At 52.2% G+C, this 55,541-nt stretch carries 58 protein-coding genes and 3 pseudogenes (2 of these 61 running past the window's edge); 24 read left to right on the top strand and 37 right to left on the bottom strand.

Annotation, left to right across the window (positions count from 1 at the left end; all coding sequences use genetic code 11):
• The 22 genes in view from ACEVJK_RS11105 to ACEVJK_RS11210 are tightly spaced (at most 55 nt apart) and all read right to left on the bottom strand, a layout consistent with a single transcriptional unit that may run on beyond the window.
• Positions 1-397: the 5' portion of an SUKH-3 domain-containing protein gene (locus ACEVJK_RS11105; protein ID WP_374740574.1), read on the bottom strand. It extends 158 nt beyond the left edge of the window; 397 of the gene's 555 nt are visible here — the first part of the coding sequence; it begins with the start codon at positions 395-397; the stop codon falls past the left edge of the window.
• A gap of 26 nt (positions 398-423) precedes the next feature.
• On the bottom strand, positions 424-1,059 hold the full coding sequence (locus ACEVJK_RS11110) for a hypothetical protein (RefSeq protein WP_147571304.1): 636 nt from the start codon (positions 1,057-1,059) through the stop codon (positions 424-426).
• 22 nt (positions 1,060-1,081) lie between these two features.
• Positions 1,082-1,678, bottom strand: a complete 597-nt coding sequence (locus ACEVJK_RS11115) for a hypothetical protein (protein WP_240287949.1) — start codon at positions 1,676-1,678, stop codon at positions 1,082-1,084.
• A 55-nt stretch (positions 1,679-1,733) separates the two neighbouring features.
• On the bottom strand, positions 1,734-2,144 hold the full coding sequence (locus ACEVJK_RS11120; RefSeq protein WP_240287948.1) for a hypothetical protein: 411 nt from the start codon (positions 2,142-2,144) through the stop codon (positions 1,734-1,736).
• Positions 2,145-2,160: 16 nt separating this feature from the next.
• Complete coding sequence (locus ACEVJK_RS11125) at positions 2,161-2,664, bottom strand: DUF2004 domain-containing protein (protein ID WP_147571301.1); 504 nt, start codon at positions 2,662-2,664, stop codon at positions 2,161-2,163.
• A gap of 12 nt (positions 2,665-2,676) precedes the next feature.
• Positions 2,677-3,516: a DUF2262 domain-containing protein gene (locus ACEVJK_RS11130; protein WP_186853043.1), complete on the bottom strand. Its 840-nt coding sequence runs from the start codon at positions 3,514-3,516 to the stop codon at positions 2,677-2,679.
• A 14-nt stretch (positions 3,517-3,530) separates the two neighbouring features.
• Entirely contained in the window at positions 3,531-4,124 is a 594-nt protein-coding gene (locus ACEVJK_RS11135) for a hypothetical protein (protein WP_147571691.1), read from the bottom strand.
• A gap of 16 nt (positions 4,125-4,140) precedes the next feature.
• On the bottom strand, positions 4,141-4,761 hold the full coding sequence (locus ACEVJK_RS11140; RefSeq protein ID WP_262670054.1) for a hypothetical protein: 621 nt from the start codon (positions 4,759-4,761) through the stop codon (positions 4,141-4,143).
• 11 nt (positions 4,762-4,772) lie between these two features.
• Positions 4,773-5,852 (bottom strand): ankyrin repeat domain-containing protein, encoded by a 1,080-nt coding sequence (locus ACEVJK_RS11145; RefSeq protein WP_374740575.1) that lies wholly within the window; start codon positions 5,850-5,852, stop codon positions 4,773-4,775.
• Positions 5,853-5,859: 7 nt separating this feature from the next.
• Complete coding sequence (locus tag ACEVJK_RS11150; protein ID WP_033120482.1) at positions 5,860-6,201, bottom strand: hypothetical protein; 342 nt, start codon at positions 6,199-6,201, stop codon at positions 5,860-5,862.
• A 19-nt stretch (positions 6,202-6,220) separates the two neighbouring features.
• Positions 6,221-7,360 carry a hypothetical protein gene (locus tag ACEVJK_RS11155; RefSeq protein ID WP_374740576.1) on the bottom strand — a complete coding sequence of 380 codons (1,140 nt, stop codon included), beginning with the start codon at positions 7,358-7,360 and terminating at the stop codon, positions 6,221-6,223.
• Positions 7,361-7,894, bottom strand: a complete 534-nt coding sequence (locus tag ACEVJK_RS11160; RefSeq protein ID WP_374740577.1) for a hypothetical protein — start codon at positions 7,892-7,894, stop codon at positions 7,361-7,363.
• 12 nt (positions 7,895-7,906) lie between these two features.
• Positions 7,907-8,494 carry a hypothetical protein gene (locus tag ACEVJK_RS11165; protein WP_374740578.1) on the bottom strand — a complete coding sequence of 196 codons (588 nt, stop codon included), beginning with the start codon at positions 8,492-8,494 and terminating at the stop codon, positions 7,907-7,909.
• Positions 8,495-8,533: 39 nt separating this feature from the next.
• Positions 8,534-8,734, bottom strand: coding sequence for a hypothetical protein (locus ACEVJK_RS11170; protein ID WP_147571296.1), 201 nt, complete (start codon positions 8,732-8,734; stop codon positions 8,534-8,536).
• Positions 8,735-8,775: 41 nt separating this feature from the next.
• Positions 8,776-9,318 carry a hypothetical protein gene (locus ACEVJK_RS11175; RefSeq protein ID WP_374740579.1) on the bottom strand — a complete coding sequence of 181 codons (543 nt, stop codon included), beginning with the start codon at positions 9,316-9,318 and terminating at the stop codon, positions 8,776-8,778.
• Positions 9,319-9,331: 13 nt separating this feature from the next.
• Positions 9,332-9,565 (bottom strand): immunity 17 family protein, encoded by a 234-nt coding sequence (locus tag ACEVJK_RS11180; RefSeq protein WP_002576934.1) that lies wholly within the window; start codon positions 9,563-9,565, stop codon positions 9,332-9,334.
• Complete coding sequence (locus tag ACEVJK_RS11185; RefSeq protein ID WP_147571294.1) at positions 9,562-10,071, bottom strand: hypothetical protein; 510 nt, start codon at positions 10,069-10,071, stop codon at positions 9,562-9,564. Before ACEVJK_RS11185 ends, ACEVJK_RS11180 begins: the two co-directional genes overlap by 4 nt.
• Positions 10,072-10,092: 21 nt before the next feature.
• Positions 10,093-10,404 (bottom strand): hypothetical protein, encoded by a 312-nt coding sequence (locus ACEVJK_RS11190; RefSeq protein WP_374740647.1) that lies wholly within the window; start codon positions 10,402-10,404, stop codon positions 10,093-10,095.
• Positions 10,401-11,243, bottom strand: coding sequence for a DUF2262 domain-containing protein (locus tag ACEVJK_RS11195; protein ID WP_374740580.1), 843 nt, complete (start codon positions 11,241-11,243; stop codon positions 10,401-10,403). The genes ACEVJK_RS11190 and ACEVJK_RS11195 overlap by 4 nt, the downstream gene beginning before the upstream one ends.
• 10 nt (positions 11,244-11,253) lie before the next feature.
• Positions 11,254-12,636 (bottom strand): DUF6138 family protein, encoded by a 1,383-nt coding sequence (locus tag ACEVJK_RS11200; RefSeq protein ID WP_374740581.1) that lies wholly within the window; start codon positions 12,634-12,636, stop codon positions 11,254-11,256.
• Positions 12,633-14,105, bottom strand: coding sequence for a DUF6138 family protein (locus ACEVJK_RS11205; protein ID WP_340405602.1), 1,473 nt, complete (start codon positions 14,103-14,105; stop codon positions 12,633-12,635). The genes ACEVJK_RS11200 and ACEVJK_RS11205 overlap by 4 nt, the downstream gene beginning before the upstream one ends.
• 15 nt (positions 14,106-14,120) lie before the next feature.
• Positions 14,121-15,236, bottom strand: coding sequence for a hypothetical protein (locus tag ACEVJK_RS11210; protein WP_374740582.1), 1,116 nt, complete (start codon positions 15,234-15,236; stop codon positions 14,121-14,123).
• Between the two features lie 448 nt (positions 15,237-15,684).
• Here ACEVJK_RS11210 and ACEVJK_RS11215 point away from each other — a divergent pair, with 448 nt between their 5' ends.
• Positions 15,685-16,557 (top strand): tyrosine-type recombinase/integrase, encoded by an 873-nt coding sequence (locus tag ACEVJK_RS11215; protein WP_374740583.1) that lies wholly within the window; start codon positions 15,685-15,687, stop codon positions 16,555-16,557.
• Between the two features lie 456 nt (positions 16,558-17,013).
• Positions 17,014-19,128, top strand: coding sequence for an S-layer homology domain-containing protein (locus tag ACEVJK_RS11220; protein ID WP_374740584.1), 2,115 nt, complete (start codon positions 17,014-17,016; stop codon positions 19,126-19,128).
• 271 nt (positions 19,129-19,399) lie between these two features.
• Here the strand turns inward: ACEVJK_RS11220 and ACEVJK_RS11225 are convergent, their stop codons facing one another.
• The gene (locus ACEVJK_RS11225; protein WP_374740585.1) at positions 19,400-20,062 is read right to left on the bottom strand and encodes a manganese catalase family protein; all 663 of its coding nucleotides are present in this window, start codon (positions 20,060-20,062) and stop codon (positions 19,400-19,402) included.
• Between the two features lie 285 nt (positions 20,063-20,347).
• Between ACEVJK_RS11225 and ACEVJK_RS11230 the strand changes: the two genes are divergently transcribed.
• From ACEVJK_RS11230 to ACEVJK_RS11245, 4 genes are all read left to right on the top strand, one after another.
• Positions 20,348-24,985 carry an S-layer homology domain-containing protein gene (locus tag ACEVJK_RS11230; RefSeq protein ID WP_374740586.1) on the top strand — a complete coding sequence of 1,546 codons (4,638 nt, stop codon included), beginning with the start codon at positions 20,348-20,350 and terminating at the stop codon, positions 24,983-24,985.
• 601 nt (positions 24,986-25,586) lie between these two features.
• The gene (locus tag ACEVJK_RS11235) at positions 25,587-25,778 is read left to right on the top strand and encodes a hypothetical protein (protein WP_374740587.1); all 192 of its coding nucleotides are present in this window, start codon (positions 25,587-25,589) and stop codon (positions 25,776-25,778) included.
• Positions 25,779-25,880: 102 nt separating this feature from the next.
• Positions 25,881-26,117: a hypothetical protein gene (locus tag ACEVJK_RS11240; RefSeq protein WP_374740588.1), complete on the top strand. Its 237-nt coding sequence runs from the start codon at positions 25,881-25,883 to the stop codon at positions 26,115-26,117.
• 20 nt (positions 26,118-26,137) lie between these two features.
• A complete protein-coding gene (locus tag ACEVJK_RS11245) occupies positions 26,138-26,497 on the top strand; it encodes a tyrosine-type recombinase/integrase (protein WP_374740589.1) in 360 nt (119 codons plus the stop codon).
• Here ACEVJK_RS11245 and ACEVJK_RS11250 read toward each other — a convergent pair.
• From ACEVJK_RS11250 to ACEVJK_RS11260, 3 genes and pseudogenes are all read right to left on the bottom strand, one after another.
• Positions 26,489-26,746 (bottom strand): annotated as a pseudogene (locus ACEVJK_RS11250) (relaxase/mobilization nuclease domain-containing protein); the annotation flags it as partial. The gene ACEVJK_RS11245 and the pseudogene ACEVJK_RS11250 sit on opposite strands and share 9 nt — an antisense overlap.
• A 15-nt stretch (positions 26,747-26,761) precedes the next feature.
• Complete coding sequence (locus tag ACEVJK_RS11255; protein WP_374740590.1) at positions 26,762-26,983, bottom strand: hypothetical protein; 222 nt, start codon at positions 26,981-26,983, stop codon at positions 26,762-26,764.
• A gap of 1,133 nt (positions 26,984-28,116) precedes the next feature.
• Complete coding sequence (locus ACEVJK_RS11260) at positions 28,117-28,971, bottom strand: MurR/RpiR family transcriptional regulator (RefSeq protein ID WP_240287919.1); 855 nt, start codon at positions 28,969-28,971, stop codon at positions 28,117-28,119.
• Positions 28,972-29,313: 342 nt separating this feature from the next.
• Between ACEVJK_RS11260 and ACEVJK_RS11265 the strand changes: the two genes are divergently transcribed.
• The 4 genes and pseudogenes from ACEVJK_RS11265 to ACEVJK_RS11280 form a co-directional block, all read left to right on the top strand.
• Complete coding sequence (locus ACEVJK_RS11265) at positions 29,314-30,696, top strand: sodium/glutamate symporter (RefSeq protein ID WP_240287917.1); 1,383 nt, start codon at positions 29,314-29,316, stop codon at positions 30,694-30,696.
• A gap of 84 nt (positions 30,697-30,780) precedes the next feature.
• Positions 30,781-31,878 carry an NAD/NADP-dependent octopine/nopaline dehydrogenase family protein gene (locus tag ACEVJK_RS11270; RefSeq protein ID WP_240287915.1) on the top strand — a complete coding sequence of 366 codons (1,098 nt, stop codon included), beginning with the start codon at positions 30,781-30,783 and terminating at the stop codon, positions 31,876-31,878.
• A gap of 40 nt (positions 31,879-31,918) precedes the next feature.
• Entirely contained in the window at positions 31,919-32,941 is a 1,023-nt protein-coding gene (locus tag ACEVJK_RS11275; RefSeq protein WP_374740591.1) for an ornithine cyclodeaminase family protein, read from the top strand.
• 457 nt (positions 32,942-33,398) lie between these two features.
• A pseudogene (locus ACEVJK_RS11280) lies at positions 33,399-33,731 on the top strand (RNase III inhibitor); the annotation flags it as partial.
• 41 nt (positions 33,732-33,772) lie between these two features.
• On the opposite strand, the gene ACEVJK_RS11285 reads toward ACEVJK_RS11280, so the two are convergent.
• Positions 33,773-34,549 carry a zinc ribbon domain-containing protein gene (locus tag ACEVJK_RS11285; RefSeq protein WP_240287911.1) on the bottom strand — a complete coding sequence of 259 codons (777 nt, stop codon included), beginning with the start codon at positions 34,547-34,549 and terminating at the stop codon, positions 33,773-33,775.
• Positions 34,550-34,724: 175 nt separating this feature from the next.
• Between ACEVJK_RS11285 and ACEVJK_RS11290 the strand changes: the two are divergent.
• Positions 34,725-35,385 (top strand): annotated as a pseudogene (locus ACEVJK_RS11290) (hypothetical protein).
• Positions 35,386-35,448: 63 nt separating this feature from the next.
• Here the strand turns inward: ACEVJK_RS11290 and ACEVJK_RS11295 are convergent.
• Entirely contained in the window at positions 35,449-36,009 is a 561-nt protein-coding gene (locus ACEVJK_RS11295; RefSeq protein ID WP_374740592.1) for a flavin reductase family protein, read from the bottom strand.
• Between the two features lie 214 nt (positions 36,010-36,223).
• Between ACEVJK_RS11295 and ACEVJK_RS11300 the strand changes: the two genes are divergently transcribed.
• Complete coding sequence (locus ACEVJK_RS11300; protein WP_374740593.1) at positions 36,224-37,036, top strand: SWIM zinc finger domain-containing protein; 813 nt, start codon at positions 36,224-36,226, stop codon at positions 37,034-37,036.
• A gap of 38 nt (positions 37,037-37,074) precedes the next feature.
• Entirely contained in the window at positions 37,075-37,203 is a 129-nt protein-coding gene (locus ACEVJK_RS11305; RefSeq protein WP_263858386.1) for a hypothetical protein, read from the top strand.
• 112 nt (positions 37,204-37,315) lie between these two features.
• Here the strand turns inward: ACEVJK_RS11305 and ACEVJK_RS11310 are convergent, their stop codons facing one another.
• The 5 genes from ACEVJK_RS11310 to ACEVJK_RS11330 form a co-directional block, all read right to left on the bottom strand.
• Positions 37,316-38,038 (bottom strand): alpha/beta fold hydrolase, encoded by a 723-nt coding sequence (locus tag ACEVJK_RS11310; RefSeq protein WP_240287905.1) that lies wholly within the window; start codon positions 38,036-38,038, stop codon positions 37,316-37,318.
• A complete protein-coding gene (locus ACEVJK_RS11315) occupies positions 38,035-38,607 on the bottom strand; it encodes an SGNH/GDSL hydrolase family protein (protein ID WP_374740594.1) in 573 nt (190 codons plus the stop codon). Before ACEVJK_RS11315 ends, ACEVJK_RS11310 begins: the two co-directional genes overlap by 4 nt.
• A gap of 632 nt (positions 38,608-39,239) precedes the next feature.
• Positions 39,240-39,488, bottom strand: a complete 249-nt coding sequence (locus ACEVJK_RS11320; protein WP_374740595.1) for a hypothetical protein — start codon at positions 39,486-39,488, stop codon at positions 39,240-39,242.
• 380 nt (positions 39,489-39,868) lie between these two features.
• Complete coding sequence (locus tag ACEVJK_RS11325) at positions 39,869-40,288, bottom strand: very short patch repair endonuclease (RefSeq protein WP_087287388.1); 420 nt, start codon at positions 40,286-40,288, stop codon at positions 39,869-39,871.
• A 5-nt stretch (positions 40,289-40,293) separates the two neighbouring features.
• A complete protein-coding gene (locus tag ACEVJK_RS11330; protein ID WP_262669875.1) occupies positions 40,294-41,451 on the bottom strand; it encodes a DNA cytosine methyltransferase in 1,158 nt (385 codons plus the stop codon).
• Between the two features lie 116 nt (positions 41,452-41,567).
• Between ACEVJK_RS11330 and ACEVJK_RS11335 the strand changes: the two genes are divergently transcribed.
• Together ACEVJK_RS11335 and ACEVJK_RS11340 are read left to right on the top strand one after the other, a co-directional pair.
• Positions 41,568-42,623 carry a HindVP family restriction endonuclease gene (locus ACEVJK_RS11335; protein WP_262669874.1) on the top strand — a complete coding sequence of 352 codons (1,056 nt, stop codon included), beginning with the start codon at positions 41,568-41,570 and terminating at the stop codon, positions 42,621-42,623.
• Positions 42,624-42,669: 46 nt separating this feature from the next.
• Positions 42,670-43,845, top strand: a complete 1,176-nt coding sequence (locus ACEVJK_RS11340) for a HindVP family restriction endonuclease (RefSeq protein ID WP_374740596.1) — start codon at positions 42,670-42,672, stop codon at positions 43,843-43,845.
• A gap of 147 nt (positions 43,846-43,992) precedes the next feature.
• On the opposite strand, the gene ACEVJK_RS11345 is transcribed toward ACEVJK_RS11340, so the two are convergent.
• Positions 43,993-44,970 (bottom strand): DUF6076 domain-containing protein, encoded by a 978-nt coding sequence (locus ACEVJK_RS11345; protein ID WP_374740597.1) that lies wholly within the window; start codon positions 44,968-44,970, stop codon positions 43,993-43,995.
• 506 nt (positions 44,971-45,476) lie between these two features.
• Between ACEVJK_RS11345 and ACEVJK_RS11350 the strand changes: the two genes are divergently transcribed.
• The 7 genes from ACEVJK_RS11350 (at position 45,477) to ACEVJK_RS11380 (ending at position 50,725) form a co-directional block, all read left to right on the top strand.
• Complete coding sequence (locus tag ACEVJK_RS11350; protein ID WP_262669871.1) at positions 45,477-45,686, top strand: helix-turn-helix domain-containing protein; 210 nt, start codon at positions 45,477-45,479, stop codon at positions 45,684-45,686.
• A complete protein-coding gene (locus tag ACEVJK_RS11355) occupies positions 45,683-46,123 on the top strand; it encodes a helix-turn-helix domain-containing protein (protein WP_374740598.1) in 441 nt (146 codons plus the stop codon). Before ACEVJK_RS11350 ends, ACEVJK_RS11355 begins: the two co-directional genes overlap by 4 nt.
• On the top strand, positions 46,117-46,488 hold the full coding sequence (locus ACEVJK_RS11360; RefSeq protein ID WP_374740599.1) for a hypothetical protein: 372 nt from the start codon (positions 46,117-46,119) through the stop codon (positions 46,486-46,488). Before ACEVJK_RS11355 ends, ACEVJK_RS11360 begins: the two co-directional genes overlap by 7 nt.
• Before the next feature lie 397 nt (positions 46,489-46,885).
• Complete coding sequence (locus ACEVJK_RS11365; protein ID WP_374740600.1) at positions 46,886-47,293, top strand: hypothetical protein; 408 nt, start codon at positions 46,886-46,888, stop codon at positions 47,291-47,293.
• Entirely contained in the window at positions 47,293-49,098 is a 1,806-nt protein-coding gene (gene mobP3, locus ACEVJK_RS11370) for a MobP3 family relaxase (RefSeq protein WP_374740601.1), read from the top strand. Before ACEVJK_RS11365 ends, mobP3 begins: the two co-directional genes overlap by 1 nt.
• Positions 49,099-49,376: 278 nt before the next feature.
• Positions 49,377-49,538, top strand: coding sequence for a hypothetical protein (locus tag ACEVJK_RS11375; RefSeq protein ID WP_262669866.1), 162 nt, complete (start codon positions 49,377-49,379; stop codon positions 49,536-49,538).
• Positions 49,539-49,579: 41 nt separating this feature from the next.
• Complete coding sequence (locus ACEVJK_RS11380; protein ID WP_374740602.1) at positions 49,580-50,725, top strand: tyrosine-type recombinase/integrase; 1,146 nt, start codon at positions 49,580-49,582, stop codon at positions 50,723-50,725.
• A gap of 160 nt (positions 50,726-50,885) precedes the next feature.
• Here ACEVJK_RS11380 and ACEVJK_RS11385 read toward each other — a convergent pair whose 3' ends face one another.
• From ACEVJK_RS11385 to ACEVJK_RS11395, 3 genes are read right to left on the bottom strand one after another with little or no spacing between them, the layout of a single operon-like run.
• Positions 50,886-52,814 (bottom strand): DUF3732 domain-containing protein, encoded by a 1,929-nt coding sequence (locus ACEVJK_RS11385; protein WP_374740603.1) that lies wholly within the window; start codon positions 52,812-52,814, stop codon positions 50,886-50,888.
• A gap of 1 nt (position 52,815) precedes the next feature.
• Entirely contained in the window at positions 52,816-53,298 is a 483-nt protein-coding gene (locus tag ACEVJK_RS11390) for a three component ABC system middle component (protein WP_374740604.1), read from the bottom strand.
• The gene (locus ACEVJK_RS11395) at positions 53,279-54,439 is read right to left on the bottom strand and encodes a hypothetical protein (protein ID WP_374740605.1); all 1,161 of its coding nucleotides are present in this window, start codon (positions 54,437-54,439) and stop codon (positions 53,279-53,281) included. The genes ACEVJK_RS11390 and ACEVJK_RS11395 overlap by 20 nt, the downstream gene beginning before the upstream one ends.
• A gap of 357 nt (positions 54,440-54,796) precedes the next feature.
• On the opposite strand from ACEVJK_RS11395, the gene ACEVJK_RS11400 reads away from it, so the two are divergent.
• Both ACEVJK_RS11400 and ACEVJK_RS11405 read left to right on the top strand, forming a co-directional pair.
• A complete protein-coding gene (locus tag ACEVJK_RS11400; protein ID WP_374740606.1) occupies positions 54,797-55,321 on the top strand; it encodes a hypothetical protein in 525 nt (174 codons plus the stop codon).
• Positions 55,305-55,541: the 5' end (the start) of a recombinase family protein gene (locus ACEVJK_RS11405; protein ID WP_374740607.1), read on the top strand. 1,335 nt of this gene lie beyond the right edge of the window; only the first 237 of its 1,572 coding nucleotides appear in the window; the start codon lies at positions 55,305-55,307; its stop codon lies off the right edge, out of view. The genes ACEVJK_RS11400 and ACEVJK_RS11405 overlap by 17 nt, the downstream gene beginning before the upstream one ends.

A 55,541-nucleotide genomic window follows, 5' to 3' on the forward strand; every position in this document is an offset into this window, starting at 1 on the left:
AAACCTCTGCCGGGTAGTAATAGCCGATGTGACCGATGGGCTGGCACTTCTGACCAGCTGCCTGCTCGATCTCCGCCAGCTCACAGCCGGACATATCCCGAAAAAAGGCTTCTTCCAAATGATTTTTGATCCCATTGACCAGGTAAGGGAACAGAGCGAATTGGAAGTCGGCCGCCCAGTTCAGCTTTTTCTGCGCCAGGTACCATTCGCAGCACAGGCCGAAATACTTGCGATAAAACCGCTGGGTGGTCTTCATCATCGGGATGCCATGAGCGGCGTAATACTGCTCCGCAATGGAAATATCCACACTGCGGCCTTCCTGCCATCCGGCGTACTCCATCAGCTGCTTGACCTTGCTTTTGAGATCGCCGGAGATGAGGATGCGTTCTTTGATCATTCAATTCATCTCCTGTCTGCTGTGAATCAAAGTTCATTTGGATACCCAATCTTGCCCAGGCCCGCCTTGATTTCTTCCCATTCATTGCGCTTAGGGTTCAACGCAGTGACCAGTTCTTTTGTCACCGGCACCCCGTCCGCAAGCTGGCGCACAGCTTCCAAAGGCAGATCGGCCGGATAAAACCACTTCCCGTACTCCGCATAGCTCAACGGATTGCCATCAATCGTGGAGAGCAGATCCATGGATGCGTCCTCGCCGTCCATGGGATTGCAGTGCCAGGTGGTGCCATCTTCCGTCCAGACGCAGAAGGTGCTTTTCATCTTTTTGACTTCACGGCTGCCCATAAGTTTTTGCAAAGCAGGGGGCATCCCATCTGTCAGGTCTTCGATACGGGGAAGTTTTTCCTCCCAGTCATAGAGTTCAGAGTCCACACCGTTGATTACACAGCCTTCCGGCGCAAACATGACGATCATGCTCTGGTCACTGCCATCAGTGGCAAAGAATGCCTCTTTGCCTTTGCGCCATGCGGGGTTGTATGTATAGTGGCGGATGAAGCTCCATTCCTCCTCCACCATGATGATGTCCAGAGCTGCCAGCCCTTTGCAGAAGTTTTTCAGGCGCTCCGCATTGGGAAGGCCGGATAAATCTTTTGTGGAAATCATGTGGTTATCCTCCTGTCTTTCGTCACCACAGTCGGTCGATCTGGGTATATATCTTATTAGGCTCTCTGTCCGTAAAACTGGTCAATGAGTCAGTGGGTTCTGTAAGCGGCATCACATTCAAAATATCCAGTACATAATACCAGATTCCTGTATCCCAGTCCCGGAACCGCCCATTGCAGACAGCGCTTCCATACTCACCGGGAGCCAAATCCAGTGCCAGTTCATTGAGGGGCTGTTTTTGCCCGGCCTTATCGTAGGTATATCGCTCTGGTATCGCACCAATATGCCAATCATAGCGGTAACGCACCTGGATTCCGGACTCCTGCTGAATCAGTTCGAAAGGGTGAAGCCGCATTGTGCCATTCGGCTTCCATTCCATCAGCCTGCGACAGTCCCTATCGATCTGAAATCCATCGGGCCTCTGTAAGATCGATACAAAGTGTGTAGGCAGGCCAAAGGAATAGTAAGAGAAGAAGTCTTTCGGCAGCCGCATGGCTTTGGGATACTGGTTCCGCTGTGCGGCCGCGTTTCCGCCCCGGCAGTCTTTATACCATTGCAGGCGGATCTGCTGAACCAGAAGTGTGGGCAGATATTTGCGCCGTTTGCTATTCTGTTTCATTGCCGCGCCCCCTTCCTGGCTTGATTCTTTCAATGATTATCCATATTTCAGACATTTACAACTCTGCCGCAAACTCATAGGAAACCGCAATGATGTTGTAAACATCATCGTATGTAAACAGCCGGTAGTGCCGATAGATGCCTTTGTCAAAGTCCTCCCGCACCGGCAAAGACTTCAGCCAGGTGCTATCCTCAATTAAATCAAAAGAGCTGCCATCCAGACGCCCCGTCCCAGCCAGACTTTCATAGGTGTCCAATTCACAGGCAAAATAGGTCAGCACCCGCCGGAAGGTGAGTGTGTAGGGAAACCAGTCTTTTTCGTCACTGTGCTGGGAGATTAGATGGCCATTGATGTCCCCCATAAAGGTCAGATTGTTCAGATCATCTTGTTTCACCTGATCCAGATAGATGCAGTCCCGTCCCTTCAAAACACCTAAGCAGGTGTTAACAGCAGCCGCTTTTTCCATAGGTAACGCTCTTTCCTCAGCTCTCATGAGTAATACAAAAAATCTCCTTGTTCAAATCAAAGTAGACCACCATCAGCTCGTCGGTAATTTCCGGGTTGAAGGACAGATCCATAATGAAAACTTGTTGATTCATCTCGCTATCCACCAGGCTGCCAAACCGCTTGAGCTTCAAAAAGTCCACCATCTCGGCAAAGGACAGCTTGGATGGGTCGGTTCCCGGAAAAAGTTCCGCCGCAATATCCGGGCCTACCTCGTCCCGGTGGAACTCCATGAAAAATGTCACAATGCTATGGTAGCGGCTGTCCTCGTCCGCCAGCGCCGCTTTGATGGCGGCTTTGGCCTTTTCCGCCAATTTCTCCGCCTCATCCAGCATTTCTCCCACCGCATCCATAGCAGCAGGATCAGCAGTCAGTTCTTCCTCCACATCGAAGAGAAAGGGCAGTCCCGATTCTTCGGGAAAGTTGAAGATTTCCTCGCCGGGGGTATATGGTAAATCAATGCGTTTACAGTTCAGCTTCATCTCTGCGCCTCCTTATCCCTCAATGTTGGCAGCTTTAAGGCCCTTTTTCAAGGAGCCATAGACCGTCACCGCATGGTCGGTGAACATCTCGTCGCAGTCAAACCAGGCGGTGAAGCTGCCGCCGGAGGTGACGGACAGGCTGGTCATGCTGATCCGCCGGGCAAGTTCTTCCTCCGTGATGGGGTCTGTTTCCGAATCGCGGGGGTTATCCTCATCCTGGGAGAGCCAGTCGTTGGCCAGCCCAGTCAGGTTCTTGGCCGCAAGCTCCCGCATGGCCTTGTCCCAGGTTTCACAGTCGGCCAGCAGCTTCTTGGCGGCACTGCGGGCGCGGGTCCAGGAGGGCTTGCTCTCCGCATTGACCTCAAGGGAAAGGTGCACATCCTTTCCGCACCACTGGATCTCGCCCTCAAAGGTATCATGGTCCTTGTCCAGTGTCAGTTCTCCCAGCACCTGGTCCTGGATCACCGCCGGCTTGTGGTACTCGTCCAGAACGGCCTGAAGCTCCGGGCAGTCCTCATGGGCCTTGACTATCTCGGAGATACACCAGGGCCACGCCACCAGATCCTTTGCCCATTCTTCTTTCATCCGGCGAATCTTCAGGCGGCAGATCTGCTCGCGGCCAAAGCGTCCCCAGCCCTTATCACTGTTTCGTTCCTCATCGGTGACTGGCCACTCCAGCCGCTCCTCTTTGGTGGTGACCTTGCCGGTGTCACAGAACACCACGCCCAGTGTCACGACGGTCATTTGCCAAAAGTTGCCCCTATTGTTGTATCCGCCCCCGATGCAGTTGCGGATTAAAGCCACCACTTCCTGCTCCTCGGGCTCGTACATCTCATAAAATTCTTCAAACATGGGTGCAGCCTCCCTTACAGCCCTTCCAGAACTGCCGCGATCTTGGGGGTAAACTCCGGAGGAATCTCCTGCTCCAGTGCGCCCTGGTAGGCCAGCACCGCCTGCCAGGAGTAGTAATAGAAGCTGTAAAACAGGTCATCTGGGAAGACCTCGTCCTCCTCGTAGCGCATCTCATCTTCTTCCTCGTCGTATTCCTCCGACCACAGGTATTCTTCCTTCAGCAGATCGGAGAAGTGGGGCAGGGGAGAGGCGTGCTCCAACTCATCTCCATCGTGGAAGCACTGGAGGATGCAGGCAAAGAAGTCCAGCAGCTCCCCGGCCAGAAAATGGGCCACGGAGTTTTGTCCGCTCTCCGCGAGGGCCTTCCCCAGAATCCGGCTCAGAAACACCATGCCGAAAGGGGTGGCGTGCCAAAGGGTACTCTGGTGCTCCATGTTGGTGGTGAGCTCATAGAGGGACTCTTTGACGGACGCCAAGTCACACATCTGCTCCAGTACCGTCAGGTGTGCGGGAAACTCCGTCCCCCGGCCATAGGCGGTGGTGAGCCGGTGCCACGGAACATCCGTGACCTTGAGTTGAGTAATATAGGTTCTGTTTTCTTCTGTCATCATGTTATTGCCCTCCTTATCCCGCCGCCTGCTTGCGGTATTCCTTCTCCAGCGCGGTGTACCACCGTTTCAGCATGGTTTCCAGGCTGGTTTTCCCGCTGCGGTCTGTAAAAACAAGAAACTTCTGCATCAGTCTGGGGAATAGATATTTGCCCGCTTCTGTCAAATCTTGATTGAGATAGACCATCCGAAGGATACGGCCCTGCCGGTCCAGAGGATTCTTTTTCAGCAGTTCCTTTTCAAAGCAGAAGCGCAGGAACACTACATTCTCGTCGTAGAAGTCCTCCACCACAGCCGCGCCAATGCTGGTGTAGGTGATGTCGTACACCAAACGGCTCCAGTCAAATTTCTCGGCATAGAGCAGTTTCAGCGCCTTCTCCCAGTGCTCCTCCGGAATCACCAGCATCCTGTGCCGGGCGGTGCTGGAGTAGCCGCGGTAGACGGGTTCCGGGTGTCCCAGCAGTTCGCTCACACTGTCGGCATAGACGAAGCACAACTCCTCGTCAAACAGGCCGCCGATAAAGTTACCATTGCAGTACAGCATATAGTTTTTGGACTTGGCCGGAGAGTAAGAGAGGCTGTATTCCTGGGAATCCAGGATGTTATGTACCTTGTTCAGAAAGTCTATCGATGTCATGACCTTACTCCTTATGCTTCAAACTCGCCCTCGATCATCCCGTTCAGATACCGGCCTGGGTCTGCAATGAAGTCATCCCATTTGGCCAGGGGGTGGAACTCCTCATGCTCAATGTCCAGATACCACAGCTTTTTGTCCCTGGGGCTCCAAAGCAGCAGGTAGTCGCTGTAGTTGTCCATCTGCACCATCAGGGAGAGCAGCTTCTTCCGTTTCCAGGTCATCTCCTGCACATCCATGTAGGAGTAGAGTTCTGCCCACTTCACCCATTCCTGCTCCGGAAATTCCAAACGCAGGGGGCCGGTTTTCAAGTATTCCACCAGCTTGACGGGCAGCTTGTAGGGCATGAGCTGCCGGACCTTTTCCTGCTCGTTGTGCCAGTCCTCCGGTTCCAGGGCCTTCAGGTAGTCAGCCAGCTCCTGATTTTTGTTCTGCACCGCCACGGTGTAAGGCCGGTCGCCGTATTTGTCGGCAATGGTGATGTCAGCTCCTTGCTCAATGAGCCAGCGCACCATAGGGAGATTTTTGTGTCGGACAGCTTCAGTGACAGGGGTGGAGGCGTTCGGAAACACCATGTCCGGCTTGTGGTAATTGATATCTGCCCCTTTTTCCAGAAGCAGGCGGGCAAGTTTGGTATTGCCCTCGGACACAGCGGCCCGGAATGCTTCGCCGCCAAACTTGTCCACTGTGATCCCGGCCTGTTCCAGCACCGGGATATTCTCCGGGCGCTTGCCCCAGCGCACTTCCTGGAAGGCCCGCTCTTTCTGCTTGGGACTGAGTTGCGTGGCCTGTCCAGCAAAGAGAGCGACTACCTCCGGTCCACAACAGCGGGCGGCGGTAAGCAGTAGGGGCTGTTCCTCTGCCAGACCGGGATCAGCTCCATGCTCCAGCAGGAAGTGGATCATGGGCACATCATTCCGAAAAACTGCGATCTCCAATGGCATCAGTTTGATATACTCACTAAGCTGGATGGGAACATCTAAATCCAGACCGCCTTGGAGCAACGCCTCCAGCACGGGAATATTATGGTCACAGATGGCGGCAGCCGTTTCCGGAAGAGTTTCCCAACGGCCAATATATGCAATTTGGTACATAAGGCACCTACTTTCGTTGTTGTTTCACTTGATAGGGTATCGTCCGGCCCAGTACCCGGCCCTTGCCAACCGCGTTGGCTCCCTCATAGATCAAAAATTCCGCATTATTTTCCAGCGGAGCGTAGTCAATAGTATCCGGATAGAGGGGCTGGGCATTTCCCAAAGCCGGTTCATCAAATGAACACTCAGTTCCGTCCAGAAAGCATACTCCCAGATATTCCGTGGTCCCTGTGACTGCAAAATGAGGACAATATTTTCCGCTGACCAGGCTGGGGGGTGTTTTCCGCTTGCCTCTCCAGAAGATGACCTCCACATGGAGCACCGCCCGGTTTTCATCTGTCCCAATCATGCCAGTCCCTCCTTCCGGCTTAATCTCCGAATCGCTCCGCAGCATCCTGGTAAACGGTGATGCTCTTAGCCACTTTCTTTTTCTGGCTGCGGATGCGGAAGTAGTCCCACAGAATGCGCTTCAGTTCCGGGTTCTCCACCTTGAGGGGCAGCAGGCTGATGAACATTTCGTCGTAGCTTCCATATAGCACACCGCCCCGATTGTAGGTCTGCCATGTCACCGTAGGTTTGCGGCCCTCCGGGTCCTTGGCCAGATCAAAGAGCCACCGCTCATCCAGATCCACATAGCGTTCAATCATAAACCTTGAGTCATAGGTTCCATAGCTATAATCCCCCCAGAAAATCAGAGCGATCATTCCATCCAGGCCCAGGCGTTCATAGGTCCAGCCTTCCGGATAACAGCGGTAATGGAGCATTCCCAACGCATGGAACAAATAGCCTTTTTGCGGCGTATCCAGAAGGGGCGAATAGGTCTCGTACACCTGCTCCTTGGGCTGGGTGATGATCTCCTTCATAAAGACCGGCATCAGCCAGCTGCCGCCGTAGCGTTCATTCAGCTCATCAGCCAATGCTTGCAGTCGCTCATCCGGGTTGCGGATCAGGGAGGCGGTCAGCACCACAGCGGGAATTTTCTCTTTTTCCTTGGGTGTGGCATCCCAAATGCGAAGCCCGTCCGTGATCCACCAGGAGGTGCAATCATCATCCGAATAAACAGGCGCGCGTTTCAGCTGGGCGATCCGCTGGGTGTTCTCCGCCAGAAAGCGGTACACCTCCAGCATTTTGGGAGAGGCTTTCCCCAACATCAAATGGAAACAGAAGTTCAGTTGTTCGATTTCCAGTGGCTTTGTGTCCCCCTCGTCCAGCAGATGGGAGAGAGTCTTCAGAATAACCGGGGCGATCTGCTCCGATACACAATCCGAGCAGGCATCCGACATGATATGGCTGCCCATCCATTTGCCCTTGACCAGTTTGGCCCACAGTGGGGCAGCGGGGGCATACTCCAGCTGCGCCAAGGCCTTCTGAGCAGCCGTTTTGCACTTGCCCTTTTCTGTATTCACAAGCTGGAACAGCAGTTCGCCGTTTGCTTCATCCTTGCCCAGCTCCAAAATGGCCTGTTCTCTCTTTACGCCCTTGGGAGGCAGTTGTTCTAAAGTCATCATCTATGTCTGCGCTCCTTCCTCAGTAATCCATCCCTGCCGCGCCAGCCAGTCATGCAGAATGGAGAGCAGCAGTTCCAAATCTTTATCCGTCATGGGAATCTTCTTTTTATATTTGGGCAGGGTCTTTTGCAGGAAAGACCAAAATTCTGTGCCCAGCAGTCGCTTTTGGGCATCCTTATCGTTCTTGATAGGAATTACATCTTCTTTATAGATCACAATATCCATCCCCAGAGAGCGTGATGCTTGCTCTACACGGTTAAGGGTGTACCAGCTGTGAGAATCATCGTTTTTATAAAGCCTCGCCTTGGACACCCAGCCGGAATCCCGGTCGAGGCACCGGAAACAAAAGCAGAAATCAAAATCCAAGTGGGAGAACCGCTCCAGCAGGATTGGTTCAAGTGCCGCTTTTGTTTTTTCGGCCGCCAATTCTGGATGACGGATAGCCTCTCTGGTGCTGGCGGGGAGCATTTCATGGAAAATCTCACTGATATAGGTCCAACCTGGCGTATCGCCCACCACGCTCAGTACCTTCATACCACATTCCTCCTATCCCACAATGGTGGTTTCCTTGACGGCCAGATTGTCGTAATTCATGGCGATTAGCTTCCCGGCGGCCTCTGGGGTACACATGAACCAGGTGCTCACGCCCCAGGCGTCCATCCTTGTAACGGTGAAAAAGTTGGTTTGGGCAGAAGTAGGTTCTCTTGCGTCAATATAGTAGTCGGAGTAGAGATACACCAGATCCACCTCCCGCTCCGGCAGCCACTTGGCCCGGTGCGCACGCGGTTTGCCATTTTTCAGAGTCTTTTCCCTGGGGTTCTCAAACCACGCCAGTTCCTTGAGCTTCAGACCGGTGAAGGTATCCATGAGCCGCTGGGCGATCTCCCGGTGGGTAAATACCCCGCAGTCCCAGGAGCCCATCAGCCATGTCTTTATAAAGTCGCCCACCTTGCTGCCAGGAGCAGGCGGCCCGTAGACGCTCTCATCCGCCCACATAACTTCTATCTTTTCACATTGATCTGGCCGAGGACAGGACTGCTTGTTGCCATAGCGGTACATGATATTCACATAGCCATAGTCTTCGCCGGTTCGGTCATGTCCGACGGCTTCAACTTTATAGGCGGTTATGGACATTGCGGTTCCACCTCCTGGGTCAGTGTAAAGTGATTGGAGTTAATCCTCCTCAAGTTGTTCCTGCGCCTCTTTGGGCAGGTCGTTCCATAAAATATCATATGTAAACTCCCGAATCTCCGGGTAACACTCCCGCGCGGTCTGTTCCGCAATATCCCGGTTCAAATAGTGCATCTCCTGATGGAAGAACCAGTTGAGCTTTTCCATCAGCCGGTAGAGGCGGATCTGTTCTTCTTGGTTCATGGGGCGCCTCCTCGGATTATCAAAGGATAGAATAGCTGTACTTACGCCAGCTCTGCGTCCAGAATCTGAACCTGTTTTCCACTCTCGTTCACATAGTAAAGGGCGATATAGTCGATGCCGTCCCGCTTGACCTGCTCCCAGGGCATACGCCCGCCGTTGATCAGTTCCACGGTATCCGCCTCATCCGGTTCGAAGTCCTCTTTTTCATCCTCGTAGTCCACGCTGTACCCCAGCTCCAGCACCAGCTTGGAGGCGGGGATCTCATACCGCTTGAGGGGGCGGTGTTCCAATTCAGATGGATCGTGTTCATCGCAGAACATATTGTCGTAGCCATGCCGCCCGCCGTCGAAGATGACAAACTCCTCACTGCTCTCCGGGTCGCGGGCCGCCACCAGTCCGGGGGCCTCGTCCCCATCTACAATATAGGATTGAGGCTCTCCCTTCACCGTGAGCAGATCTCCGTAATACCAAACCTCCAGCAGTTCACTGCCGGTGGTAGAACAGAGCGTCACGGTGGGCAGACGATTCTCCGCCCATCCTTTCACATGTCCGATGAGCCAGGTAGGATATTTTTCAGTCATCATAGTCTTTCTCCTCCTACTTCAATTTCAGCACAAATCCCCAGATGCTCACTACGATCAGGAGGACGCCCAGCAGGAAGAACACCACCCGCCGGTATCCTCTGCTGTGGCGGTGGGCATCCCGTGTGCCGGTGGGGTCGCAGAGCCAATTCCAGTTGCGGATCGCCCCAATTAAAATCACGGCCCCGATGAGCACCGAGGCAATGTACCAATGCTCCTGCAAAAATGCTGTGATCTGCTCGCTGTTCATTTACATATAACCCTCTTTCCATCATCAGGAGTTTCCTTTCGGATGATCTCCTCCCGCTCTTTCCAATCCATCTCCAAGGCTTTTTCTTCTTCTAAATATTTCTCGCAGTCCCGGACCAGTTTTTGGGCGTCCGGGTCATCCGGGGCCAGGGCAAGCCAGCGTTTTGCGTATGTATAGGCGGTGGCTGCGGAGCGGTATGCCATCAGGCAGGAATAGCCCATCCGGGCGTTCCAGTAGGGATCGTCCTCTCCCTGGGTGCGGACGGATTCCAGCAGATCAATGGCGTGTCGGATGAGATCCCCGTCCACTTCACCGTCGGTCCCATGCACTCCATGATTTCCCAGGACCGCCAGATTGCTGTAAGCCCTGCTCAGTTTAACGGTCAGCAAATAACCTCGCTCCTGCTCCGGGATGGCTTCGATAGCCTCAATACATCGGGAGAACTCGTCCGCATCATTCCACTGCTCAATATACTCCAGCAGTTTTGTTTCTTCTGTCTGATTCATCGTTTCACCGCCTTTTCTGTGTCATCCTTTGCCTTTTTTGAAGTGTCCGCTGCCCCGCCAGGTGTTGACTACACAGGTGAAGATCTGGCCACAGTGCTTGCACCGGATCATGTGAGCCATAATTTCGTCTGCCCATCCATCCTCAGTTTTTACCTTCTCCAGCGGACAGGTGGACTCCTCTGTCATCAGTTCAAATTGGCCTTGTCCCACCAACTGCTGAATATAAGCAATGCAGGCCAGGTAGTCCTTTGGGGCGTCAAATTTTCTCCATGTTTGAATGTTTCGGCAGCTCGCACATAGTGGATGCCTCCTCCTGTAAACGGTTGTTGTCAGCCCTGTATATCAGCGTCAACGGGGCCTTTTTTCAGTGTCCCATCCACAGTGACCACATGGCCCCAGAACATATTGTCGTCCTCATACCAGGCGGTAAACCGGCCGCCGGGAGATACTGTAAACTCAGTGAGCAGGATGCGCCGAGCAAATTCCTCCTCCGTGATGGGGTCTGTTTCTGGGTCCCGGTCGGTCTGGTCATTGTCCGCCAGCCATTCGTTGGCCTGAGCAGTGAGCTTCTGGGCGGCCATCGCCCGCAGGGACTTATCCCAGACTTCCTGATCTGTCAGTAGTTTTTTCATCACATTGGTGACTCGGGTCCAGGACGCTTTCTTTTCAATCTCCACATCCAACGAGAACTGGACTTCTTTTCCCATCCACTTACAGGTCCCGTTGAACATACTCATTTCACGATCCAGCGTGAGGGTCCCCAGCACTTCGTCCTCCAGAAGTATAGGCTTTGTGTACTCCACCCAGATTTCCTCCAAAGCCGGACAGGGTACACCTTCCTCCAGTACCTCTGTGACATACCACTGAGGTTCTCTGAGGGAATCACCTTTCCAGCCGTGGGCCTTGATCCGGTAGACCTGGCCCTTGGCAAACCGCTTGGAATAGTCGCCGGCATCCCGTTCCTTGTCTGTCAACGGCCAGCTCAGGTAGCATTGGCCGGAAACCACCTGTCCAGTCTGGACATCTGCCATTGCGAGGGCATGGGTATGCGCCGCCCAAAAGGTATCCAGAAAGGTTTTGTCTGCGCTGATACCGTCCTGAATCAGTACCAGCTTTTCCTCATCTTCTGGGGCGTACAGGGCAATAAAGTCCTTGACCGTTCTCTTTTTCATAGCGTTCTCCTTACGCAAATACTTGCTGGTATTTCTCTTTCAGTTCCTTCGGCGCCGACTTGATGACCTTGCTGCCGCCGTTTTCGGAGGACGGGCCCCAGATGGCCCAGAGTAGACTCTGCCAAGCGATGGCCCGGAATTTCGGGTCTTTGTTTTCTTCCGGCAGAAGATAAGCGGAAAAACGGTGTTTGACTGTCTGCAGCGCATCCAGGCTTTCCGCATTGGCGATCAGGCTGCGGAATTCCCTGGCAGGCTCCAGCCACTGCATAGACAATGCGCCCCGCACCAATACCCCCAGCGTCCATGGTTGAAAACCAAACTTCCGGATCAAGGCATGAAGGAATTTCTCTTGCAGGGAGGAGTGCTCATCGTCACAGAGATCCAGATACTCCGTCACCAGCGGTGCCCACTGTTCTCCCTCTAGCCCCAGAGCAAACACGGCGAAGGTACCGGGCATGGCGCAGGCTTCATCGGGGAGGTTGTTGTACCACTCAAACTCCCGCATAGCCAGACGAGCGTATCGCTCCATAGCCGGATGAAGATTGGGGTGCTGCACAGCGCAGGCAAAGAGCTGATTGACTCCCTTCTTGGGCAGGCCCGGAATGGGCAGATAGAGTTTTTCCTTCCCGCGGAACTCGATGGAGTAGCTGCGGGGAAACTCCGGCTGCTCCAGCACCGCACACAGGTAGTCCAGGATTTCCGCATAGCACTCCTCGGTGGAGTCCCTGGCGGTGATGCGGATGGTGGCGAAAGCATCGTTGGCCGAAGCGGTGAAATGCTCCGTCTTACGCTGCTGGATGTCCTTTGGCAATTTGCCGCTGCCATTGGTTTTCAGTTCCTTTACCATGTCGGGACGGAGCTGGGAAACCAGACCGAGGATGTGTTCGGTTTTAAGAGATTCAAAGCTCTGTCCATACATCGTGCAGCAGACGGCCACATAGCAGGCAAAGCGCAGCAGCCCTTCGTCCACATCCTCCGGCCGCAACTCCGGCCACACCGTACAGGGGGGAAAGACTGTAAACCCATCGTCCCGCTCTCCCACAAGGAAGAACCGCTCCTGCACCTGCTGTTCTATATACTTCTCCAATGTATAGCGGATCTCTTCCCAGCCAACCAGCCGCCGCAGGGCATCGCAGAAGATAACAGCTTCCTCATAGGGGAATCCCTGCAAAGGCAGTTTGGACAGATACCGCTCCAGCAGATGGCTGGGAAGAAAGGGTGTTCCGCTTTGGGTCCGAACGACCACCGGATAGCCGGAATGGTTTTCTTTTGCAGTTCCATCCAACACATCCTGGATGCACTGATCGGCGTGTTCCAGCACCTCGGGGTCAGTATCCGGTTTATGGATCAGGTAGTAGCGGCCATGCACGCCGTCACGCTTTGGCAAGCTCATAGCAGGCCACCACTTTCTTCCAGGTTCTCCATTATCGGAATAAAAATCTGTCGGTATAGTTCTTTCAGTTCCTCTGAAGCTGATTCCACCACTTTCTGACCACCCTTGGCGCTGGCTTTGCCCCAGATCACATAGCAGACCGTTTCCCATGCGTATTGCAGCACTTCCTCCGGGCTGGCTTCTGTTTCCTCGGTGGGTTCTTCATCCTCGTCATCGTCGTCCTCGTCGGAGGAGAAACCGCTTGGAACGATCTCAGACAGGTGGATTTTTGCCTCCAGCAGAGCGTCCAGGCTCTCTGAGTTTGCCATCCATGCGGCATAGTCCTTGGAATACTTCATGTTCTGCATGGACAGCACCCCACGGACAAATACAGGGACGGTATCGGCGGTAAATCCGAACTGTTTTACATACTCTCTGAGGAATTTTTCCTGTAAGTGGGAGTGCTCATCATCACAAAGGTCGAGATAATCCCAGATAAGCTGCCGCCACTCTTGCCCCAGCATTCCCAGGGCAAACACGGCAAAACTTCCCGGGAGAGCGCACTGCTCATCACTGAGATTGGTGTACTGCTCATACTGCCGCATGGCAAGCCGGGCGTACCGTTCCATCAGGGGATGGAGGCCGGGGTACTGTACGGCACAGGCAAAGAACTGGTTTACTCCCTTTTTGGGCAGTCCTGTGATGGGAAGATAACTCTTTTCCGGTCCTTTGAACTCCACCGCATAGCTGCGGGGAAAATCCTCCTGCTCCAGAAGCTCACACAGGTAGTTCAGCACTTCGGCATAGCATTCCTCTGTACTGTCCCTGGCAGTAATACGGATCACGGCAAAGGCATCGTTGGCCGATGCGGTGAAGTGCTCTGTTTTCCGCTTTTGCAGAGAGCGCGGCAGCCTGCCGGTCCCATGTTCCCGGAGCTTTTTCACCATATCCGGACGGACTTTCTCCACCAATCCAAAGAGGTAATTGGTGTCCAGATACTGAAAGTCCATACCATATACCTTATAGCTCACCGCCACATAGCAGGCAAAACGCAGCAGCGTCTCCGGGACCTCCTCTGCACGAATGCCTGGTTTCAGGGAATACTCCCGATCCCAGAAGTGATCATCTTCATTGCCTGTTGCAACAAAATACTTCTCTTGCAGCTCCCGTTTCAGCATATCAAGTAGATGGTGGTCAATTTCACCCCACCGGCTCTGGCGGCGCAGGTTTTCGCTGAAGGCGATGGCCTTTTCCGCATCCAGGGTCTCGGCCCGCTGTATTTCGGTCCACGCCCTAAGCAGTTGCCACACCTCAAAGGGCGCACCTTGACTGCTAACCACTACCGGCGGCCAGAGGGAATCAAGCCGCGTGATTCTCCCGTCAATGGCATCCTGGATGCACTGGTCAAAGAGCGGCTGCAGTTCCTCCTGTACCTCGGGCTTCATCCAGTAACAGCGCCCGTCCGCACTGTTGAACTTTGGCAAATTCATAGCGATTTCCTCCTATCAGGTCTGCTGGTGCTGCATGGATACGATCTGGCAGTCGGGGCAGAACTCGATGTAGAGTGTGCCCTCTGTGCCGTCCATCAAAGTATCCCACTGGATCTGGGCCAGATATTTCATGGGCTTTCCGCAGTAGGGGCAGGCGGTGTATTCCCAGTCCTGCACCCAGTTGGCAAAGCCGCCGACGGTGTTCACATCGTCACAGGCGGCGCCATAGAACAGGGGCACAGGCGCACCGCCCAGCACGAAGGGATTTTCGGTAAGGGACCTGTAGTCCTCCGGCCGGACATAGCAATCCGTCTTCTCCGCCCCGTCAAAGAGCTCGGAGGGAAAGACCTCTACGCCGCCGTCCAAAGTATAGCGGTTGAAAGCGGGGCCTTTCAGAAAGCCCACGCAGTTGGGACAGCAGGTGGCGGTCAGAATGCCGTCCAGCCCCAGAAACTTCAGCCGCTTGTCCCAGCCGTCCAGCACCAGCATGTCCGCCATCCGCCCGCCGCAGTGGGGACAGGTGTCCTCCCGTGCCCGCCCGATGCGGACGGGGGACACTTCGCCGGGGGCTCCCTTGACGAAGGAAAAGCAGGTATCGAAGTTGAGTTGGGTCCGTTGTCCCTTTTTATTAAAGGTCCAGCCGCCGCACTGGGCGTAAATGGACGGGTCTACATAGAGCTTCTTGCGCCAGGAGCGGGGATGATTCTCCAGTTCCAACAGCGTTTCCAGTGCCCGGCCATCACCCTGGAAAGCAAGGCAGCACATCAGGTTGGACGCTTCACTGGAATCCTCCGTGGACAGCAGCGCGTGGATCAGGCCCTCCCCCACATCAGCGGGAGCGTGATAATAGATCTCACAGGGCCAGAACACCCCTGCGGCCAGCGCCGCCCGCTGGATTTCCGGGGTGATGGCGTCCCGGTAGCCCAGAAGCTGCCAGAAGTCGGTACATTCGGGGTCCTCCATATCAGCAAGCCGATGGATGTTCTGGATCAGGTTTCTCTGCTTCTCGGCAATCTGTTCCGGTGTCCAGGCCAATGCAGTTTTTCGCTCCTGCTCACACTTGCATTTCCAGCACAATCCGTCATAGCCCAAAGGGGTCCCACAGCCGGGGCAGGTATATTTCAGGCTCATATTTTTCGACTCCTTTCCGATGATAGAAAAACGCCCCGCGACGCTCTGTCACTTGGACAGGCTGACGCGGGGCGTGAAAAGGCCGCGAGGGAAACACCACATCCACCGGCGGATGTGGTTTCTTCTTGGGAGAAAATCAGTTTTTTATATAGAAACGAGGCCGTTATTGGATGATTCATACGCATTTTCCAAAGGTTCCAGATGTATTACTCCAGATTCTATACATACAGTGTACACTCTGATTATGTCAATGCTTGTACGGCTGGAGGATTCGTTCAAAGGAAATGATATGCTGGAATCGTTTATTTTCATCATACCGAATTACGAGAAAATAATCAACCAAAATTTACATTAATCTTAACAGGAAAAAGCTTTTACCTTCCGGTTCGTATCATGTCCCCCTGATCCTGTACAATAGCGATATCTGGACACCAAAGGAGATACCGCTATGGAACCAAAATGCCACAAATTCACCCCCGGCCTGCTCCGCCGCTATGCCCTCCATCTGCGGGAGGAGGAGCGGGCGGACAGCACCATTGAAAAGTACGTCCGGGACCTGGAGGCCCTGGGCCGCCATCTGGCGGGGCGGCCCGTCACCAAGGCCGCCCTGATCGGCTGGAAGGAGGAACTGACCGCCGCCCACGCCCCGGCTACAGTCAACAGCATGATCGCCGCCGTCAACGGCTTTCTGCGCTTCATGGGCTGGCGGGAGTGCGCCGTGAAGCTGCTGAACATTCAAAAGTCCCCGTTCTGCGACGAGGGCCGGGAGCTGACCCGGAGCGAGTACGTCCGGCTGGTCCGGGCGGCGGAGCTGGACGGGAACCGGCGCCTCGCTCTGGTCCTGCAAACCATCTGCGCCACCGGCGTCCGGGTGAGCGAGCTGAAATTCATCACTGTGGAGGCCGTGGAGACAGGCCGGGCGGAGATCGCCAACAAGGGCAAGCGGAGGACCGTCTTTCTCCCGGACAAGCTGCGCCGCCTGCTGCGAACATACCTCCAGGCACAAAAAAAGACCGCCCAACCGGCGGACGTCAAAAATCCTGTATTCACCACCCGGACGGGCAGGCCCCTGGATCGCTCTAACATCTGGCGGGACATGAAGCGCCTGTGCGACAGCGCCGGGGTGGAGCCGGGAAAAGTCTTTCCCCACAACCTGCGCCACCTGTTCGCCCGGACCTATTACACGCTGGAAAAGGATCTGTCCCGGCTGGCGGACATTCTGGGCCACTCCAGCGTCAACACCACCCGCGTCTACACCATGGAGAGCGGGGCCGTCCACGCCCGGCAGATGGAGCGCATGGGCCTTGTCTTGACCACATAGTTTCCGTTCTGTTGTAGTCCATTTTTAGATAAAGGCCCAAATACACTTTGGGACAGGCCCATTATACCCCATTTCGACAAAAAGCACCAGCCAAAACTGAATTTTCCCACGCCAAAGCAGACGGCGCAGAACAAACCACCTGCCCCGTCTGATTGGCACGCCGAAAATCGGAAAATCACTTGCTATTTTCCCACTTTAAGGCTATAATCCACTTATGTAATGCTACATATATTGGCAGGACTACAACAGAACGGAAATTCTGTTGTGGTCTTTTTTCCTGCCCAAAACGACAGAACGGAAAGAATGTTGTTGCGGACGTTCTTTCCACAGTAGAGACGGGCGGGAGCCTGTCAAAAGAATTGGGGGGCGTTGCCGGAATAGTCAAGTGTCACGTTTTCCCGGCCTGTGGGGGCAGGCATAAATGATTTTTACATAGACAGAGAGGAGAAAAACGGAATGAAAAAACGATGGTTGGCAAGCTTTCTATCGCTTTGCTTGCTGGTGGCCCTCCTGCCAACGGCGGCGATGGCCGTGGACGAGGTGGAGGATCCAAAAGTCTTTACAATAAGCGACTTCATTGAAGCCCAGGCGGACGGCACCTACGACAATTCCAAGGATGAAAACTACGAAACAAATGCCCAACATGTCACCTACACCTACGATGAAAACAAGACGTGCTCTTATAATAAAAAAGACGATGAGGGTAAATATATCGAAGGAAGTCCTTATTGGGTCAAAACAGTGACATTCAAAGGGATCACTTTTAATAATCTTGTTGTTGGCTCCGATGAGATAAAAACGCTGCAGAGCGTTATCATGAACGGCAGAAGGACCGATACCTCGAATCAGTTCCAAGCATCCATTGAGGTTAAGTTTGAGAACTGCACCTTTAATCAGACATCCGGCACATTGCAGGTCTACCAAATCATGCCCTGCAATGTGACAAAGTATTCCTTCGATGAGTGCTCGTTCAACCAAAATGTAGCTTCGCAGTATGCGATTACCCTGAACGCATCTGAAACTGCTTATAAAACACCCATCTCTTATGAGATTACCAACTCTCATATCAGTTCCAAAGGGAGAGGCATCAACATCACTGCTGGCACCGAACAAGAGACGCTGAATGAAGTTAATGGTACGCCTCACATTATTATCAGCAACAATGCTTTTGAGTTGCCGAAGTTAAGTGACAGCAATATGGCGGTTCAGATCGCTGGCAACTGGAGTGCCGCGAATTTGGACAGTGCCGAGGACGCCTTGATCACCATATCTGACAACACCGTTGACGCTTATACTGCGGTCCGTATCCATGATTCCATGGGCAAGAACACGGGTGACAGTGCAAAATATTTAGTGTCCTTTTCCGATAATACTCTGCTCAACAGCACTCAAGCTATTGTCGCTAAAACCGGCACCAATAGCGATGAGAATGCGATGCTGGAGGCGATCAGGGACGCTTATCAAAGTGCCGAGGACGGTTTTATTACGCCTGCCACCAGCGTCAACCTGAATTCCACCACCTTGTCCCTGTACAGTAACACAGAGCCCAACACTGCTACGCTCACCGCCACGGTGCTCCCGGAGAACACCACAGACGAGGTGGTTTGGACGAGCAGTAACACTGATGTAGCAACTGTTTCCGAGGCCGGCTTAGTAACGGCTGTCGCTGATGGGACCGCCATCATCACGGCTACGGCTGGCACCAGAGAAAGTGCTCCCTCTGCCTCCTGCACCGTAACTGTGACCGCCTATACCTCCGGCGGCGGTTCTTCCGATGATGACGACGACCCCACTTACAGCGTTACCCTGCCCAAGAACGTGAAGGGCGGCGAAATCAAGACCAGCCACCGCTACGCCGAGCAGGGCGACACCGTCACCATCACCGTCGATCCCGACAAGGGCTATGAGCTGGACGAGCTGACCGTGACCGACAGCAAGGGCAGGGAGCTTGACCTGACCGACAAGGGGAACGGCAAGTACACCTTCAAGATGCCCGGTACCCGTGTAGAGGTGGAGGTCAGCTTCAAGCTGGTCGAGACTGAACCGGAAGCCCCCGCCTTTGCGGATGTGCCCGCCAGCGCCTACTACGCCGACGCGGTGAAGTGGGCCGTGGAGCAGGGGATTACCTCCGGCACCTCCGCCACCACGTTCAGCCCGGACATGAGCTGCACCCGTGCTCAGATCGTTACCTTCCTGTGGCGGGCCAACGGCTCCCCCAAGGCTGACGGGGCCAACCCCTTCACCGACGTGAGCGCCGACGCATACTACTACGACGCAGTCCTGTGGGCCGTGAAGGAGGGCATCACCAGCGGCACCAGCGCCACCACCTTTGCCCCCGATATGACCGTGACCCGCGGCCAGACCGTCACCTTCCTGTACCGCGCGGCCGGCGCTCCGGCTGTCACCGGCGGCAGCTTTGCCGACGTGGCCGCTGACGCTTACTACGCCGACGCCGTGGCTTGGGCTGTGAAGGAGGGTATCACCTCCGGTACCGGCGGCAACAGCTTCAGCCCGGACGCCCCCTGCACCCGTGGGCAGATCGTGACCTTCCTATATCGGGACGCCAAGTGAGCTGAAAACTCTTTACAAAAGATATGACCCCTGAATAGACCCCAGTAAAGTGGAGGGCGGGACGGCACAGCCGTCCCGAGCAGCCATGGCTCTGAGTCTGGTCGCCTGTGGCGGCACGGCACAGCCGTCCCGCCCTCCCTGTCTGTGCGGAATTTGTCGGAAAATAAACCGCGCCGTGCGATTTATTTTCATGGCGCGCCAAAGAACAGGGGATGCGAATGAGTAAACGCCCCTTTTGACTTCCCTCCGGGCAGGCCGCCCGACTACGGCCTCAATCAAATTTAGGCGGGGATACTTCGTTGCCCGCAAAGGCATTGGGGCCGGGATTGGACATGGAGAAGTACATCTTTGCCGCCTTGGTCGTACCAAAGTCCCGGTTGGAGCCGCTGTCCTGGACCTCGTTGAAGGCGTCCCGGAACATCTGGTTGTGGGCCTCCTCCCGGTTGAGAAGGAAGTCGATGGTCTCCCGCACCTTCGTGTCGTCGATCTGGCGATACAGATATTCATAGACTACCTTGGCTCGCTGCTCGGAGGCGATATTGCTGAGAAGGTCGGCGCACAGATCGCCGGTCACGGTCACATAGTCGGCGGTCCAAGAGTAGCCGGAGGCGTTGATGAGTCCAGGGTTCAGCCCCAGAAGTACATGGCTCTGAATTTCGCCCGCCTTGACCTGCTCCGCGCCTACATCGTGGCCATTGAGCAGATTGATGGTCTGGGCGACCATTTCCATGTGCCCCAGTTCCTCCGCTGCGATGTCCAGAAACAGATCCTTGATCTTCTGGTCCTTAATGCGGAAGCTCTGGGACATATACTGCATGGCGGACTTCAGCTCGCCGTTGCCGCCGCCCAGCTGCTCCTGCAGCAGCGCGGCGTATTGGGGGTTGGGCCGCTCTACGGCCACTGGATGGAATAACTGTTTTTCATGCTTGAACATGGCTACCGCTCCTTTTTTGTGGTAACCTTATTTTGCGTGTTCCCTATGGAAATATACCGTGCCGAAGGGACTGAACTTAGAAAAGAAGCGGTAAGATATAGTATGTTTTGGGCTTGCTTTCCAAGGAATTCCGGGGTATGATGTAGGCACACAAGATCATCGCCTGAAAAAGGCACGTGCCTTTTTATTTCCGCTTTGCGGAAATAAAAAGGCACGTGCCTTTTTATTTCCGCTTTGCGGAAATAAAAAGGTCTTGATTACGGTGGAATATAAGGAGGGGAAAACATGAAAACAGGCAAAAAGTTGTTGGCTCTGTTTCTGGCGGTCATTATGACAATGAGCGTGATGACCGTTGGAACATTTGCGGAGGAATCGGGACAAGAGTCTGGAAGCGCCGCGGAGCAGATGGAATCTACCGCTGGGAACATCCCTGGCGGACCAGCGAACTCCCCGGCGGATGAGCCAGTAGACGGGCCTGAGAAAGCATCGCAAGTCAGCGTCTCGTTTGGAACAGATCCGGCTCGTCTGTTTAGTACCAGCTTTACACTTTGGGCAAATGATACATACTATCTCGCCAATAATCCGATAGGGGATGTTCCGATTTCTTGGGAGGAAGTAGAGCGGGCGGGCGGCCTCTATGTGCACATTTCCGGCGGCACGAATGTAGAGATCGCGGCAGAAGTGGGTAATAATACCTTCAAAATTGAGTCCGTTTCGCCTAAGGAACCAATTCTCTTTCCCGCCAAGCTGTTAGCCGGCGCCGGAGAGAGCTATCAAATTTATGTAAAAGTTGATGGAGCAAAGTATAACCTGTTCCTTAGTGGTCCTGGAAACAAAACCGCGGAGCTGGTAACGTCCGGCGGAACGCCTTATGCTCAAAATGACGAGGTTCTGGCCCTGGCAAAGAGCTGTGTGGGAGATTATCGGTCCGGGCAATTCGTCCTGCATATCACAGAGAAGGACGGGGCGGTTTATGCCGCGTTTGACGGTGCGGAAAACTGTGAGAACAAGGAACTGACATTCCCTGAAGGGCATGTTACCTATGATCCTGCGACCGGCGAGTTGTCTAAACCGGACTTTTCGTTCAGTACATATACTGGCACCTGTTACCTGAATGTATCTGGAAATACGCTGGTCACTGTCGGAGACACGAAATATTATTCTGACTTGGCCAATCGAGTCAAGCAGACAGTTCCAGGCGGCAGCGTCTTTACAAAACAGGAAAAGGCGGCCGAGATCAATGGAACTCCATACTTCTCCCTTGAGGAAGCCGTTGCCGTAGCCAACCGGATGGAGGGACCTACTGTCATTGAGCTTTGCAGGGACATCAATTTGGGAGCGGACCCGGTCCCGTTGACTATTTCGGCTGGGAAGGAGGTCACCATTGATTTTAAAGGGTTTACCGTCACAGGTATCGCCAACTACTCCAAAGGATTGTTTGTCAATTTGGGGACCCTGACGCTGAAGGACAGCAGCGGGAAAAAAGGCGGGATCGACTGCGCCGGGAAATCCAGCGGCTGTGGCGTAATCAATGGAGATAAGGACCTTAATGGCGCAACTGGAAATTTAGGGAAGCTGACCCTGGAGAATATCAAAATCACCAGCGCTGGAACCGGCGTCTATAATAAGGCCGGAAGCACTGCGACGATCAACGGCTGCGAATTCTCCGGGAGAGCTTGCCTTGTAAACAACGGGATCATCCTTACCCTTGCCGATACCAAAATGACAGCGGATAGGGTGGCGATCAAGTCCCAAGGCGCCGATGAGACGCAGACAAAAATAGGCACGATTACGAACTGTACGATCCATGGAGAGGCCGGGTATGCGCTGCAGGCGATGTCTCTTATTGAGAAGGTGGAGGACTCTGTGCTGACCTCCGGAGATAGCGCGGTAATCCAACTGTCGGCTGCTGGCAGTAACGCAAATCCGGAACTGCGCTGCTTGAAAGAAACCACGGTAACGGCCTCAAAGGGCGACGCCATTCATGTCTATGGCGGGGCAGAGGTGACGATTGAGAGCGGTAATTACCAGGCGGGTCCCGGTAAGCTGGCGATAGCGGATAAAGCGATGGCGGGTTCCACAGTAGCGGTTACCATTACTGGCGGCACGTTCTCCAGCGATGTGAGCGAGTATTTGCCGGAGGGCCTTGGACAGGATGCCAACGGTACTGTGGGCAAAGTGGAGGCCGGTTTCGCCGCTGCCAAAATCGGTGATACCTATTATCAGACGCTGGCCAAGGCGATTGCTGCCGCAAAGGAAAACGACACCCTCACTTTGTTGAGAGATGTGGATCTTGGCAGTGACAGAGTTACAGTCAATAAGGCGGTTACTCTGGATTTGAATGGCTGCACAATTACAAGTTCTCATGCTACCAATACGCTGTGGCTGGAAGCCAGCCGTGTGACAGTTCAGGACAGCAAGGGGAACGGCAAGGTTACAAATACAGGTTCCGGCAACAACAATATCGCAGTTGTTGTGAATGGCAAGGGTACTGAGGCATATTTCAAAAGCGGCACAGTTTCCGGCAACTATGCGGTCTTTATTCAGAACGGCGCAAAGGCTGTCATTGAGGGCGGCAGATATACGGGAACCTATGGTGTGAATACAGTCGGTACAAATGATGAAACCAACAAGACCACTGTGGAGATCAGAGGCGGCGAGGTACAGGCGGTCGCGTTTGCGGTCTCTGGAAATGGTTCTTCCGACTATACGGAAACAGTGATTACTGGCGGCAGACTGGAATCCACAGAGGGGAATGTTATCTATCATCCCCAGGTGGGCGACCTGACGATCAAGGGTGATTCGGTGCTGATCGGGCCAAACGGTGTGCAGTATTGCGGCGCAGGTACGCTGACCATTGCCGAAAATGCTGCGATCACCGCAACGTTGCCCTATACGGAATTCCCCACCAAGCCTGCTTCTCAGGGAGATGGCAGTACCGACGATGGTGCGGCGCTGTCTGTTGTTTCACGCGGCGGTGGTTATCAGAGCGATGGTCAGAACATGACCGTGAATATCACTGGCGGCACGCTGACCAGCCGCAACAACGCGGCGGTTTCCATATACCGTCTGGCGCAAGTAAACGGTCAGTGGACGACAAATAACAATACCCGTGTTGAAAATTATCTTGCTGAGTTGACAGTCAGCGGAGGAAACTTCTCTGCTGGCAGCAAAAAGAGCGTTTTTGAAGTCGATACACTTGCCACTGATAAAGTCAGAGTTACCGGCGGTTATTTTACCTCTGATCCCAGTGATTATGTGCCTAAGGATGTGGAAACCACGCTCTATGTGGTCGCTTCCAACAAGACGGGCTACTCCTATATGGTTACCACCACGGCGCCTGTGGAGGTTGATCCTATTGTTATTGAGAAGACGAAGGCTGAAGTAAGCGGGAGTATTGGTTCAGAAGACAAGGCAAAGATCGAAGCGGTCATCGGCAAGGCGCAGGTCAGCGGTGTTTGTGACGCAGTGACGGAGTCCGCGCGGAATGCTATTATCAATCAGGTAGAGGGAGAACTTAAGCCCAAAGATAAAGTGGTGGTGGAGATCACTGTAAGCCTGACCGCCGCCAAGGCGGATTTGGCCACAGAGGGTAAGGTATTTATCTCCTATGAGGCGGATCCTGTGGCAAAAGTCACTGTTAACGGAGCGGTGGCAAAGGAAAATATCGATGTTCCCAATACCTATCTGGACGGTCATACACTCATTGAGGTCCGTCTGCCGATTCCCGGGGACATGGTTCCCCAGGAGGTTATGCACATTTCAGATAGTGGTACCCGTGAGCGATATCTGAACGATTCCGGCTTCACTGTGGAGGATGGCTGCGCGGTGCTGTATGTGAAGCATTTCAGCACCTTTGTGCTTAACGGCCAGTTGACAGTCGCCGCCAAGATCGGCGATACTGAGTATGGCACACTGCAGGAGGCTGTGAATGCCGCGAAGTCTGGCGATACCATCGTACTGACTCAGAACTGCGACGAGCCAATTTCTGTGTCCGGTAAAAGCGTAACCATTGACTGCGATGGTCATGCCTATGACGAGAACAAGATCACACTGGGCAGCCGCTGCGGCATGAGCGTGAGCGGCGATAAAATTTACATTACTTACTCAGCCCCCTCCGGCGGCGGATCCTCCTCCAGTAGCGGCGACTACACCGTCAGCGTGGGGGAGAGCAAGTATGGCACTGTCACCGTTAGTCCCAAGCGAGCGGACAAGGGCGACACCGTCACCATCACCGTCGATCCCGACAAGGGCTATGAGCTGGACGAGCTGACCGTGACCGACAGCAAGGGCAAGGAGCTTGACCTGACCGACAAGGGGAACGGCAAGTACACCTTCAAGATGCCCGGCACCCGTGTAGAGGTGGAGGTCAGCTTCAAGCTGATCGAGACTGAACCGGAAGCCCCTGCCTTTGCGGACGTACCCGCCAGCGCCTACTACGCCGACGCCGTGGCCTGGGCCGTGGAGCAGGGTATTACCTCCGGCACCTCCGCCACCACGTTCAGCCCGGACATGAGCTGCACCCGTGCCCAGATCGTTACCTTCCTGTGGCGGGCCAACGGCTCCCCCAAGGCTGACGGGGCCAACCCCTTCACCGACGTGAGCGCTGACGCATACTACTACGACGCAGTCCTGTGGGCCGTGAAGGAGGGCATCACCAGCGGTACCAGCGCCGCCACGTTCAGCCCGGACGCGACCGTGACCCGCGCCCAGACCGTCACCTTCCTGTACCGCGCGGCCGGCGCTCCGGCTGTCACCGGCGGCAGCTTTGCCGACGTGGCCGCTGACGTTTACTACGCCGACGCCGTGGCCTGGGCCGTGAAGGAGAGCGTCACCTCCGGCACCGGCGGCAACAATTTCAGCCCGGACGCTCCCTGCACCCGTGGGCAGATCGTGACCTTTATGTATCGGGGCGTACAATGATGTCACCTCCTCGCTCAACGGGACCTGCCAAACAACGTCTGCGCCGAATAAACAATAAAAAGAGGCCCGTTGCAAAACGGAACCTCAAAAAATAGACTAAATAAAGAGTTGCCAAGAACTGCCTGTTATTGCGGTTCTTGGCAACTTTTTTAGCGCATAAATTTCGTGTCCAAGGCTGGAAACCGTATTTTGCGACAGCCCTTTTTACTTGAAAATGAAAGGACAAAATTCGGTACACCATCCTTACCTACAAAAACCTGCCGTTGTTGCCCGATACAAAAATGGGGCCGCCGGCAAAACCCAACGAAGTGGTTTCGCTGGGAAGAGGACGACGAGGTTGTGTCCACGGAGCAGTTCATCCGCTGGGTGGATGGGTATGAGCGGGAACACAGTTTGAGGACCAAAAAGGTGGGTAAACCGGGAGACGAAAAGTGCGCGGGATAAAGTGGTGCTCTCGCTGCTTCAAACACCGTCCTACAATGCGGACTGGAGATATGGATCAGACCTGATACAGACCAGAAGAACAAAAGCGCCATACCGCTGGTCGAGAGTAAGAGCCGAAAGAATTCGTGGAAGAAGTCCCCGGTTCTACTGTGACTACATGACCACAGAGGACTGCTTCTCCGTCCTGCCGCCTGTGCCCGCCGCGGCAATTCGAACGACGGCACAGGGCAACGAGAAACACGTCCGCAGTCTGCTGTTCAAGCTGGCAGTGGAGATGGATATGATGATGAACATTCTGGCAGAGGCCATGGAGATCCCAGAGGAACAACTGAGAAAACTGCGTGTCTAGCGTGTCGGAGCCGCATCGAGGTTCGAGGGGGACGGCGTGGTACGCAAGCGGGAGGAGATGAAGATCCTCTCTAGGGAGGTCATGTAGAGGCTGCCGATCTAGGTGAAAGAAGAAAACTACTACGAGCTGTTTCTTCTGGAACTCGCAACAGGGCTTCGTCTGGGGGAACTGATGGCTCTCCAGTGGGACGATCTGAACATGATAATTGAGGAACTGCGGATCAACAAGCAGGTGAATATCGTGGGCTCAGAGCTAGTAGTCAACGAACTGAAGACCAAAGCGGGCGGTCCGAACCATGATCTAGCCGCAAGCAGTCAGAAAAGCAATAGCGGAGTATAAACAGGGTAAACTCCCGTTGGATGTTCCTTTCTTCAAAGAAAGAGAATCTGCCGTTATGGCTCTCTGTGGGACACCAGAGGCTACACCGGCTCTTGGGCCACACTAGGTGTGAGAGGGTCAGCTTCCACGATTTGCGCCACATTTTCGCAACCAAAGTCCTATCCCACGGAATAAACTTGAAGACACTGTCCACTATTCTAGGCTACTACGCTGAACACATATTCCAACGCCATGGACGAGACGACGCAAAGGGCGGCATTCACCGCCTCCCGCATGAGGTTGTGCCGGGTGGGTTCACCGCTCCTTTCAGCGAAGTAGATGCTCCCGGGCGTTTTCCCCTTTGGATTTTGGATGGTGGAAAGATGGTATTCCCTACATAGATCGTCCGACAACTGGTGAAACTGATAGAAGGCCCGTTTGCCACAGTTGAATTTCCTGCCATCCCACAGACCTATGGAATTGACCACAAAATGGTTGTGGTAGGTGCCGGTATTGAAGTGGGTGGTCTCAAGCACTTGGTATTCCTCATCCCACATCCGTTTTGCCAGTTCCACGCCCAGCCGGTGGCACCGCTCCGGAGTGACTTCTTCGGACTTGAAACTCTGGTATGCGTGGTAGGCCACATTCCCTCCCGCCTTGCCAAATCACTCTTTGACTGCCTGCATCCACTGAAAGGCGGTATCCCGGTTGCAGTTTACGCCGGTGACGAACATAGCCCGTTCCCCGCCTTCAGCGGTCTTGTCCATATTGGCAGCGTAGTGGAGCACGGATCGCAGGTCCGAATAGATGGTTTTGTCCAGGTTCTGGGCATAGTCCACCATACAGGAGAGGCTGTCTTTTGCGGGCCATATCTTAGTCGTCGTCACTGTCCGCACCTCAGCCTGCATAGTCGGACAGAATCTGTCCCGACAGTTCGTCCAGTTGGGCCACTGTTGGTTCCAGAGGCTGGCTGTCCGAGTTGATCGCGTACACGGCTGACCGCTGATAGAGGGCATGGAACCGCTGGTAAAGGAACGCTGCCGTGGATTTGCCAACTCCTACTCGCCGGAGATACCCGGACAGGGACAGGCCGCACTGCTTGGCCCTGACGTTTCCAGCTCCCGTTTTTTCTGTCAGTGATGTTGAGCCGCTCCTTTCCAACCATGGTGATAGGGGAGGAGCCCCTTTCGGCGCAAAGCGCCGCCCGTTTTTGGGGCACCCCCGGCGACATAAAAGCCATGCTCTCTACGATGAAGGGCAGTACGGAACAGGGCCCCACCATAAGGCAACTCTCTGAGAAAACCAGAATCATAGCCCTTACCGATAGAAGCCGCCCTCGGGACTTGGTTATCCTGGAAGGAGACGGCCGTTATGGGCTCGGACGGTAGTCCTACACTAAGGCTCCAGGGCACACAATCACTCCGAGCAGCAAGGTGGAAAAAGGGACTCTGCCGCTTCTTCGAGTGGTCCCCATACCATTGCACCTGTGATTTGCCCGCCTATAGCGGACAGATTCCACACCTGCGAGGAGAAATGTATTCCCTTTGATAGACTTGCCGCCGAAGAAAATAAATTTTTATTCTGTTTCGCCTGTGCTATACCTGCACACGCATTTTGGAGCGCAACCCCCCAAAAGACGGCTCTGAGTGCGGAGATGGCACGAAACCCTGCCAGACCTTTTTGACAAACTAAGAGGGCGCTTTCTGGTGGTGGAGAGTATTCTCTTTTTCCATTTTGCTCTTGGGCCTTTCTGTCCTCCTCCTGTCGCCTGCCCTTAGGGGGGCACATACCGAATGAGTATCATGGCCGTTTTTCACCGGGTAGCCCTGTCCTCGGGGGCTAACAGGCTGTCGGCATGAAAGCGCCCTGACACAATCCCCTCTCACTCCGGAGCCAGAGGCATCCGCTGCCCCACTTTCTGGGACGAGTTTGAGAAAATGCCTCGGAAACTAATTTTAGAGTACAGCGTATGCCCTGTACTGTGCTTGTGGGGCTGGTTTTTGGGGCCAGAAAGGTACGATCAGAGAAATACCCCCCTCTCCAGCAGGTGGGCCTCCAGCTTGCGAAGGTGCTCTGCGGCCTCGGACTTGCGGTTGGCGGCGGCAGCCCTGCAGATGACATTGATCAGAGAGAGACAGCCAGAGTAGCAGGGAAAATAATAACCAGAAGATACGGGACAATGGAAGGCCAAGTCTGCATAAGGCTGTGCGGGGGAAAGGACGGAATCGGTGATCAGAGCGATGGGGATCCCCTTGCTGTGCAGGTCGGCCAGAGCGCTTACCACCTGTGCGGTGTACCTGGGAAAGGCTAGGGCGATAACCAGGTCCTCCGGTTCCACGATAGTAAGGCGGTCCAAATAGTCCCCCACGCCGAAGGGTACGTCATATACCTTTAGACCCAGATAGCGCAGAAGATTGGCAAACAGGCTGGCTACGATGCCGGATGCCCGACCGCCGGTAATGTAGATATGTTTAGCCTGATCCATCTGGGAGAGCAGTTTGGGGAGATTTTCTTGGTTGACAGGGCTTAAGAGAGCCGCTTGGATGGCAGATACGTCGTCTTCCATCTCACAAGCAAAAAAATCTTTGTTGTCAGTATCTGAGGTGTCCTCAGAGATCTTATTGAACATTACCAGTTCGGAATGGGCGTAGTCGGCAAAGACATTCTTGAATTCCTTAAATTTACTAAATCCAACCCGATTGCAGAATTTTACGATGGTATTGTCACTGACCCCGATTTTTTTTGCCAAGGAAGAGATAGATAGGAAGGGAATCTGATTATAATTTTCCAGAATATAGGCCGCAACCAGCCGCTGGGCATCTGAAAGGGATGTCTGCGTATCACGGATTTGATTGAGAAGCTCCTGCAAAGTCATATTATTCGCCTCTTTGAGCCGCTTTCCAGGCCGGAAGCGGTATTTTTCTTTTTTACTATTATAACAGAATCGAAAAAGAAAAAAAGATCATAAAGAAATAAAATTTTTTTTTAAATCTATTGAAATAAAAAAATTTAGTGATATAATTACAATAAAAAAATTTCTTTATTTATTAACGAAGTTTGGTAAAATTAGTCAAATTACACCGAAGCGCAGACAGAATGACTAAGCCCAAGCGCGCCGCCTGATCTGAGCTTGGCCACCTCAACAGGCAAAGGCCGCACAGGTGTAGTCTCCGGTGTATTTGAATAAAAGCATCACACTGAGAAGGGAGATTTTCTGATGATACCAGTGGAAAAAATCGCAAGCGGTACGTTGAACAACTTGGTCCTTTACGTCGGCATCGTGGGGCTGCTTCTGGTGATCGCCGCGCTGATCCGTCTAAAGGTTCCTATTCTGCGGAAAGCTTTTATCCCCGCCTCCCTCCTGGCCGGACTGATCGGCCTGGCCCTTGGACCTTACGCACTGAAGATCATCCCCAGCGATATGATGAACTCAATTGGAGCTCTGCCTACTCCGATGATCACGGTGGTATTTGCCTGTATGCTTTTGGGCGTTCAAAAGCAGGAGTCCGGCAAAACCATGTTCCATGACGCTGCCGCCGGTCTGGGCTGGCTGTGGTCCAACAGCTTTATGCAGGTGGGGATAGTATCCCTGCTGTGTGCGTTTCTGTTCACCCCGGTGTTTGGGGTGAATCCCCTGTTCGGATCTCTGTTTGAGATCGGCTTTGCCGGCGGACACGGCACCGCCAGCGGAATGGCCACCGTGTTCCAGGACCCGGAACTGCTCAACTGGGCGGACGGGGCCGACCTCGGTCTGACCACCGCCACGATTGGTCTGCTGGCAGGTATTTTCGGCGGCATGATCATCATCAACTACGGCGTCCGTAAAAAATATACCAAGGTCCTCACCGAGCCCGCCACCTCCGGCGATGCCAAGGAGATCTTTGCCGAAGGAGAGCGGGAGACTGCAGCCTATATGACGGTGAGCCAGGATGTGGTAGAGCCCTTTGCGTTCCACCTAGGGGTGATCGGAGCGGCGATCTTGATTGGCCGGGCCATTGTGTGGGCTTTCGGTGTGATCTTCGGATATACGGGCCTACCCCTGTTCCCCTTCGCTATGATAGGCGGCTGGATTATCAACAGCATTGTGCAGCGTACCTCTCTGCGTCATTTGCTGGACCGAGGTATTTTTCAACGCATCCAGGGCATGGCACTGGAAATCCTGGTGGTGGGGGCCATGGCTTCCATCAAGGTTCCTGTAGTGTTGGCCTACTGGGCCCCTCTGCTGATTGGAACCATTGTTGTGATGGCGTTTATGTTGCTCTGGTTCTTCTGGCTCAGCCCTCACATTTTCCAGGACTGCTGGTTCGAGCAGGGTATCATTCGGTACGGTGCCTTCACCGGCGTGGCTGCGGTGGGCTACATGCTCCTGCGCACCGCTGACCCGAAAATGGAGACCGAGGCCGGCACGATTTACGCCTTGGGCTGTCCCTTAATGAGCCCTTTCATCGGCGGCGGTCTGGTCACCACAGCCTATCCCTACATCATACAGAGCCTTGGTTCGATGACAGCTGGATTGATTTTCTGCGGTGCTTCCATCGCCATTTTAATCGTTCTGCGTCTCCTGTTCTGGAATAAAAATGCCAAACGAGAGCAACGTTGAACAGTCTGGAGATATTACAAGTCCTGTTCCGCCGGGAAGACGGCGGGGCGGGGAGAACATAAAGCGAATTTTGGAGGGAAAAGCATGGAAATGAGTGTTGCGGTAATTGGAGCCGGCAACGGCGGCACCGCCATTGCTGGTTATTTGGCCAGCGTGGGGGCGAACGTCCGCTTGTGCGACCTGTTTCCAGAGTATCTGGAGGGCATCCGGGCCGCCGGAGGCATTGACCTGACCTTGGAGGGAGTAACCTCTCACCAGTCTCTGGATCTGATCACATCGGACGTGGTCCAGGCCATTCAGGGAGTAAATTTGATCATGGTGGTCACCCCGTCTTTCACCCATAAAATGATTGCCCAGGCCTGCTGTGGTGCACTGGCAGATGGGCAGGTAGTGGTCCTCAACCCCGGACGGACTGGGGGGGCACTGGAGTTCCTCAACACCGTTCGGGCGGGGGGGGGCCATGGGGATATCACCATTGCGGAGGCCCAGACGTTGATATACTCCTGCCGCAAGACAGGGCCCTCATCGGTAGAAATCTACGGGGTAAAGAAAGCGGTGGCCCTGGGGGCCTTACCCGCCGATCGGACGGACCGAGTGATAGAATTGCTTAACCCCTTTTATCCCCAGTTCGTCCCTGCCTCCAATTGTCTGGAGACCAGTCTTTCTAATATCGGCGCCTTGTTTCACCCCACTCCGGTGTTGCTGAACATCGGGCGTATCGAGAACGATCTCCAAGGCTTTCGCTATTATTGGGATGGAATCACCCCTTCGGTGGCCACCTTAGTAGGGGAGATTGATCAGGAGCGGATGGCGGTGGCCCGGGCTTATGGTGTCAGCGTCCCCAGCGCAGAGGAGTGGTTACGCCAGTCCTATGACACTCAGGGGGAGAACTTGTACGAGCTGATCCAGCACAACCGGGCCTACGAGGACATCCAGGCCCCCAAGACCATTCAGGCCCGCTATGTCACAGAGGATGTACCCATGAGCCTGGTGCCCATTTCCACCTTGGGCTGGATGGCCCAGGTGCCCACCCCAAACATTGATGCGGTAATCCAGTTAACTAGTACCATCTACGGTCGGGACTTCCGAACAGAGGGGCGTTGCGCCAAAAATTTGGGTTTGGAAGGAATGACCAAAAAACAGGTGGCCCACTATTTCGAGACCGGCGAGAAACTACACTGAAAAAATTCCCCAGACCGGGGACGAGAAAGGATGAAGGAATATGAGCAAGGCGGATATCCTGTTTTTGAACAACAGGGACATGGAGGAGCTGGGCTGCGGAGACATGGAGGCGGTCATCCACGATGTAGAGAGGGCCTATCTTCTCACAGAGCAGGGAGATGTTCTGGTCCCGGGTAAGTGTGTCATGCGGTGGGGAACCACCCCAGAAGACGAGAATATCTATGGCCGTATTAACGCCATGCCTGGCTATATTGGCGGAGAGTATGCTATGGCGGGGATCAAATGGATCGGTAGTGGGCCCATGAACTATAAGAAAGGTTTGCCCCGGGCCAGCGTTACGGTGATTCTCAACGACCCGGATACCAAGCTGCCAGTCTGTATCGCCGACGGTACTGAGGTCAGTGCCAAACGTACCGGGGCCTCCGGTGGTGTGGCCATGAAGCTGCTCTCCCGGCAGAACGCCGCCGTCCTCACCATCTGCGGTGCAGGTGCCCAGGGCCGCACCCAACTGGAGGCTGCCCTGATTGTCCGGCCGACCATCAAAAAAGTCTATATCTACGATATCCGAATGGAGAGCTCCCAACGTTTCGCTCAGGAGGCTAGGGCCAAGTATCCCCAAGTAGAGTTTCTCCCTGTGGAGGGGCCGGAGCAAGCGGTGCGGGAAAGTGACATCACCGTGTGCGTTACCCTAGCCAACGAGCCCATCGTCCAAGCGGAGTGGCTGAAAAAGGGCTGCCTGCTAATGAACATGGCCGACTATGAGGTCAGCTATGATTGTGTCAAGCGGGCTAGTAAGATCGTGGTGGATAACTGGGATACCATCAAGCACCGTATGGTCAGCACTGTCGCCATGATGTGGAAGGACGGACTGGTGAAGGATGAGGACATCCACGCCCAGCTGGGCCAGATCTTGGACGGGAAAAAGGCCGGTCGTGAGAACGACCAGGAGATCATCTACTTCAACGCTGTGGGTACCGGTATCCTGGATTTGGCGGTGACTACCCGGTGCTATCGTAAGGCGGTGGAAACCAATAAGGGCACTGTGGTTCCCTATTGGGTATAAAGTCAATCAGGATAAAACGTAGAGGGATGGATCTTTTGATCCATCCCTCTGTTTACAGTGCATCTGCCTGATTATCCGCTGGTCCTCCTGAGCTTACGGCTGGACTAGCTTCACCCGGGCAAAGATGCCGTCCGGTAGTTTTGCCACAGAGTATGCGATATGGTAGGCTAGGACCCGGCTGTTCCAGCGTTGACTGCACTGACATTTAGTTCAATCAACTTTTATTTGAAATCAAAACCATTTGATCTCTTTCTGTTACTAATACTTAAGTTGTCTATGGTAAGCGTCCGAATGACGAATGCTGCCCGCTTCTTCAGAGCATCAAAAGTAACCAGGTAGATTTCAAACTCTGGAATTAGGCGAATGATTAAACAGGTCATCTGCCGCCCAGTCCACAGTAATATTGCTGATACAATGATTCGCTGCTGTATCTTAACTTCTTTAATAGCTTTTATATAGCTTTTCCCAGATGCTGCTGCGGAAGATCGACGAAGCCGGAATCACCGACGCCCAGTGCTATAAGAAGGCCAATATCGACCGCAAACTGTTCTCCAAGATCCGCTAGGACGTCCATTACAAGCCCTCCAAGTCCAGTGCCATGGCCTTCGCCGTGGCGCTGGAACTATCCATGGAGGAGGTACGGGAGATGCTGGAGAAGGCTGGCTTTGCCTTTTCCCATGCCAGCAAGTTCGACATCATCGTGGAGTATTTTATTACCTACCGGAACTACAACATTTTCGAGATTAACGAGGCACTGTTCGCCTTTGACCAGAGCCTGCTGGGCGCATAGAGCCCTATCAAACTAAATGAGGAAGTGATTGACTCACTTCCTCATTCTTTGTGCTGTCTTTTCTTGTAAGTTACCAATTCGGGAGCTTCGCCATTTTCTTCATAAGTGCACACCAAAATAAAATCCATATTGGCGGCAATCCCGAAACACCTGTTTCCACCAAATTTACATTCCAGCTGAGTTCCTAAGTAAGTTGCTCCATCATCCAAAAATTTAGCGAGTGTTCCATTGGGGAGCCTGTACTCAAGATTGATGTATCCACCCACAAGCGCATGGAGCGTTTCGACCCTCGGCATGCCTTCTATGTGTAAAGCATTGATCTCGTCGATCAATTGCTTTTTGAAGTGTTCAAATGCTTCCGCCCCAGCCAAATTGGTGTGTTGCTTCCAATACTTCAGCTTCGGGAGCATATCTTTCATATATGCGCGTGCCTGTTCGGGCGTCAACTGGTCGTTTGCCATGTTTTGTACGCAGACATCGATCAGGTCATCCATGTCATGGTATATGTATGTTCCGTCTGCATAACACCATTTGCAGTATTCTTCGTTAAAGGAACCATCGATCTCCTTACTGATGCTGGTGTCCTCCAAAGGCATCCCACAACACTGACAAACAAGCTCTCTCGGAGAACCGAGAAGTGTGTTGATGGAAACATCGAACAGTTTGGAAAGCAGCTTGAGTGTATCGATATTTGGTGTAGTTTCGCCATTCTCCCAACGGGATACTGCTTGGCGAGTGACAAATACCGTTTCAGCAAGCTCATCTTGAGAGAACCCCTTTTTTATCCTAAGTTCCCGGATCACATCTTTTGTATCCATGGAAAATCACCTCGTGACGATCATACAGCAAAAGCGTCAAAACAGCAAGCAACCCACAGTTGCTGTCTGTCTTAAAATCCTGCGGTAAATTGTCACCTGCCAAGCGACCACTCAATATACAAATCCCCCTATACTGTGCTTGCAAGCCAAACAACACAGTTTAGGGGGATGTTTTATGAAGAAGAATTTGACGGAACTGGTGTTCATCGTGGACCGCAGCGGCTCTATGCAGGGGGGTGGAGGGGGACACCATCGGCGGCTTCAACGCCATGATTGAAAAACAAAAGAAAGAACCCGGTGAGGCTTTTGTCTCCACCGTTCTCTTCGATGATCAGATCGAGGTACTCTACGATCAGGTGAAATTAGGCGAGGTCCGGCCCATCACTGACAAGGAGTACTATGTCCGGGGCTGTACCGCCCTGCTGGATGCCGTTGGCAGGGCCATCCACCACATCGGCAACATCCACAAGTACGCTCAACCAGAGGATGTGCCGAGGCACACCCTGTTCGTCATCACCACCGATGGCATGGAAAACGCCAGCCGCCGCTACTCAGCCCCAGAGGTGAAGGAGATGATCCGGTGCCAGAAGGAGAAATACGGCTGGGAATTTCTCTTCCTGGGGGCCAACATCGACGCGGTGGAGACGGCGGGCCATCTGGGGATTGCCCCTGACCGGGCGGTGAACTACCACTGTGACAGCGAGGGAACCCGGCTGAACTACGAGGTGGTGGGGCAGGCTGTGGCCGCTGTTCGGTGCAGCGCGCCTTTGGACGCCCACTGGAAGGACGCCATTGAGGAGGACTTCCGCAAACGGAAGAAGAGAGAGCGGCGATGAGTGGTCGATAAAACGAACAAGGGACGGAGGTCACACCTCCGTCCCTTGTTCATGCCTGGGCAATTATTTCAGCTTTGCGCCGTCCTGGAAAGCGTTGGCCACCTTCTCGCCCAGCACGCGGTATGTGTTGTGGACGGGGTCGAATGTGATGGGCCGCAGCTTGTCCGGGTCGATCTTCCCGTTCTCATCCAGCACGGACTCATCGGCGCTGACGTTGACGATCTCGCCCACCAGGCGGCAGGTCTCCGGATCGTAGCTCACCAGGCGGCACTCCACCGCCATGGGAAGCTCGTCGATGAGGGGAGCATCCACAAATTCCGACTTGGTGATGTGCCACCCGGCCTTTGCCACCTTGTCCGCCACCTTGTTGCCGGACTCGATGCCCACATAGTCGCAGGCCACTGCCTGCTCCGCCGTGGCCATGCTCACGGTGAACGCCTTGCGGGCCAGGATGTTGGCGGTGGTCTTGTGACCGGTGCTGATGCACATGCTCAACTCCTTGTCATCGCTGATGCCGCCCCAGGCCGCATTCATGGCGTTGGGCGTGCCGTCCTCGCCGTAGGCGGCCAGAATAAAGACCGGCTGGGGATAGGTCCAGGGCTTGGCTCCAAAATTTTTGCGCATAGAGATCCCTCCTTATGTGGTTTTATTATATCACAGGAATAGAAGAAGGTGGGATAATATTGTTCTGATTTCTAACACGCGCTAATCCTTATCTTTCCTGCCAGGGCTCTCTTTTGTACTGTCCGCACAATGGAAAAGGGAGGTTTATGGGACAGCTCCTTTGGTAGAATAAGACCAACAAAAAGGAAAGGAACCATCTAAGGGAGGAGATTGTATGTTCAAGATTGGATTCCATGCCAGCGACACGGAAAATCCCACTGTGAAGCAGGGGAAGATTCTGACCCGGCCTGCCGCGGAGCCGAGGAAATCCGTTGTCCTCATCCACTTTCCTGCCCGTAATATGACGCTGCCCTATTACAACGACGCCTTTGACCTGCATCGGGGGGACATTGTGTATGTAGACGGCAAGCTGGAGGGCTTGCGGGGCCGGGTGGTCGATGTGACGTACAGCTTCAAGATCAGGCTCTCCGACTACAAGCGGGTCATCAGCGTGGCGGACACGGCGGTGAAGGGGAAGCTCCACTTTGCCGGCTCTCACTTCGTCACCTTCGATCAGGAGACCCTGACCTATGAGCAGGTCATCACCTGGTTCAAAGCACCGGAGAAAGAGGGAGAGGTCTATGTGTCCGGCAAGGATGAGACCGGCTTCAGGCTGGACGATCTGGGCACCATGGGGATCAGCGGCTCCACGGCGGAGCGGGGCCGGGACTACTTCCTAGAAAACAGAGTCCGATACATCGCCGTGGATGGGAGCCATGGCCGGGCTATCGTGGAGGGAACCCACCCCTATGAGTTGGAATTTGAATACGCCAATGGAGAGATTCGGGATCTGACCTGCGGCTGCTTTTGCAGCTACCCCTGCAAGCACCAGTTTGCCGCCATGCTGCAACTCAAGGAGACACTGAAACTCATCGGGAAGTACTACGCTGGACAGTATGAGGAGAGCGGCTATTTCGCGGCCGTGTTCAAGGGAACCCTTCTGGAGTTTGCCATTGACAGCAGGGAGACCGGGCATATTGTCCTGTGAGGGCTGCCAGCTGAACCGGTAGAAAATGGAGGCGTCTTATGGATAAATTCTTTGGCCTGAACGGCAACGGGGGGCGGGACTTCGGCGAGACGATGGAACAGGAGGGACAGCAGCGGGCTGAGACCACCGCCCATCTGGAGGACCTCAGGGCCGAGTTGGAATGGTGACGGTGGCAGTGCGTCTGTTTTGAAGAAAGGTTTTGCGATCGATATCCTGATATATGGAAACGCCACCTGAAATCGGAAGATTTCAGGTGGCGTTTGTTGCAGTATAGTTCTTTCACTCCAGCTGCCGGGCGATGAAGTCCGTGATGGCTGCCACCGTCTGCGCCTGCTGTTCCTCCGCTGAGATGGCGGCGGGCAGGTCCCCCTTCTGGGGACCGTAGTTTCCAAACTGGGCGTGGTTGCCGCCCTCGATCTTCACCACATTTTCCGTGTAGTCGATCTTGTCCTCCACGCTCTGGTTCAGGGAACCATAGACGGTGAGGGTGTCCTCTACCGGGTAGTCGCCATACGGGTAGGTTCCCAGCAAGATCAGTCCCTCTACCTTGTCCGGGTGCTCCGAGGCGAACTGAGAGGCCATAGCCCCGCCCATAGAGTGGCCGGCGAGGTACCAGTGCCGGATGTCTGGGAATTGGGCCATCACATCCTCCGCCGCATTTACATCGAAAATGGCCAGGTGAAAAGGCATTTCCACCAGAATGCAGGTGAGGCCGGTCTGCCGGAGCCGATCCAGCAGGGACAGGTAGGCGGCACCCTCCACCTTGGCCCCAGGATAAAAGATGGTGGCGGTATCCGTGGGGTAGGATAGGGAGAGGATGGTCAGATCATCCCGCACCTCCAGATGGTCCTCTGTGGCAAGTACCTCCAGAGCCACACCCTCTGCCCGGTAGTAGTCGGACAGATACCAGAAAAAGCCGCCCGCCGTCAGGACCAGGATCGCCAGCAAACTGCCGAGGGCGATCTTCCACTTTTTGCGGCGGGGTTTTCTTCCTGTCGTCATAGCCGCTCCTCCTTGTGCTGCCGGATCACGGCTGCGATGGCCTCCGCCGCGACGCGGGAGCCCAACGCGCTGGGGTGGACGCCGTCGGCGGCGTAAAGGTCCCGGGTATTGGCCAGGGCATAAAACCGCTGTCCCACATTGGCCAGCAGAGCATGGTTTTCCCGGGCGGCTCTTTGATAGGCTGCGGACAGAGCATGGGCCATCTCGTCATAGTCCCAGCCCTTGGCTGCCAGCTTGGCACCGCCCTTTTGATAGGCCCAGGTGGCGAACAGAACGGGCACCGCTCCGTTTGCCCGGATCTGCCCGCAGAGCCGTTCCACGCTGGAGAAGAAGCTATTAGGGGCGGTGATGGGGCCGTGGCTCATCTCCTGGAGGACTACATAGTCCCACCGCTCTTCCACCAGTGCCGCTTGAGTTCGCTCGCCCAGCTTGGTGTTGGGGTTCAGCTGTTCCGACAGCCGCGCCCCGCCCCGTGTGTGGTGAACGACTTCCGCCCCAGTTAGGTCAGCAAGCATCTGAGGCATATCATTGGTGAAGGTAAAGCTGTTGCCCAGCATGAGAATCCGCATGGCACTGCTCCTTACTCGTTTATTTCACTGCTTTCCACTATCATTATACACGGCCTGATCGGGAGGAACAAGGCCGGGAAGCGCAGAGGGGCCTATCAGATTTTGCGGCGCAAGATACAAAGATAAGGCTTCTGCCGCGTACGGCGGCCATGAATGGGTAGTCATGGCCGCATATTTCAAAATCTGTGCAGTTTGCCTTTTCGTTTTTCGAAACGAAGCGTGACGGAGATGGGCAAGAAATCATGTTTACAAGGAAAATTTAAAACGAATCCGAAACAGTGCGTTGACCACATTTGAGATTGTGTTTGTGCAGAACGTCAAGAAAACTATTGCTTAAAAAGTGATAAAAACCGCCTCAAAACAGATGTTTTGAGGCGGTTTTTGGTCCGAGTGGGGAGACTCGAACTCCCGGCATCTTGCTCCCAAACGGTTAAACTAAATTTTTTGTGGTGATTTGTAGCGCTTTCCAACGCTTTTCGTTCGCTATTGAATATTTTTTGACGCTCTTAAATCCGCTGTTTCCATGTGTTCCGGCCCTGACTGTGGTCAAATATGGGGTCAAAAACGCTTCCTGACCAGGGGCGGCAGGTGGCTGCCGATCCCGGCCCGGAAGCGTTTTTTCGTGAGAGAAGTTACTCGCTTTCCAGCAGTTGCTGGGCGGCATCCATGGCCGCCCGCTTATCCCGAATTCGGGGATCGTCATACGACTTTCTGCGGCACATCCAGCAGGAGCAGTGAATCTTCCCCTTGGACAGCCGTCCGGCGGTGCCGTGTTCCCACGCAAGGACATTCTCTTCTCCTCCAAGCTGGCGGAGGATCGTTTCCTTGCGATGGATGGCACGCATGCGCTGCTTACGATAGTAACTGCGGTCTCTGTTCAATTGTGCTCACTCCTTGACAGTTCAGGCCGTCTGCAAGAGTCGTCAAGGAAACATGCTCTCTTACAGGCAGCCTATCTGCCAAGAAGAAAAATGGTGATAACCCATTATTTTAATCCTTTCTGCGGTTTGGGCTATTGTACCTCTGCCTGGGCCGTTAAGCAAGTCTTTTCTGCGCGGCGGGCGTATCAATTTTTCACACACCTATTCAAAGAATAGGAACTTCCGAAAAGGAAAAAGGCAACAAGAAGCTTCTTGAATTTAGCCGCATTACAATGGAAGATTGATGCATTAAGAAAGTAACTGGGAACCACCATTTTAACAATTCTCAGTAGCGTTTTCTTTAATCCAATTCTCTGGAGTTTTATCTTACAATTGCCTTTTTAATCATTCGAAACAAGTAAAGAGAGAATACGTTCTTTAGTTTGCGGGAGATTTTTCTTCTTTAGTTCACATTCCCATATGCGCACAACGGTCCATCCTCTTTTCTCAAACATCAATGTTATCTCTTTATCATGTTGAATGTTGCGTTCGCGCTTTTTTGCCCAATACTCAGCATGGTCTGCTGGTCGTGTATTTCGACAATCATGCCCATGCCAAAAGCAGCCGTCAACAAAAATGGCAATTCTTTTGTTAAGAAACACAAAATCCGGATGTCCTTTTACATTGTAATTATGCCGCCAACCAGTAATGTGGTTTTCTTTAAAAAGTTTTATTAGGGCAAGTTCTGTACTTTTGGTGTTCTTGCTTTTAACTGAACGCATTATTTCTGATCGCGTCCTTTTATCAAATATATCACTCATAATAGTTATAAATTAGGATTGGCATGATGCCGAGCAATTGTATCAAACTTATATTCAATATACAACGAAACAGCTTTTTTAATCTGACTCCTTACCGAAGCATCAATCTTTAAAAAAGCGTCCGTTCGTTCAAGAAGAAACAAGTATGTCGGAGTTGGGTCATCCGCAATTATTTTGTTTGCTCGCTTTAAGCGGCTAACAATATCACTTACTACTCTATCAGAATAATTCGTCTTGTGGAGCCATGTTTCGAAACCAGAATAATCAGGGATTTCAACAACATATTGAGACATACAAGTTGCAACGAACTCTGCCAATTTGACAGGAACAGCATTTCCAATCATCTGTTCTATGTCAGTTTTACTTCCCGCCCATTTGTATCCAGCAGGAAATGTTTGAATCAAAGCGCGCTCTAATGTAGTTAAAGCTCTCACTGTTTCATCAACAGGATGGGGATCAAGAAGGTGACCAGGATACCCTTTAGGAACAGGACGGTTCACGCCTCGCATTGTCGGCGCAGGTTCATCTATGCTATATATTGCTCTGCGATTATAATTTCTGGGATGCCTATAATAATACTCAAATCCAAGTACATTACTCCCAAAATAATCTCTGATGGTTGTTTCCTTCTTGGTTTGGTGATTGTCTAACCATTCAGTTGCAAAACCATCGTTTCCTCCAAGGATACCTAAAACAAAAAATCTTTTTCTCTTTTGGGGAACACCACAATGAGATGCATCAAGTGTCGTTTCGGTAATTCCATACCCAGCATTCTTAAAAACACTCTTAGCGTAAGCATATGCGACAGAGTCTTTCGCTCTATCAACGTTTTCCATTACAAAGTAGCGAGGTTTTACAGCAGAAATAATTTCCGCAAAATTACCGGTTAGACCAGCCCGCTCAGTTTCTATGCGCTTGCCTGCATGACTAAAATCTTGACAAGGAGGCCCTCCTATTATCATATCAGGAGCTAAAGCATTGATCAAATTTACTGCTGTATCCACATCCGACAGATCTTGTTTATATATTGGGTGCTTAAAATTAAGTTTATAAGTTTCAAGTGCAATATCCCAAAATTCAAATGCACCCACAATTCTAAAACCGGCATTTTGAAAGCCAAGTGAAAGTCCTCCACACCCGGCAAACAAATCAACGACTCGCATATAGACAACCACTTTCTGTCATGTTATTATTTTATAAAGGATTTTAGCATACTTGTGCGACGGCGTCAAGAGATGACGTCATTATTTGAATTATTAGTGTAGTGGAGGTGCGTAGAATGCCTACTGGTTTGTATGGAATTGAGCACTCAAATAGGGATTCAAACGATCATTGGGGCAAGAATTGCTTTAATTCCAGTTTTCCCGCTGCTATGGCAAGCTATATGATGGAACATGATTTTCCCGCCATTTATATCAAACTGGAAGATGTTGATGGGGAATTGAAAACTGTTTCCGCAGAAATTTCTATAAGGGATGTATTTAACTGTGGCGTAAAGTCTGCTTCAGAGTTATCTTTCAATTTTGAAACTGTTTTTGAACCATACCAACAATATTCTTTTGATGCAATTGATGGTATTGACTTGGTTATTAAAGATTTGAATGGCAATTATTTGTCTCCGCTTGAAGTAAAGTTAACAGTACTTCCGACCGATTCTACAAGCCGGCAGACTGAAGATAAGTGGGGATGCGAATTAGTCGTAAGATCAGCGACCACATCTTATTGTGCATTGGGTATGTACGATACGGTTAAAAATGACGCAAGGGATGTGAGAGAGATTTTTGAAGATGCTTGTGCTGCGATTCAGATGTGGGACAATGATTATGAGATGACTCATAAGATGCCACGCATCAGCCAAAGCATAGATACATTTGAACGTAAATATCTCGATAAGCAGAAACCGTTGTTAATGCAAACGATTTGGAAAACGCAGGGTAAATCTCCCCTTCTGGCGGAGCAAGCTTTTGATATTGTCGTTTGGAGTGATTATGCATTCTCGCGATTGTTCGTTGATGCATCTTACGAAGTAGCGGCAACTATGAGTCGCCCAATGAGAGCCTCAGCCCGCCTTGCACGTTGTTTATGGGAATTGAGTAAGTCTGGTAAAATACGAGTGGTGGATATCTATCGTCAGATGGCGTTTGGGAACCAAACAGACAAGGAATTCGCTATCGGAGGTTCAAAGTGGCGTCAATACGTTACTGCAGAACGTATAACAAGACCGTTTCTTCATAAAAGTGTCGTGAATGAGATTATCCAACCAGGCTATATTGAGAAACTGAGTCCAGAACGTAGATTTGATCAAACATTGTATTTTACTGCAAGAGAGACATAGTCACATATGTAGGTTGTAATTATTTATACTAAAAGAGGGTGAAAAAATGTGTGCAAAACTGCTTGGCATTGAACACTCTAATCACTCAAATGAAGATTTGTGGAGTAAGAATGTATTTAACTCTACCTTCCCAGTTGCATTTGCTAATTATTTGTGGAAATGTGATCCGCCTCAGAAAGTCAAGTATGTAACTACCGATGCAAACTTTAATATCGTTATCGATGAAATAGGAGTCGATGAACTATTTAACTGTAACGGACTAACTGCAGAAGAGTTATATTTTTCATTTGAGGATGTATATACGCCGTATGAGAAATTTCTTGAGGGTGGATTCGGCAGCACAAAGCGGCTACGACGAGCGAAAAAAATTGACTTGGTAGTGAAACAGTTTGAAGAAGACAAGGCACCGGAAGATTATAAAAGTCTGCGTGCACTTGAAATTAAAATGACAGTTGTTCCGGATAATTCGACAATTAACACACCAGACAATCCTGGTAGTGAAATTGTAATTCGTCCTACAACTACTTTGTATGCTGCGCTGGGATTACTTGATCAATGTAAATTTTCGAGAGAATTTGCAAACATCAAAGAAACGCTTCATGATGTTTGGATTACTTTGAGCAATGAAAATGGTTGGGAACATAACGCAACGCTAACTGGGAATTCGCGACAAATGAAAGCCGCGATTGCACAGATTTGCAAAAAGTACCACAAAAAGCAAATCCCATTGTTACTGCAGCCTATTTGGAAGACAAATGCGCAAGATCATGAATTGGACAAAGAGCATGCACTTGACCTGATTGCTTGGAGCAATTTGGCATATGTTAAGCTGTTTTTAACCAAGGTTCCTGATACACAGACTGATGATCCTACGGCTTGTCGCGCGGCACGATGCTTATCAAAATTCATTCAATACTTATATATAGGGAGTGGCAGTAGTGATATTGATAGACGTATTAATTTGGGAGCCATTAAAGTCCCAGAGGGATATCAGACAGACAAAGAATTATCGGTAAATGGTGCTGGGACAAGAGAATTTATTACGGCACGTAAGAAACGTGGTGGTAAGAATGATACCTACTATAAGCCACGATTTCCACGCAAAATCCTACATTCTATCATCTTAAATGGCGGGGAAAAAAGGTTAAAACCAGAGCGTCGGTTTGATCAAAGTATATATATTATGGAAAAAACAGGGCTATATAATTCCGGTAATTTTTAATATGAGTAAACATATTTCCAGTTTTAATAAGTGAGTAATCCGGATGAAATCATTATCATTTAATGACTTAAAAATGATACGCTATATCAAAGAATACAAGGGACTGGCGGCGGCCAGTCCCTTTCTCTGTTTTGAAACAGGCCGCTGTCAGAGCAGCACCTTTGAGTTCTTCAGCCAATCCTCGAACTCCTCCGGGGTGATGACCTCCCGGTCGCATTTCTTTTTCATCTCTCTGGCCTGTTCGCTCCAGGCGTAGAACTGCTCGTCGGTGATACGGCCAGCCTTGATCCAGGCAAAGCGCTTCTTGTACTCCTTGCGGTAGGCCTTGAACACCGGATCGTCGGACTGCTTCTTGGTCCACTGCTGGAAGGCCCCGGCCTCCCGGCAGGTCTGCTGACCGGAGGCCACCGGGCGCTCACAGTATTCCGCGCTGACCCGGCCGGTCTGGGGGAACCAGCGTCCGCAGTTCTTACACCGCCGGACGGTGATTCCACGCTCCACACAGCTACGCAGGGAGTAGTCGATCATGTCCGAGATGTGGAGGGGATACAGGACCGGAGAGCACCGGCCCGGCTCCACCGGCTCAAAGCTGAGGGGGATAGGCCGGAAGGAGAACAGAGACGGGTCCTTGGGGGCATCGTAGAGATAGTGGGCCGACGCCTGCTGCTGGGGATCACGCCCCGCCTTGTCCACATCCAAAACGAGATCAAAGAAACGCTGTACCTGCTGCTGATATAGCGGAAGCTGTTTCGGAAGGTCCTGCAGTTCCTCCAGCATCTCCTGATCCTCCCTGCTTCCCCGGTCCTGGTTGATCCCCATGCGTCCAAATCGCTCAAACCAGCGCACATACAGAAGATGCAGGTAGATGTGCTGGCTCCCAAGGTCACCCAGATCCATTAAAGTACGAACCCCAGCATCTCTATCATCCCTGTCGATCAGAAGGGACCAGTTTTCATAAGCCTGTCGTAACAGATGCTCCAGCTCTTTACAGTCTATCTCCAGAAAAGAGAGGAGGCTCTCCAGGAATGGGAGTTCCTTGTAGGTCGAGGGAACGCCCTGGACCCCGTAGCTATCGAATTGGAAAACCTCTTTTTTCTCAGAGAAGTACATCTTGGCATACCACATGTCGGCACCCTCCAAAATAGACAATCGTAAAAAATTTATAAAATAGTCTTAACGAGGGGGTAGGTTCACATGCTACAATACTCTCACAGGGGACTGTCAAAACAATCTTACAATAGTCTAACACCGGAAAATCCGATTGTCAACGGGAAACTGGTCCCAAACATTCGGAATGGCACCTTGAAAACCGAATATCCATCACCAGAGACGATACTCCCCAGAGAAGTAACGCCAGGACGTTGTCACAGAGCACCGACAATTGAGCGTACCAAGGGGAAGAAAACGCTGTGTTGGTCAAACAAGGCCGCAGGGCAGGAACCGGTATGGTGCATGGCCAGACAGATCTAAAAAGACAGTTCCTGCAAAAAAGGCCGCCGAACTGCTGCAACAGTTCAGCGGCCTGCCGCGTTTCGGAAAACACAGCCTGATCTGTGTTTCAGTTTAACAGAGAGACCTCCGAAACGCAAGAAATATTTTCTCTGAATTTGAAACACCGGAGGTACTAAACATTGAAACTGTCTGTCTACAAATCCTACGACGACCTGCCCCTGTTCCTCAACGCCAAGATGGTGGCGCAGGTGCTGGGCGTGTCCATCTCCACCGCCTACGAGCTACTCAACGATCCCGGTTTCCCCACGCTGCGGGTGGGGAGCCGTATGGTAGTTCCAAAAGAAAAGTTCATCCAGTGGGCGGAGGGACAGTCGGGAGGTGTGAAATGAGAAAACAGCACTGGCCCAAGCGGGACTCTATCAAGAACTACTTCCCCCTCCCCAACGAGATCTTCTCCCTGGGACTGTCCGCCGGGGCAATTGCAGTCTACGGATTTCTCCTCCACCGGGAGGACCGGAGGACCTACCAGTGCGTGGCCAGCTACCGGACCATCGGAGAGGCGGTGGGGATGAGCGTCAACACGGTGCGCAAGTATGTGACCGAGCTGGAGGATCGCGGTCTAATCCGGACGGAGCGCACCACCGTCACCACCCGGGACGGCCGCACCCTCAACGGCTGTCTGCGTTACTACATCCTGCCCATCCAGATGTCCATCGAACAGTTCTATGAACGGCAGTTCCGCGCAGCTGACCTGGCTTTGGAACGACAGAGAGCGGAGCAGCACATGGCGGCGCTGGAGAGAAAGGAGTGTGCATCCGGATGCTGATGCAGCTGATCGACTGTATGATCGATCAGGACCCGTCTCTGTCAGCACGGCGCACCATAGACATGCGGCGGTACATTGTCAACCAGTGGAACCGTACACATGAGGAGTCTATCGACGAAGACGGGGTGGCCCTGTTCCTCTGCGATGAGAGCCGTGGAACCCTGACAGATGAACAAAGAATCTTTGCGAGGGAGTGCCGTGAGGAGATCAAGGCCTGCCATCGAAATGCGGTGTTCCAGATGTTTCAGTGCGGCGAGATGATGCGCCGGCATCTGGTGTCCGGCCCAGAGGAATACTTCGGGATCTTTTTGCCGCAGTACGCCGTCCCCTGCAGCAAGCAACTCTCCCCGTGTAACGGCCTGTGAGCCGTTATGTGCCCCCAAAGAGGGCTTTCAGGGCGGATTTGGCCCGATTTTGGGCAAGGCTTCAGGACAGGGCAAAATGGGGCCCCCGGCGAAACCCAGCGGAGCGGGTTCGCTGGGGAGAGGCGGAGCAGCGGAATGAGCGAGTTTTCACCCCTGCGGGGGCGGAAACGAGGGATATGGAGCTTGCGACGACGAGGAGCAGGAGAAAGCCCTGGCGCTTTTGTTGCGCCTGGGCGGTCACTTCCGCCCGCAGTGCGGGCGGTTTCAGGGGTTGGAGTTGGCGCTGTTCCGACCAACCCGATTTGAGATTGGCGCTGTTTTTTCTCAAAAGCCGCCTGAATCCCCGCTGTGACAGGCTTTCGGGCGGCGCTGATGCAATAAGGAGAGGATTTTGAATTTGAAAAAGGAAAATAAGAAACATTCCGTCTGGCTCAGTGAATCCGCCTGGACCGAGGTGGAATCGCGCTACCGGCGAGATAACTGCTCTACCAGAAATGAATTTATCGAAAAGGCCATCCGGTTCTACTCCGGTTACCTGGACACGGAATCTGCCGATGCTTACCTGCCCCGGGTCCTGGCCGATGTGCTGGAGGGCAAGCTGGGAGCTCTGGGCAAACGGATGGGTCACCTGCTGTTCAAGCTGTCGGCGGACCAAAACCTCATGGGGAATATCCTGGCCGCTGATATAGAGATCGACCCGGATCAGCTGCGAAAAGCCCGGGTACGGTGCGTCAAAGAGGTGAAGGAAACCAACGGTGAGATTAGTTTCGAAGACGCTGTCCGCTATCAACAGGAGGCTGAGTGATGCCGGGGTTGATCCAGAAGTCAGGCTACATCAAGCCGGGAAACGGCGGCGGACACTACGCCGAGTACATCGCCACCCGGGAGGGTGTGGAGCTCATCGAGGCTCCGCACCACGCACACGACGGCGGCGGCTACCTGGAATATATGGCCCAGCGTCCCCGCTCTCACGGCCTGTTCTCCGCCGGCGGTTCCGCTGATCTGGAGAAAACCATGGAGGAGATCAACGGGCACACCGGGCCGGTGTGGACCTTCGTCTACTCCCTGAAACGGGAGGACGCTCACCGGCTGGGCTATGAGAACAGCAAGAGCTGGCGCAGGTTATTGCTGGCTCATCAAGCAGAATTGGCGACAGCGATGAAAATACCGCCAAGCAGTTTTCGTTGGTGTGCCGCCTTCCACGATGAGAAACACCATCCCCACATCCACATGATGGTCTGGTCGGCGGACCCCAAGCAGGGGTATCTCACGGAAAAAGGGATCGAGAACATGCGCTCCCAGCTGTCCAATGAGATCTTTCGAGACGGGTTGTTGTCCCTGTATCAGCAGAAAGACCTGTCCTATCAACAGGTTCGGAACCAGGCGGCGGAGACCATGGGACGGCTCATCCGGGAGATGGAAACAGGTCTGTGCCACAGCCCGACCATTGCAGAGCAGATGGAGACGCTGGCCAAAATGCTGGAGGAGCACCAGGGCAAGAAGGTCTACGGCTATTTGAAAAAACCGGTAAAGGCGCGAGTGGATGCCATCGTGGATGAACTGGCCAAGGTACCGGAGGTGGCGGAGTGCTATGAACAGTGGAATCAACTCCGGGATGAACTGGAGCGTTACTACAAGGATTCGCCCAGAGAACACCTGCCCCTCTCCCAGCAGAAGGAGTTCAAAGCCATCAAGAACATGGTCATCCGGGAGGCGGAGCGGCTCCGGTTGGGCACGGTTACCTTCGAGGATGTCCGCGTGAGAGATGAAGCGGATGAGGACCAGGATGCGGTGTACTTCGTCTGGGACTCCGACTGGCAGATGACCGAGGCCTACCAGAGTGCCAAGGAGGTGCTGGAGGAGTACGAAAACCCAGAGAGCGAAAAAGCGGAGCAGGTACAGGTGCTGGAACAGCTCTGGCAGAGAGGGTTCTCCCTGGCCGCCTATCAGCTGGGCAAGTGCTGGCGGGACGGGCGGGGCGTTCTCCCCGATGACCATCAGGCGGAACTGTGGTTCCGGCGGGCGGCTGACGCGGGATATGACTTCGCCCAATACGCGCTGGGAAAACTCCTGCAAAGTCAGAAGAGAACGGATGAGGCGGTATCCTGGTATGGAAAAGCGGCGGCGCAGGGGAACTCCTGGGCTGCCTACCGCCTGGGAAAGCTGTATCTGGAGGGGGAAGATGTCCCGAAAGACGTGCCAAAAGCGGTGGCCTATCTCACCGACTCCGCCGAACACGGGAACCAGTATGCCCAGTACACTCTGGGAAAACTGTACTTCACCGGCCAGGATGTCAAACAGGATCGGGGGCGGGCCTGGGAATATTTCTGCCAATCGGCAGAACAGGGAAACGAGTACGCCGCCTTCTTTCTGGAACACTTCGACCGGGTGCGCAGGCCCAATGTATTCCTGTCGGCCACCCGGCTGCTCCACCACCTGGGCCAGATTTTTCGTGACAACTCGGTGCCGCCTGCCGCTCCGGTGGGACAGCGGGTGGACCGAAAGCTGCGGCGGAAAATCCAGGAAAAGAAAATCGCCATGGGCCACAAGCCGGACGACCATGAGGAGGCTCCCCGGCAGGACATGGGCGGCATGACCATGGGGTGGTAGGTATATCAGAAACTGCGCCGCAGAGTCAAAGATAAAAGCCCCCCGCAGATGATAACTTTCTGAAAATAGTTGCGGTTGGGGGTGGCTATTTTGATGCAGTTCGGGTATTGTGTGTTGCTGAAAAGGAGGCGGCACACATGAACGACTACATGAAGGCCCTGCACCAGCGGTTCTGTCAGGAGCCGGAGGGCACTGAGGAAGAGCGGGAAATGGACTAGGCGGAGCAGGCCCTGAAAGCCACACTGGACCGGGAGCAGTGGAAGCTCCTGCTGGCCCTGGTGAACGCCCAGTCCCTGTGGCAGGAGCGCACCTCCCTGGAGGGCTTCACCGCCGGTCTCCGTCTGGGGCTGAGCATCGCCGGGGAACTGGAGCCCTACTCCTTCGACACCGACCAAGAGGAACAGGCCAGGCGGAAGATAGAGGCAGAAGGATCTATCTGAGAAACCACAACATCATAAACAGAGAAAGCAGGTGAATCAATATGGGAAAGCGACGACCGTCCGGCGACGGCATGGTGAGAAAAAGAGAGGACGGCCGCTGGGAGGGCCGCATCGTGGTGGGCCACAAGCAAAACGGCGAGCCCATCTTCCGGTATGTCCTGGCCAAAACCCAGAAGGAACTGCTGGAGAAGCTCCACCGAGATCTGGAGGCCTTTCAGGATGTGGAGCTCACCGAGGACAGCCGCATGACCCTTGGCGAGTGGCTGGACCGGTGGATGGAGGACTACGGCGCTGCCACCCTGCGGCCCAACACCCTGCGCAGCTACGAGCAGTTCATCCGGTGCTACATCAAACCCTATCTGGGGGACAAGATCGTCTCCCGGGTGACCCGCATGGACATCCAGAAGCTGTACCGAAAGCTGAAACACGAGGGCCGCGTCCGTGAGCACCCGGAACACGGCCATGAATTGTCGGACACCATGGTGCTCCGCATCCACGCCATGCTCCACCGCTGCCTGAAGGATGCGGAGGCCGCCCATGTGATCGCCCGGAACCCCACCGACGGGGCCGTGGTGCCCAAGGCCAGCTATCGACCCAAGCAGATCCTCACGAAGGAGCAGATGGACACATTCTTGGCAGCGGTGGACCGCAACGAGATCTGGCGGGACTTCTTCTACACGGAACTGACCACCGGCCTGCGCCGGGGCGAGATCTGCGGCCTCATGTGGCAGGACTTCGACGAGAAGGCCGGGACGCTGAAGGTCCTCCGGTCGGTGAATGTCCCCAAGGCTGGGGAGCTGGAGATTGGCGAGACGAAGACCAGCCAGGGCCGGCGGACCATCCGTCTGCCGCCCAGCACCGTCCAGCGGCTGAAGGAGCGGAAGAAGCACGCCGTCAGCCAGTGGATCTTCCCGGAACCGCTGGCTCCGGAGAAGCCGGTGCGCCCCAGCGCCGCCTACTACTGGATGAAGCGGATCTTAAGAGTGGCCGACCTGCCTGCGATCCGATTCCACGATCTTCGACACACGTATGCACAATTCGACAAAGGCCCTCTTTCTTCAACAGGATTTGCAGTCGAAACCCCGCCACCCTTTTTGTTCCTCCCAATTTTCTTTTGTGTTCCTACGATACTAACGCCTCTTAGAGCACAAGGTTTTGAAGCGACCGTGAACACGGAAAAGAATTGAGGCTTTTGTTTTGGCATATTACATATTTGATGCCCGGAAAGCCTTGAAAATGCAGGCATATCCGGGCATCATTTAGCTTAAAAAGTCATTACGACAAATATAAGTACACTCATCAAATCTTAGAATTAGGATATGCATTTTATTGTAAGGTACATCAATATCAAATCAATGCCCTTCCATCTACCCAATTATATCGAGTATACTGCAAAAATTCATCTTTTATTTCCAATGCATGCCCATCCACATGATCTACTATCAGAATTTGCGGAAGTACGCCCGTGTCTCTTTCAATACCGTGAACCTCATCAAAAATAGTTTTATACATCTTTCCTACCGCTACAATATCTGTGTGCGGCAACTCGTTCGTTTTTTCATCTCCACGAGGGAAGTATACCTGGCTTGGCTGATCAAAGAAAAGAAACAACGGCATTGGAGATTTTTCGTTAGATGAAAACAACCTGAGGAAACTTAGAAACAGAGCAATGTGACAAGATACCCAGTTTGCACCACTACCCATTTCGTATAGGTAGATTTTATCCTTTCCGTTTTGATGATGATACAAATCGAAAGTCTGGTCAACCAATCCGAAGTTTAGATTGATTGGGTTATACTCTTTTTCGAAGTCTAGCGTGTGAGACAACTGATTCATGTTTTCCGACAGAAATGTTTGAGCCTTGCTTAATTGAGTCGGTAAATCATAACCAGCAAGTTTCTCTTCAAGCCTTACAATGTCATTCTTCAGGATCTCAATATCCTCATCAACTGTTTCAAAAACACCCGTATCACTCATTTCTGCATAAAGCATAATTCGGGCCTTAGCATAATTCGCTTTTTCACGCTTTGATACTAGTTCTTTGGATGTCATAAACTTCTTCTCGAGAATTTTTATTTGCTGCAAGGTATCTTTAATTTCGCCTTCAATTATTCTAAGTCCTTCATTAAGCTTTCTTACGTCCTCAGAAAAATCCATAGTATACTTTTCGGTAATCTGAAGTTCATTATCAAGCCATTTGGTCGCCTCAACTAGTTCATTATCATCTTCTGTAATTTCTGCGCATTCATGTCCGCATAAAGGGCATGTATACAGAGAACCTTCAACGGGAGCTGAATCCGTTTGCTGCTTTAATTGGTCTAACATCGCTGCAAAACTTTCACCAGTTTCGGACGAAGAACTGATTCTTTCTATTCGTAGCCTGATATCCCGTTCTTTGTCAAGCAAAGACTCCAGTTCTGTGTTTAGTCTATTGTACCTGACAACAATTTCTTTTTCTCCAAAAAACTGTGAATCGTCAAATCCGGGGAGTTCTTTGGATAGTTTAAGCATTTTTTGTGCGGTGAGGGTTTCGTCTAACTGCATATTAAGCAACGCATAATAATCGTGCAAAAGCGGTTGCAGGTTCTTTTTTATATATGCTGTACTCCTTGCATTTGCTTTTTGCTGCTTTTCTTTTCGCCTAAGCTGTGTCTTGAGATTATTTAGTTCAATTAGAGCACTATAATATTCTTGACCGATCATACCTGCAAATATAGGGAATTGATCGATAACATCCTTTCTTTTGTAATAATCAGTAAAACGGTAAAACAGAGCAAATTTACTGGCCATTAGATTTTGGTGTTGGAACATATATGATGTCATATTACGCAAGGATGCTTTTTTTTCATTTTGATCTTCATCTGTCACCATATTGGAAACAAGCAGGTGCAATTCAGACTCGATTTCATACTGAACTTCTTTGCAACTTCGAAAATATTTCTCCTCAAAATAATTCAATTCAATGGCTTTTGCGTCAAAGTCGGCATTTTCCCGTGATATATACATTTTCCCACCATTATTCCAGCTTTGGCGAGCAATCACAATTTTATGATCCTTGATGTACATGACCAATACATACAAATGTGTAAAGTTTGTTATTTTCCCCTTTGGAACCGTACAACGGGTGCTACACAAGCAGTAGTCTATTATCTCAACCAAAGCGCTCTTACCAGTCTTCGATTCACCAGTAATTATGTTTACGCCAGGTTCCAAAGCGACAACCCTTTTCTCACCGTTTTTATTAAACAGTACAATTGCCTGAATATAACTTTTCATTTCATTCCACCCCTAAATAGTATGCTAAGTGGCCATATGTAGTCTTAGAAAAAATAGTACCCAGATAAAAAGCACAGCGGAGCCATTCTCTTACTTCACCACTATAAGTTTTATAATCTACATTTTTCAACAGGCCTATTTTTCTGCCTACTACTGTTGCTTTATTTTCTGAAGAAAGGATTATCAATGCTTTTTTGCCATAAGGGAGAAGAATGTTATACCGCTGTACAAATCCTGATAGTCGTTCTCTGCCTGAGATATCATTTTCACATATCTTTTGCTTTTCTGAAAAGATTGTGTCGATTCGACTTGTTTTTCTGGCTGTCTTCAGTTTTTCTCTTGATTTTGAGGACATTAAAATAGGCAAAGACATAAATGCTACCTTAACATGGCACGGGCGTCCATATCCTGTAAGAAAGCATTGCAGCAAAAGTGCATAGTAATGCTCGTTCATGCTGAGCTTCTTAATTTGACTGATGCTCATCCTCTCCGCCTACTTTCCATTCGAAATCACCATCGTCAACAATATCATGGATTACACCATGCTGAAAGAAACTCTGGTTGTTGATTATCGATCCAAAATCGGTAGCATTCCACTGCATCGCATCAAGATACAGTCGCTTTGACAGCAGAATTTTTTCAGGAGCCGATTTGCCAATTGCATCCAGTTTTTTATTCTCTTTTGCATATAAAAGTTTTTGGGATAGATCTCCTCTGTATGCATCAATGCTTGATAAATACATAAGGTCATCACGAAAATACTTAGCAACAGTCATGTCCATTTTCCAGTAATCTGATACGGCTCCAGGCACCATTTGTTGATACTCAATATCGCATATGGCCTTAACAAATCGTTTATCCTTTAATGCATCTTCTTGATCGTTAGGAATCTCGCTTTGTGCAAATTCTGTTGGTAATGGTTTTTTTTGAGCTTCTCCATGTGCTGCGGACTCGGCCTCCAACATCTTATCAAATGCGGCGCGGGTCAATTCCCACTTGTGCGGAGGATCTTTTACTAAAATTAAAATCCGACCAAGCAATGCGCCAATAAAGGAATCTCTGTTGTCCTTTGGAATATGTCCAATAAATTTTGAGAACTCGTCAGAGATACCAACTATATTTTTACGAGACGACTCAATTGAAAATTTATCCAGTATTTTCAACAAATTATCTTTATTATAACCATCATAAAAAATTCGTGAATATTGCTCTCGAAATGCTTTTTCCCGCTCTTTCGTAATGGAGCCAATCTCTTCAAGTTTAACTAATTTAGCCTCTTTGCTTAGTTTGTTCCAACCATAAAACGGCGATGTTGTTTTTATGTCTGAAGTACAGTATAGGATCAAATCGTTAAATGACTTTATTCTCTCAAAGTCCTCGTACCAGTTTGCCACTGTCTTCCAGAAATCAATATCCCTATCACTCAGAGATGTTTTCCCAAAATGATGCTTTACTTCCTTTTGAAACTTTCCAACAGTTCCAGTAAGAATACTTACATCGCCATTGACCTCGATTTGAAGCGTATCCCCGTCTTCAAGCTCAAAGCAGTCTCGCAGGGCTACTAAATATTGAAAAATGTCGCCGGCTTTTTGTCCTGTTGCATCATTTATTGCTTTTGTCACCATAACTCCCCCCTTCAGTTTTGGTAAACACATCATGCTCTTTAGGGAACTAGGGATCAACCACAATTACGTTTGCTGCCATTGCGTGTCAGAATGAAAACCGCACAAGAACGATCTCATACGGCTACCTTGGTGGTGATAAGGCACACCGTAAAGTTATTATAAAAAATAATATTGGAAAGTTCAAGATTTTGGTCTATCCACAACAAAAAACATACGCCATTTTCGAGCAACAAGGGGATTCTTTAGGAAAAGTCCATGGATAGGAACTTGATTTGAGTTACTCGTTGTGATAGCAGAGTTTTTATGCGAGAATTCTCATATGCTTCACGTATAGAATTTTTGAAAGGAACTATCATTATGATGGAAGAAAAAGAGATCATCTGGCAGGAAAACTTTCAGGCGGATATATTAGCCCCAAATTTCTGCAAACAACTCAAATTAGAGCAGGCAACACTGCCGCCGGTTGAGCAGTCGTTTTACTACAATCTGGACATCCAAGTACCCCTTGCTGTCATGCGGCAGGTGGAACACATTGATACCTATCCGCTATGTAGTTCGCCGAGATACTACGAATGCGAGGACAAGTTCGGGTATATTCTCAGAAAGCAGGTCCGTAGAATTGAGGATATGTTTCAGACTCTGGGATACCAACTCAAAGATACCTGCATTTGCGGAGAACTGATGGACAATCCATACGAGGTAACCCTTATGCTCTGGAAGGGAATCCCGAAGGAGAATTTTGCCAACGGCGCATTAAAACCCGTCTATCGCACAATGGTCGTCATCCCAAGCAGATCCGATTTTTTGAATCTGCTCCAGAGGACTTTGTCCAAGCACTATGCCCGCATGGAGGAGGTTGCCTGGGATGAAAGGGATAGCTGAGGTGTGGAGGGCATGCGGCTATGTGCGCCTGTCCCGGGAGGATGAGGACAAAGATAGGTACAACAGCACAGTCGGACAAATGGATTTGATCCGTGATTTTCTCTCTCGTCACCCTGATATCCGGGAGTGCGCCATGAAGGTGGATAATGGCTATACCGGCTCCAATTTTGACCGTCCAGCCTTTCAAGAGATGATGGCTGAGGTCAAGGCTGGAAGGATC

It is taken from the genome of Flintibacter sp. P01028, from assembly GCF_041925235.1.
Classification (GTDB): Bacteria; Bacillota; Clostridia; order Oscillospirales; family Oscillospiraceae; genus Lawsonibacter; species Lawsonibacter aceti.

Excerpts from the sequence above, each read along its gene's own strand:
- ACEVJK_RS11235 (WP_374740587.1), top strand. The coding sequence starts at position 25,587 with ATGACCACAGAGGACTGCTTCTCCGTCCTGCCGCCTGTGCCCGCCGCG.
- ACEVJK_RS11335 (WP_262669874.1), top strand. The coding sequence starts at position 41,568 with ATGCCTACTGGTTTGTATGGAATTGAGCACTCAAATAGGGATTCAAAC.
- ACEVJK_RS11195 (WP_374740580.1), bottom strand. The coding sequence starts at position 11,243 with ATGAAAAAGAGAACGGTCAAGGACTTTATTGCCCTGTACGCCCCAGAA.
- ACEVJK_RS11150 (WP_033120482.1), bottom strand. The coding sequence starts at position 6,201 with ATGATTGGGACAGATGAAAACCGGGCGGTGCTCCATGTGGAGGTCATC.
- ACEVJK_RS11165 (WP_374740578.1), bottom strand. The coding sequence starts at position 8,494 with ATGTCCATAACCGCCTATAAAGTTGAAGCCGTCGGACATGACCGAACC.
- ACEVJK_RS11145 (WP_374740575.1), bottom strand. The coding sequence starts at position 5,852 with ATGTACCAAATTGCATATATTGGCCGTTGGGAAACTCTTCCGGAAACG.
- ACEVJK_RS11295 (WP_374740592.1), bottom strand. The coding sequence starts at position 36,009 with ATGCGCAAAAATTTTGGAGCCAAGCCCTGGACCTATCCCCAGCCGGTC.
- ACEVJK_RS11245 (WP_374740589.1), top strand. The coding sequence starts at position 26,138 with ATGTTCCTTTCTTCAAAGAAAGAGAATCTGCCGTTATGGCTCTCTGTG.
- ACEVJK_RS11175 (WP_374740579.1), bottom strand. The coding sequence starts at position 9,318 with ATGATGACTGAAAAATATCCTACCTGGCTCATCGGACATGTGAAAGGA.
- ACEVJK_RS11230 (WP_374740586.1), top strand. The coding sequence starts at position 20,348 with ATGAAAACAGGCAAAAAGTTGTTGGCTCTGTTTCTGGCGGTCATTATG.
- ACEVJK_RS11120 (WP_240287948.1), bottom strand. The coding sequence starts at position 2,144 with ATGGAAAAAGCGGCTGCTGTTAACACCTGCTTAGGTGTTTTGAAGGGA.
- ACEVJK_RS11265 (WP_240287917.1), top strand. The coding sequence starts at position 29,314 with ATGATACCAGTGGAAAAAATCGCAAGCGGTACGTTGAACAACTTGGTC.
- ACEVJK_RS11380 (WP_374740602.1), top strand. The coding sequence starts at position 49,580 with ATGGGAAAGCGACGACCGTCCGGCGACGGCATGGTGAGAAAAAGAGAG.
- ACEVJK_RS11390 (WP_374740604.1), bottom strand. The coding sequence starts at position 53,298 with ATGAGCATCAGTCAAATTAAGAAGCTCAGCATGAACGAGCATTACTAT.
- ACEVJK_RS11170 (WP_147571296.1), bottom strand. The coding sequence starts at position 8,734 with ATGAACCAAGAAGAACAGATCCGCCTCTACCGGCTGATGGAAAAGCTC.
- ACEVJK_RS11305 (WP_263858386.1), top strand. The coding sequence starts at position 37,075 with ATGGATAAATTCTTTGGCCTGAACGGCAACGGGGGGCGGGACTTCGGC.
- ACEVJK_RS11360 (WP_374740599.1), top strand. The coding sequence starts at position 46,117 with ATGCTGATGCAGCTGATCGACTGTATGATCGATCAGGACCCGTCTCTG.
- ACEVJK_RS11340 (WP_374740596.1), top strand. The coding sequence starts at position 42,670 with ATGTGTGCAAAACTGCTTGGCATTGAACACTCTAATCACTCAAATGAA.
- ACEVJK_RS11110 (WP_147571304.1), bottom strand. The coding sequence starts at position 1,059 with ATGATTTCCACAAAAGATTTATCCGGCCTTCCCAATGCGGAGCGCCTG.
- ACEVJK_RS11325 (WP_087287388.1), bottom strand. The coding sequence starts at position 40,288 with ATGAGTGATATATTTGATAAAAGGACGCGATCAGAAATAATGCGTTCA.
- ACEVJK_RS11220 (WP_374740584.1), top strand. The coding sequence starts at position 17,014 with ATGAAAAAACGATGGTTGGCAAGCTTTCTATCGCTTTGCTTGCTGGTG.
- ACEVJK_RS11345 (WP_374740597.1), bottom strand. The coding sequence starts at position 44,970 with ATGTGGTATGCCAAGATGTACTTCTCTGAGAAAAAAGAGGTTTTCCAA.
- ACEVJK_RS11225 (WP_374740585.1), bottom strand. The coding sequence starts at position 20,062 with ATGTTCAAGCATGAAAAACAGTTATTCCATCCAGTGGCCGTAGAGCGG.
- ACEVJK_RS11270 (WP_240287915.1), top strand. The coding sequence starts at position 30,781 with ATGGAAATGAGTGTTGCGGTAATTGGAGCCGGCAACGGCGGCACCGCC.
- ACEVJK_RS11200 (WP_374740581.1), bottom strand. The coding sequence starts at position 12,636 with ATGAGCTTGCCAAAGCGTGACGGCGTGCATGGCCGCTACTACCTGATC.
- ACEVJK_RS11205 (WP_340405602.1), bottom strand. The coding sequence starts at position 14,105 with ATGAATTTGCCAAAGTTCAACAGTGCGGACGGGCGCTGTTACTGGATG.
- ACEVJK_RS11330 (WP_262669875.1), bottom strand. The coding sequence starts at position 41,451 with ATGCGAGTCGTTGATTTGTTTGCCGGGTGTGGAGGACTTTCACTTGGC.
- ACEVJK_RS11130 (WP_186853043.1), bottom strand. The coding sequence starts at position 3,516 with ATGTTTGAAGAATTTTATGAGATGTACGAGCCCGAGGAGCAGGAAGTG.
- ACEVJK_RS11155 (WP_374740576.1), bottom strand. The coding sequence starts at position 7,360 with ATGATGACTTTAGAACAACTGCCTCCCAAGGGCGTAAAGAGAGAACAG.
- ACEVJK_RS11315 (WP_374740594.1), bottom strand. The coding sequence starts at position 38,607 with ATGCGGATTCTCATGCTGGGCAACAGCTTTACCTTCACCAATGATATG.
- ACEVJK_RS11210 (WP_374740582.1), bottom strand. The coding sequence starts at position 15,236 with ATGAGCCTGAAATATACCTGCCCCGGCTGTGGGACCCCTTTGGGCTAT.
- ACEVJK_RS11185 (WP_147571294.1), bottom strand. The coding sequence starts at position 10,071 with ATGAATCAGACAGAAGAAACAAAACTGCTGGAGTATATTGAGCAGTGG.
- mobP3 (WP_374740601.1), top strand. The coding sequence starts at position 47,293 with ATGCCGGGGTTGATCCAGAAGTCAGGCTACATCAAGCCGGGAAACGGC.
- ACEVJK_RS11300 (WP_374740593.1), top strand. The coding sequence starts at position 36,224 with ATGTTCAAGATTGGATTCCATGCCAGCGACACGGAAAATCCCACTGTG.
- ACEVJK_RS11215 (WP_374740583.1), top strand. The coding sequence starts at position 15,685 with ATGGAACCAAAATGCCACAAATTCACCCCCGGCCTGCTCCGCCGCTAT.
- ACEVJK_RS11355 (WP_374740598.1), top strand. The coding sequence starts at position 45,683 with ATGAGAAAACAGCACTGGCCCAAGCGGGACTCTATCAAGAACTACTTC.
- ACEVJK_RS11310 (WP_240287905.1), bottom strand. The coding sequence starts at position 38,038 with ATGACGACAGGAAGAAAACCCCGCCGCAAAAAGTGGAAGATCGCCCTC.
- ACEVJK_RS11285 (WP_240287911.1), bottom strand. The coding sequence starts at position 34,549 with ATGGATACAAAAGATGTGATCCGGGAACTTAGGATAAAAAAGGGGTTC.
- ACEVJK_RS11125 (WP_147571301.1), bottom strand. The coding sequence starts at position 2,664 with ATGAAGCTGAACTGTAAACGCATTGATTTACCATATACCCCCGGCGAG.
- ACEVJK_RS11135 (WP_147571691.1), bottom strand. The coding sequence starts at position 4,124 with ATGACAGAAGAAAACAGAACCTATATTACTCAACTCAAGGTCACGGAT.
- ACEVJK_RS11115 (WP_240287949.1), bottom strand. The coding sequence starts at position 1,678 with ATGAAACAGAATAGCAAACGGCGCAAATATCTGCCCACACTTCTGGTT.
- ACEVJK_RS11160 (WP_374740577.1), bottom strand. The coding sequence starts at position 7,894 with ATGAAGGTACTGAGCGTGGTGGGCGATACGCCAGGTTGGACCTATATC.
- ACEVJK_RS11275 (WP_374740591.1), top strand. The coding sequence starts at position 31,919 with ATGAGCAAGGCGGATATCCTGTTTTTGAACAACAGGGACATGGAGGAG.
- ACEVJK_RS11260 (WP_240287919.1), bottom strand. The coding sequence starts at position 28,971 with ATGACTTTGCAGGAGCTTCTCAATCAAATCCGTGATACGCAGACATCC.
- ACEVJK_RS11395 (WP_374740605.1), bottom strand. The coding sequence starts at position 54,439 with ATGGTGACAAAAGCAATAAATGATGCAACAGGACAAAAAGCCGGCGAC.
- ACEVJK_RS11180 (WP_002576934.1), bottom strand. The coding sequence starts at position 9,565 with ATGAACAGCGAGCAGATCACAGCATTTTTGCAGGAGCATTGGTACATT.
- ACEVJK_RS11385 (WP_374740603.1), bottom strand. The coding sequence starts at position 52,814 with ATGAAAAGTTATATTCAGGCAATTGTACTGTTTAATAAAAACGGTGAG.
- ACEVJK_RS11400 (WP_374740606.1), top strand. The coding sequence starts at position 54,797 with ATGATGGAAGAAAAAGAGATCATCTGGCAGGAAAACTTTCAGGCGGAT.
- ACEVJK_RS11140 (WP_262670054.1), bottom strand. The coding sequence starts at position 4,761 with ATGACATCGATAGACTTTCTGAACAAGGTACATAACATCCTGGATTCC.